Source organism: Fictibacillus aquaticus, assembly GCF_002245695.1.
GTDB lineage: Bacteria > Bacillota > Bacilli > Bacillales > Fictibacillaceae > Fictibacillus > Fictibacillus aquaticus.
Window position 1 is genome coordinate 1 of record NZ_NOII01000010.1, and the last position, 57,671, is coordinate 57,671.

Sequence of the window (57,671 nt, forward strand, 5' to 3'; positions counted from 1 at the left end):
CCGCTGCGCGCCCTAAAGGGTCTCACCTGTCCCACTCGTCCCGCTGGATAAGTAAGGCTGCGCAGCAAGACATCGCACGAAGAAAATGTGAACTTCATTTTCGAGGAGTCGGCACCTTACACTCCAATCAACCTAATCAAGGATGCTTAAGAAAGAAGAAGAATTTGATATACCCTGATGAAAACAACATTTTTATGTAACAGAGAGTAGAAGTGATAACGATTCAGAAAGAAGCAATACGCTGAAGAAAGACAGTTTACCTTCAGCGAATCCCTCCTTATATTTTTTTGCAACAACAAATTACTCTAAAACAAATTATCTTTAAGAAAAGAGCCTTTTCTGTTTTTATGCTAAACTGAAAACAACATTTACATACGAGGTGATAAGGATGAAACATGATGAAAACTGCATTTTCTGTAAAATCATTGCAGGTCAGATCCCGTCTTACAAAGTATACGAAGATGACCATGTTCTCGCTTTTCTCGATATCAGCCAAGTAACAAAGGGGCACACTCTGCTCATACCGAAGGAGCATCATAGAGATATTTTTGAGCTGCCTGAACAGGCTGCTGCCTCTTTATTCTCTGCTGCGCCAAAAATCGCTAACGCGCTTAATGCCGCTTTTGAGCCAGTTGGGCTGAATATCTTGAACAATAATAAAGAAGCGGCAGGACAGACCGTGTTTCATTATCACATGCACTTCCTCCCGCGTTATGGAAAGGGAGACGGCTTCGGTGCAGTTTGGAAAACGACAGACACTCCAGCCGACGAGATGGCAAAAACCGCCTCTCTTATAGCTGAAAAGCTGTAGTGGGAATATTTTCATAAAACAGCACTGCACTGGCACACAGCACATATATTTGTTAAAATGAAACAAGCCTTTTCGCAGCAGGCCATGAGGGCACTGCTGGAAAGGAAACAATGCTTCACGTTAAGTGAGCAGAGATGAGGAGAGATGAGAAATGAATACAAAATCTTTAGCTTTTACTGGGGTGCTCCTTGCACTCGGATATGTACTGCATACGATTGTGCCTCCGTTCTTTATGGGGATGAAGCCTGATATGCTTCTTACGATGATGTTCCTTGCGATCATGATCAACCCTCAAAAAGGAAACGTTGTTATGGCCAGTCTAGGTGCAGGTATCATTTCAGCACTTACAACAGGCTTCCCAGGCGGACAGCTTGCAAATATTATAGAAAAACCACTGACAGCTTTTATCTTTTTCTTCTTGATTCTAGCTGTATCTAAACTAAAGCGCAGCGCACTCATTGCCACAATCCTTACCGCTGCTGGTACAATTGTGAGCGGAACGTTATTCTTAACGGCTGCTTTGGTCATTGTCGGTCTTCCTGGGCCGTTTACTGCTCTGATCCTAACGGTTGTACTGCCTGCTGCTGGGTTTAACGCAGCACTTATGGCCGTTCTTTATCCGGTCGCTTCTAAAATTACAAAACGTACGATGCCAACTGCTTCTATGCTTTAAAAACTTAAAAGAGACACTCCGCTTTTTTGCGGAGTGTCTCTTTTTCTATTACGGAGCCGGATGTATGTAGCTGTCTTCTTCTTTTCTTTCCCATTCCATAAAAGAGTCGATTTCTTGGCTCAGCGTTCGGAAGATGAAACCAAGTACTGCAGCATCATCTGCAAAGCCAAGGCCGATAAGAAAATCCGGAATGGCATCAACTGGGCTTACAAAATAAAGCAGACCTGCCACCATGATGAGCACGGATTTTTTGGAGATATCACGATATGTTCCCTGTCTGTAGCTCTTAACCAGTCTCACAAGTGCTTTCACCTGTGCACTCAGCTCTTGTATTATGCTGTCAGACTGTGATTTGCTGTCAGCAGTGTTAAGAAGCTCTGTTGTGTCATCCTTGCTTTGAAACACGCTGTCTGCTTTTTCCTTCATCTTATTAAAATAATTTCCGATCGTATGCCTTTGCAAGAAAATCCCCTCCTTTTCCCTTATCATATACCTTCCTTTCTTGTTTTTCTAACATAACCCTGCTGTAATCCCTCTTATTCTTCAGAAAAATAACTGAAATTTCTTAGTCATTTTTCGACGAAATTTTATTATCCGACAAAAAGATACATAGAGAAAATCACTAAAATAACACCTAGGAATCCAATTAAAAAGGCGCTGATTTTCTTTCTTTGAACACTTCTGTTTCGGAAGCTGTAACGGCTTACTGCTGTAAGGGACAAACCCATTCTAACTAGTAAAAAACAACCTGCTGCCAGCAGCAGTAAAGTCACGAACCACATCGCCATCCCCCCTGTACCATTGTATGCGGGCGCTTGTCCAAACATGCCGAATCTGCTCGGGAAATATTTAAGGTTTCGCCTTTTTTCTCTGTAGGAATGAAGCTGTATTGCCTAGAAATCCTATAGCAAGAAAAGAACAAGGAGGAATCATCATGTCTAAGAAAAAATCGGTAATCACTGGCTTTGCAATCGGAACGGTCGTCACAGCAGCCACAGCACTTCTTACCACTCCGAAAGCTGGTAAAGAAGTTCGTGAAGACTTAAAGAAAGGTATGGATAAAGTTAAAACATCCATCTCAAATGTAAAGAGAGAAGGTATTCTCTTGAAAGACCGCATTTCCTTTGCTAAAAAAGAGCAAAAAGAAGCGATGGAAGAAGTAGCAGCAGATACAGCCGAAGAGGAAATGATGGAAGATAAACAGTAATTTAAAGCAGGCTTGCCGGTCCGGCTTGCCTGCTTTTTTCATTTTTTTGATAAAACTATTCCTAAATGCACCAAAAGACTCACTAACCCAACTATTTTACTAAAAAAAATATAAAAAATTATAAAATTTAACTTTCTTATTATAGGAAATATTGGCATAATGAGGAATAGGTAATGGTATGATTTTTGATGGAGGGCAGTTTACTATGAACAAAGAACAGCTGTACAATTTTAAAGAAGCAATGATCTACAGTCATAAACTAGCTCAAATTAGCAAGGCATTATGGAAGAGTGTAGAAAAGGACTGGCAAAACTGGATTAAGGATTATGGCCTAAACATAAACGAGCACCATATTCTTTGGATTGCCTACCATTTAGAAGGAGCGTCAATTTCCGATATCGCCAAGTTTGGAGTCATGCACGTCTCTACTGCATTTAATTTCTCCAAAAAACTTGAGGAGCAGGGCTACCTGACTTTCTCTAAGAAGGAAGATGACAAGCGCAACACGTATATCTGCCTGACGCCAAAAGGAGAAGAACTGTTTCTTCAGACTTTAAGTACATATGACACTTCACAATTCAGCATCTATACAGCTTCCCAGCCGATTAAGGATCTGTATGGAAGGTTCCCTGAGTTCCCAGACCTTATGTTCATCATCCGCAACTTGTACGGTGAAGATTTCATGTCTATATTCAATAAACTCGAAGATAAATTCGAGGCAGAAATGAACGCTGCATCAGAAGATGAACCAGAGCTTGCCGGCACTCATTCATAAGTTAAAGAAAGCTCGTATAGCTTTTTCATAAGAGGCAGAAATAAATCCTGGTCCCGCAGAGCCATAATGGCTTGGCGGGGCTTTAATTTTGGCGTCAGCATTCCTGCAAACTCGATCAGCAGTGCTGTATAATGAACAAAACCTTCCTCCTGCATGACCTCATATTTCTTCGCAAGCCTGGTGCACAGTTCCTCTGTCTCCTGCATCTCTTCTTCTGTCAGCTTATTTTCCATGATTAGGGCATAAAATGGATAAGCGGAAAGATCGATGCTTTTTACCGTAAGTTCATTATAAAATTCAAGCCTCTCTACCCGTTCCTCTATTGTTTCCATCCAACATCCTGCTTTCCGGACAATCTTTGACTATATTATAATTCATTAGTGCCTGATTTGTAACAATGTCTTACGTTTTCTTTAGGCTGTTTTCGAAAACTTCTTTACTTTGAATGAAATCGAAGGAGCCGTTGATTTCCGTTTCAGGTGTACGCTTTCCGAGGGGTGAGAGGTGAGCCCTTCCGTCGCATGCGCCATTGGAAGGTCTCACCTTCCCACTCTTCCCGCCGGAGTCGGCACCTTACACTCCAAACAACTCAATACAGGAAGTAATACAAAAGTGAAAGCCCAGAAATCCTTACAAGCCACTAATTGTCGAAATCGCAAGTAGCCTTAAAAAATTGCAAACCATGTATAAAGCAACGATGGAAGGAAGCGTAAGAGAAATATGAATCGTTCACAGGAGATTGTCCCCTTACAAAGCGCAATTTTATAAGAAGTCATTTGAACTCATGATACCTTTGTCTAAAATTACCATGTTTTTTTAAAAAAACATATTGATTTCAATCTATAAAAGTCGTAAATTATGTTAGTGGTTTTTCCACGTAAATTTAAAGACATCAGGTGAATTATGAACTGTTATAAATCGATCAATATTCAAAAGACAATGGGCTCGCAGCGCCTTTTAATCCTATCCCTTTTTAGCGGACTTGCTTTTTTTATGCTTTTTTATGATCTCTTTCTTGCTTTTTTTCCAGAAACAATAATTATCGAAGCTGGCGGGTGGCCGTTCCTGCTTTCCATACTGTTCATCCTGCCTGTTCATAAAATTGGACACTGTTTGCCATTATGGCTCTCAGGTATTCCCGCAGGGCTTGTGTATAAAAGGACATCGGGAAGTGTGCCATACATCCACTGCCAATTTAAAACTGCTCTTTCATTAAAGATCATGAAGCTTTCTGTGCTGTCACCGTTCTTCTTGATCACATCTGGATGCTTTGCAAGCGCATATTCCTGGCCAGTGTTCATGCCGTTCTTTATCACATTTGCTGCGGTAAACTTTGCACTAAGCATCTATGACTTTATTTATTACAGCTGTCTTTTGAAAGCTCCGAAAGAAGCGCTTATAGAAGATCATGATATAAACGGCTTTTTCATTCTTATCAATGAAAAAGTTTCATAAACAAAAAGGAAGCGCTGCGTATGTGCGCTTCCTTTTTGTATTTAACTGAATACACCTTTATTCATAAACACCTAACCGTATGACATCCTTCTTCAAATCAAAGGTTTCAGCTTTAACTTTGTATGTTTTCTTAACGTCCATCTCCGTTAATTTCACATGCAGAGATTCTTCATTTGGATACACATCAATCCATTCTGGCAGATCAACCTGTGCCTGAAACAGCTGGAATACCTCTTTTCCTGGCAGCGGAAGAAGACCGACCTGAATCTCTTTCTCCTTTAAAAGAAGATCTCCATTTTTCAGAACCTCAGGCTCAAACGAAATTTGATACGGAAATTCCCTTTCCATAAAAGGCAGTTTTCCTTTTATTAAAATATCGTCTCTCATGTTCACATAAAGGTCCAAGTTAGGCTGTTTTTTCTTGATCTCTTTGTTCAATATTTCCTCGACCTTTTCCTTGTCTGTCTCCACGCTGAGCAGTTTTTCACCTGCCACAGTGTCATTTAGTCTCGAGTCATCCCATTTCCCTTTAGAGGGGTTTATAAATAACATTGAAACAAGTACGACCGGTACGATTAACGCGATCAGCAGCAACGTAAAAAAGGCTGCCTTCCATCCATTTCTCATCTTTTCATCTCCAAATTATTATTTTCTACTCTTATTCCTTAACATTTGATAAAGTTAAACATGGGACTTTTTTACTTTTGGGGGTATGTATGATGACAGGCAATATCTTTGTATTCGTGGCACCTGTCCTGCTATTCATTTTTAATTCACTCACTGACCGATTATGCGCTCAAAGAGAAATTCCAGCAGAAAAGCAGTTTCAGGTATTCCGCACCGTAAATATCCTGTTAACCATTCTGCTCATTTCTGTGTACATTGAAAACGTATTTGCCTGAATTTTTTCTACAAAACAAAAATAAAGCAAGGGGGAACTGTTTCTTCTCCCCCTTGCTGCTTCCAAACCATAATCTTCTCATTAGCAGACCCAACATGCACCGATGATAATGAGCAATATAAATAATACAACAACAAGCGCAAAGCTGTTTCCGTATGCTTTACCCATTTTCATACCTCCTTATTTAAAGCAGACACTGTTCTCTTACTTAGCAGCACCAAGCAGCGCCTACGATGATTAATAGAATAAACAACACAACAATCAGCGCAAAGCCCTTTCCATATCCGTAGCCCATGATGACACCTCCTCAATTATCTGTATCCTATCCTATGCAGCATGCTCCACAATCGCATAGGCGGCTGCCCTTTTTCCCGGTTTTTCTTTAAGAATTTAGATAATTAGTTACTATGCCAGGGGCAGATTCAGACTGTCTGAAGGGCTTAGCGCTAGGAATTTTCCCCTATCAGCAGCAGAGGAGGCCGCCAATAATGACCAATAGAATAAACAGCACCAAAATAATTGCAAATCCATGTCCGCTTCCATACCCATAACTCATAATAAACCCCTCCTTCATTTCTGTTATCATATAGAGCAGACACCCAATTGGTTTAGGCGAATGACCCGGTTTTTCATTATTTTTTTTATTAACCCTTTTCTTTGTGTAAATTTTCTCATATTTTCCTGCTTGAATAGGAATTACGGTCGTGTTTATGCTATAGTAAGAGTTGTTAAATTATTACTTCAAAATGTAGGAGTGTTACAGAATGAAAAAATGGTTATTATCTGTCGGCTTAACAGCTGGCCTATTGTCTTTATCTGCATGCAACTCCGGCGGATCTGAAAAAGTAGTCGAGTCCAAAGCCGGTGACATCACGCAGGACGAATTTTATCAGGAGCTTAAGGACCGCTACGGCAACCAAGTTTTGAAGGAAATGGTTGACCAGATGGTACTAGAAAAGGAATATAAGGTTTCCGATAAAGAAGTCGATAAAGAGATCGAAAAGATTAAGAAAGAATCAGGCGGCGAGGATGCATTCAAACAGCTTCTTGAGCAAAACGGCATTAAAGATGAAAAAGTTCTAAAAGAGCGTATCAAAGGCATGCTTGCAAGCGAAAAAGCAGCGACAAGCGGCGTGAAAGTTTCTGATGAAGAAGCAAAGAAAGTGTTCGAAGAGAAATATAAAACAGAAGTAAAAGCTAGCCACATTCTTGTTGACGATGAAAAAACAGCAAAAGAAGTAAAAGCTAAGCTTGATAAAGGCGGAGATTTTGCAAAGCTTGCAGAAGAGTATTCTAAAGACCCAGGCTCTAAAACTAAGGGCGGAGATCTTGGATTCTTCGGTAAAGGCGCAATGGTTCCTGCTTTTGATAAAGCAGCATTCTCTCTTGAAAAAGGGAAAATCTCTGAGCCTGTTAAATCCGACTATGGCTACCATATCATCAAGGTAGAAGATAAGCGTGAGAACAAGTTCGAAGATAAGAAAGATGAAATTGTGAAAGAACTTAAGCAGCAAAAAGCGAAGCCTATCCAGGAAATCGTGGACAAGCTCCGCAAGAAAGCTGATGTTAAGATCAAGGATAAAGATCTTAAAGACGCATTGAAAGCTCAAGAACAGCAGCCAATGCCTCAATAACTTTTATAGTAATGTCCCCGCTGACCATTGTGGCTAGCGGGGATTTTTTTAGGTACTTTTGTATACCTAGTTGCTTTTAGATTTCAGAGGAGGGGTTGCTCTCCGTTTCAGGTGCACGCTTTCCGCGGGGCGGGCGGTGAGCCCCTTTGCCGCTACGCGCCCTAAAGGGTCTCACCTGTCCCACTCGTCCCGCTGGAGTCGGCACCTTACACTCCGATCAACCTTATCAATGATGAATTCAAAGGTGATTAACCGAGTGTAATAAAAGATCAGCAGTAGCAATTGAAGTAAGAATGAAAATATTCCTCATGGATAAGGCATTGTTTGTTAAACTTTCACCCCTGAGCCATTTCACTCACCTATGTTGTAAAAACACGCCGTTTAATAGCCGCTTGCGCCAATCTTCTATCAACATTCACCTGTTCTCCTTCTTTTTTTAATACTGTACGCAAAAAAAGACAGAGCGCTCAGCTCTGTCTTTTCTAATCCTCGCAATTTAGTTCTCTATCTTCGCTCGTCTTTCTGCGATGCGCTCCATATATACTCTGCCTTCTTCTTCAATAAGCTTTAGTTCCTCTTCCCGGTCGACGTAAAAAGCGGTATAACTTCTGTATCCGCTCAGGATAATGCCGCCGAGAACGAAGTACATCCACCAAGGCGTCGCGTTGAACAGAGCAGCAACAGGCCCTGTGTATTCTTTTAACACAAACGCTGTAATTAAAATTACTCCAAAGAAAAGTGCCGCGTAACCTTTCATGTACCCTACCCCTTTCATAAGACAAGCTTTACATTATCCTATGATGGCAAAGCTTTGATTATGTCATGTCAGCACTTCAGTTTTGGCTAATTTTACAGTCTGTTCTTTTCGGTCAAACGCTTTGAACATAAAGTGGTACAGCACTGCGCTCATTAGTGCTAAGAAAACAAGTACGTAAAATGTGTTTTGGAAACCAATCCACATTGTCATCGGGATCGTAACCGGAGCAATACTGCGGCCGATCGTAAATCGCAGACCTGCTGCCGCAAAATATTGGCCTCTCATATGTTCAGGTGCCAGCTTGGAAATAAAACTCTCCTGAATCCCCACAACCATCAGCTCAGCAGCTGTGAAAATAACGATTCCAATGAATAGAAACCAGACAAGGTCTGTACTTCCAAATACAAACATACCTGCACCGTAAAGGACAGATGACATAACAAATACATTGCCTTCACGGTATTTAGACATCCATTTCGCCATAAAAACAGTGAAAAGCGCTACGAGCAAGCCATTGGAAGATACGAGGTAACCGAACAGCTTCTCGCCTGTCAGTGTAAGATCCCAGCTGCCAACAGATAAGAGTGTCTGCTCCGGTACCTTTTCAGTCGTATACACCGCGATAAGAAGATCCAGCTGCATGAACGTCTGAGCGACAAGTATTCCAGCCACGATAAAGAGCAGGAACAGCTTATCAGATGCGATAACACGGTAATCCTTCAACTGGTTCCATACCGCATCGCTCCATTTTCTTGGACTGCTGTCTTCTTGAACAGCTTCGGCAGTATCCCTGAGAGGAACCGTTTCCCTTATCATTTTGTCAAGAATAATCGTCAGAATAAAGCTGACGACAAGACAAGCTAGCAGCAAGCCGAAACGGTATTGAAAGAAAAAGATACTTCCCAATATCGGGCCAAAAACAACAGATATATTAATTGACGTATAGAATACGGCAAATACGCTGCTTCGATGCTTTTCAGGCACGACATCTGCAATCATTGCATGGCTGGCTGGCCAATACAGAGAACCGAAAACACCAAGCGCTGTGAACGCCAAAAAAGTGATGATCGGAGATGTAAACCACGGCGAGTTAGCCAGAACAAAAAATACAAAGGATACCGTCTGACCGGCTGCTGCAAACACCATCATTTTTTTTCTGCCATAACGGTCTGCACAGTAGCCTCCTACTAAGTTGGCAAATACACCAACAAGCTGCGAGGCGACTAGAAGCGCCCCTGCCATCCCCTTTCCTAGCTCATCTGCAAAATAGACGGCCATAAACGGGAAGTACATCCAAAATAGTACATTAAACGTGAATTCTCCTAAAAGCCGCACTTTAATATTGCGGTCCCAATCTTTCCATTTCATAATGCCACATCCAATCTGTTTTTTTCCAATAAGCATCTTCTCAGGGGAAACAGCAGCGGAAGGCACACAAAAAAACCTATAGCACCGCAAAGATATCCCTGCGCGGACTATAGGCTTTAGAAAAAGACTATCGTACGTCAGGAAATCAGCTGTTCAAGAGAAGATGGATCAAACAAACATAAATAGACCTCAACCATAATATGGTTAAGAATTATTTAGTCTGATTGCGCACCTTTCCTTGAACAATGATTTCCATGATAACAGCCTCCTGTAAATTCAAAATCTATTTCCAATTTAACACTAATTCCCATAAAATGCAATTACTTTCCTACAGGTTCCTTCTGAAATGACGGTTTATACATCGAACGGTTTTCTAGCGCAAACACTTTTTCTGTAAACTCGCCTGGCTCTGTCTTATTTAACACGCGGTCCATCATATTCATCCTTGCATCAAAATTGTCAATCATATGAAGAATTTCAGCCTCGCGGATCATCGGCGCTTTCGGGCTGCCCCACTCGGGCTTGCTATGGTGGCTTAGTACTAGATGCTGAAGCACAGTAACTTCTTCACCGTCGATTTCGAGTTCTCTGGCTGCCTGTCCGATTTCGTTAACCATGATGGAAATATGGCCTAAAAGCTTGCCTTCGAGTGTGTAGCTTGCCGCAACCGGCCCTGAAAGCTCAATGACTTTTCCAAGATCGTGCAGGATGATGCCTGAATAAAGCAGGTCAGTATCCAGCGAAGGATAAAGCTTGGATAAAGCCTTTGCGAGGTCAAGCATCGAGACGACATGGTATGCGAGACCCGACACGAACTCATGATGATTCTTAACCGCAGCGGGATACTCAAAGAACGCAGTCTGATGCTTTTTCAATAGATGGCGTGTGAGGCGCTGAATATTTGGGTTCTTCATTTCAAAAATGTACTTGGTCACTGCTTCACCCATTGTCTCTTGTGACAACGGAGCCGTTTCAAGAAAATCGCTCATCTTAACTCCGTCAAGCTCTGTTGCTGGGCGAATAGCTTTGAGCTTCATCTGTGACTTTCCGCGATAGCTTCCCATCTCACCGCCGATGCGGACGATCGATTGAGGTATGTAGATTTCTTCATCCTCAGGTGAACAGTCCCAAAGCTTTGCCTCCACGTCACCGGTCTGATCCTGAAGATGAATGGTCATAAAAGGTTTTCCATTGCTGGCAACGCCCTTAACGGCAGATTTAATCAGGAAAAATCCGTCTACCGCTTCTCCGACTTTATAAAATGCAATACCTTTTTTCATCGCTCCGCCTCCGATAATTCAATCTTTATATAAAGTATATCACAGCCAGCGAACAGGCTACGAATGAATACTCCCCGCCATTTCTTCCTCTTTTTTCCGCGAACCCCACACTTTCATCGCGAGAAGAGTGATGATCATCAGTATTGCTCCGAACCAATACGGCCATTCCATATGAAGCTCAAACAGAGCACCTGCGACAATCGGTCCGATCGCGTTGCCAAGACTGAAAAACGAGTTGTTCAATCCCATGATCATCCCTTGCTCTGTGCCCGCCATCTTGGATATAAGAGAATTGACTGCCGGCCTGACTATTGAGTTGCCGAGGAAGAACAAGCTGACCGTCAGCAGTACGGTGAGATAGCTTCCTGCAAATGTCATGAGCACAAAGCCGCCGGCACTGACAAGAAGGGCTCCTGTCACCACTTTGCTGTCTCCAAACGTTCGAGTCAGACGGCCAACGAGCGTCCCCTGCGCTATCGCACCAATAATACCAGTCGCCGCAACGAGGATTCCAACCTCACTCGGACCATAACCAAACTTTTTAAGCATATAAAAGCCGAAAATAGCCTGAAAGTTTGTGAGTGCAAAGCTGATGACAAACACAAGAATAAGCAGAAAACCGAGCGGTCCTTTCAGGGCCGATACCATGTTTGACAGCATGCTCGTTTTCTTTTTGTTCTTTGCCTTTGCTTTTTCTTCTTCACTTAAGGATTCGGAAAGCAGAAACAGTGACACAAGCCCTCCAACTATTGCAGCGAAACCTGCTGCAAAGAACGGATAGCTCAGATTATATTCTGCAAGCCATCCGCCAATTCCAGGTCCGATGACGATTCCAAGTGCCATCGCTGCACCAATCATCCCCATTCCTTTCCCGCGGTCTTCTTCCGTAGTTACATCTGCAACATAGGCCATGGCAGTCGGCATCAGTGCAGATCCAAAAATTCCTGCTATCGCACGTGACAGGAATAGCATCCATAAGTCCGTTGCAAAAGCAAAAATGAATTCTCCTGCCGCAAAACCGAACATACCAAGTGCAACGAGCGGTTTGCGTCCGTACTTGTCTGAAAGACGCCCCCATACAGGAGCGAACAGGAATTGCATAAAAGCAAATATAGCGATTAAGAGCCCAAGCTCCCTGCCAGAAGCCTGAAATTCTTCGATGTAATACGGCAGGATTGGAATGACCAGTCCGATTCCTACCATGATAATAAACAGATTAAACATTAGCACTGCGAGAGGCGCTTTGCGCGGATTTCTATTAGCAGCCATTATTTAATTTCCTCTCTGTCAGACTGTACGAAAGGAACGGTAATACGGAAAACAACACCGTGTTCTGTATTTAGTGCATCAGCCGTTCCGCCGTGCAATTCTGCAATTCTTTTTACTATAGCAAGCCCGAGCCCGAACTGGCCTTTGCTTCCCTTCCTAAACGGCTGAAAAAGCTCCTCTGTCTGAACAGATGTAAGTTTCTCGCCGTCATTAAACACTTGAGCGGTCAGCACTCCGCTGCTGATTTCGGCTTTTATAAGGATTGAGGCGCGTGCATAGCGGATCGCGTTCTGCACAAGGTTTTCGAGCAGAATGGTCCACTGCTCTCTGTCTCCCATAAAATGTACGTCCTCACCTTCAGCATGAAAAGAAATATCTTCACGCAAGTATTGAAAACGTTCAATGATTTCTTCGCATAAATCGCCAAACCTTAAATCCTCTTTTTCTAATGCATCGAACTTTACTGCATCCAGCTTTGTATAATAAAGCATATTTTGCACTCTTTTTTCCATCCGCTTCGTCTCGCCTAAAATAACATCCATCATCCCTTCAACATTTGTCTTCGGGAGGATGCCGTCCTTAACAGACTGAGCGTAGCTTTTGATCGTCATGAGCGGTGTCTTCAGTTCGTGAGATGCATGCTGGATGAACGTTTTTTGTGCAGCATCATGGCGGAGAAGGTTCTGTCTCATTTTTTCAAATTGAAGAGACAGGACTTTAAATTCATCTTCGCTCTTCCAATAAAACTGTTCCTGCCAGTTGCGCTGTGCGATCTGTTCGAACCGTCTTCCTAAAATTTTAAGAGGAGAACGCAAGTACCTTGCCAGCCAGATTGCTGGTATGACAGCTAGCAGTCCTGTGAGCAGGAGAATAATAACTAGGCGCTGCCAGAGGCGGTTAACCATGTGGTCACGGTACGTATCCCACATATACGAGATATAGTAGACGTTCTCACCCGAATCGCCTCTGTCACTCTTTGAAATCACATAGAACAGAACAGCTCCGCGGTATGTAAGTTCATAGTGGCCGCGATCTTTTTTCTGCTTATACGCTTTTTTCCCCATCTCTGCCAAGACGTTTTCTGGTACAAGGTCTCCTTTTCTCTCGTAATACTGGTTGATGAGCATAATGTGTCCGACAGAACGAGAGGCATTGCGCCTCTCGATAAAATCAATCGATTTATCAAGGTTCCGCTCAGCCGCTTGCGGATCGCTGAGGCGTTCTTGTTCGGCTTCTATTATGCGGTACGTCTCGTCTGTCATTGTGTCCTTGATGGACAATGGATAGAGGACTGCTGTCAGCACACCGACCGTCATTAGTAAAAGAGCGAATGACAGCCAGATTCGCTGTGTCAAGGTAAGCGAAATCATGTCGGGACGATCCTGTATCCCGCTCCATACACTGTCTCAAGGTTTACTCGCGGTAATTTTTTTCTGATCCTTCTTATCACATCATCGACCGCACGCTCTGAGCCAAAATAATCCTCTCCCCAAACCGAGTGAAGGATCTCATCTCTCGTTCGGGCTTGTCCTTTATTTTCTATCAAGTACAGCAGTACATCCATCTCTTTAGATGTCAGGCTGATAGGCTCGTTGTCTCTCGTAATCTTTCTTGCCGCAAGATCGATTGTATAGCCCGTCACCTCAATCGTTTTTGGCATAACACCGCCTTGTTCATACACTCTTGACAGAAGCTTTCTCGCTCTTATAACCAGCTCACGAGGGAGAAATGGTTTTGCTAGGTAATCGTCTCCGCCAAGCTCCAGTCCGACAATGCGGTCAAGATCCTGATCGCGCGCCGATATGAAGATGACAGGGACATCCCCCTTCTTTTTTATCTCCTTAATGAGTTCATAACCGTCCATCCCCGGAAGCATTATGTCCAGCACCCATAAATGCGGGGACTTTGTTTCAGATAAGAGCGCATCTTCGCCATTATGATAGAGACAGACCTCCCAGCCTTCCCTTTCCATGTATGCCTGGAGAACGTGCCCTAAGTCTATTTCATCCTCTACTAAAACAATCCTGTATGGCTGCAACCTACATCGCCTCCTTACTAGCTGTATGCAATGACAGCCTTAAATTAGGCTCGTCAAACGTATTATACTGCAGATTTCACATTCAAATCATACACCTTTTTGTGAGAAAAAACTTCCATTACGTGTTCATGGCATGTAAAATACAAAACTTGGCGTTCCCTTGCAATGTTCTTTATCAAGCCAGCTGCCTGCCTGGTCCTCTTTTTATCAAAATTCACGGTAATATCATCCATTACCATGAGCATTTTCAAATCACCTGAATGTATGGCAAGTGCTGCCCTGATGCAAAGATAGAGCAGTTCCGCTGTCCCTTTGCTTAGTTCTGCTGGCGAAAATCTTGTATTCTTCTGATCTTGTACATATAGCAATCCATCCTGATTCAGGTTCACGCTCGTATAACGATTTTGGGATGCCTCTGCAAAGAGCTTTGACGTTTCTTCCAGCACAGCCGGCAATTTCTCTGTCCTGTACTTCTCCCGTGTTTTCATTATGGCAGCATGCGTGATTTTATAGACAGCATACTCTTTTGCAAGGTTTCCAAGCTCGCTCTTCAGCTGCTGAAATTTATGGACAGCAGCTGAATATGTGCCATCCTCAAGCAGCATTTTCATTTCATAATCAAGCTGTGAACATTCATCGCTCAGCATATTCTTCTCTTTTTTCCACAGTGAAAGCATCTCTTTCATCTGCTCAAGCTCGCTAACTAGTTTTGCCGGTTCAAGAAGCACTGCTTCAGCCATGTCTTTTATTTGATATTCATCATAGCCAAGCGATGCGAGGTGCAGACTTGCCTCTTTAAACGTCTGTTTATGAGCAAAGTATGATTCATATGCCCGTGCGGCAGTGTAAAATTCGTTTTCATCAATGCATCTTGCTGCTGTCAGAAGTCTTTTTGTTTCTTCTTCTATCTTTTTTAGCCTGTTCGTAATTTCTGCTGAACGTTCTGCAAAAGACTGATTTTGCCTCTCCATCTCTCTCAGCCGTTCATCAGACTTTTCCTTTTTATTCAGCAGATCATTCATTTCTTTCAGAAGAAACCCTGGATCATTTCCCTTTAAGCCTGCCTCCTCTGCTGCCCGAAACACCCTTCTCTCAAAAGAAGCCGTATTTTCAGCCAGTTTGTGAAGCTTTACGTTAATCCGGTCTGCTTCTTCGTATAAATTTTTCACTTTTCCTAAAACATCAAGAATACCCGCGGTGAACAGCATATGAGGCGCACCGTTCCAACCGAAGTCCTGCATCCAAGTATCAGCCTCTTGATAGAGGCGATGTTCTTTTAGTTCAATTTGATCAAGTGCATGTGCAATCTCGTGATAATTTTTTTCTTCCTCTTCCAGTTCACGCAGAGCAAGTTCCCATTGCGAACGTCTCCTCTCTTCGTCTTCAAGCACCTGCAGCCAGTCTTCCGTGTTTAGGGAGTCGCTTTCAGAATTCTTATAGCGCCTCAGCTTTTCTTCTTCTTTTTGCAAAGAGAGTACATACCGCTTCTTTTTAAAATAGTCAGCTGCTAAAAAAGCTCCTGTGAAAAGCAGCAGCAGTGCGGGATAGAATAGGATATCAGAAGTGAAAACAGCGGCTGCAGTCATAAGAACTCCTAGTAAGAGGCAGGCGGCTATCCACTTTATGCCTTGTTTATAGCTGCTTTTGTTCTTTTCAGTCTTAAGCAGCCTAGTCACATACTCGTATTCTGCGGTGAGCTCTGCTTCCTTAGAAGAGTTCATTCTATTTTGAAAAAACGCCTGTCTCTTTTCAACAAGCTTTTCTCTGTCTTCATCCGGCATAAGCTTTAAACGAAGCTCTTCCTCTTTCATCTCTGCTTCTTCAAGATTCTTACGAGACCTTTCCAGCTGATCATCAAGTATTTCTTTTCTTTGCTGAAGCTGCTGAAGATTGTTAAACATCTGCATCCAGCTATTTTTTGCGGCAAGTGTAAGAATAAGTGACTGCACTTTCTCTTTAGTCCATTCTCCCCCAGCTTCTTTACTGATTTCCCATACAGATCGGCCGTTTTCAGCAAGCGCCGCATGCAGCGTTTCAGCTTCTTCTTTCATCAGCTTGTACCGGTGATACTGTTCACCCATCAATCTGATTTCATCTTCATTGCCTGTAATGTATTTATTCTTTGATGGATCTGTCTCTTGCCGTATCGCATCCATTTTTTCCTTAAGATAACCAAGCTCCCCTTCCATAGATACAGCCTGCGCTCTCCATGCTTCATACCTTCTCAATCCATCCTCAGGAAAAAAATGATCACCTGTCTCGGCTATATATCGGCCGCTTTCGCTCCACTTTTGCAGAACGGGCTCGAGTTCCATCCACTTGTTTAAACGTCCGATCTCTTTTTCTGCTTCTGTAATCCTCTGCAGCAGCTCTCCTTTTGCGGCTGATTTCTGTTCCTTTTCTCTCAGCAGCATAGCGTAGCTTTCATTCTTTTTTTTCCATTTTGCCAGGTTTTCCTCTGCATCCTTCAGCTCAGCAATCTTGCTGTTTATTAAAGGTTTCCTTCCTCCTGGTTTAAACAGTGTGCTCCATTTTCTTTCGAGCCGTCCTTCTAACGCAGAAAGATTTTCCCCTCCTGTCATCCCAGCTCCTAATAGAAAATCCCCAAGTTCTTTTTCACTCATAAGATCGAGCTGCTGAAGACCATCGAGTCCGAAGCTGAAAATCCCTTGAAAGAAAGATTTATCTAATCCGTTCAGCCAGGTTTTTAAAAAATCTTCTCCATGCGTTTCACCGTTTTCCAGGTATACCGTTACATCTCCCGCAGCCTTCGAACTGTCTACCCGTTCAACAGTTACATCTCCCCAAGCAGCATCGTAAAAGACAATCTTTCCGCCCCGCCTGCCTCCATCTTTCGGTTCATAGCGACTTCCGCTCTGCGTTCTGCCTGAAAATCCAAATAAAACGGCTGTTATGAACTGCATAATGGTTGTTTTCCCTGCCTCATTCTCACCGTAAAAAACGTTCAGTCCCGCTGATAAATCCTTTGCTTCCCACTGCTTCATCCCGCCAAATTGGTAGATATACAGATGTTTAATGGATACCATCCCTGTCTTCCTCCTCTCCTGTTTTTAGCTCTTGAACCGTTCCTGCAAAAGCTCATTTTCTGCCTGTTTAATCAGTTCCTTCATCTCTTCTTCCGGAAGTCTATCAAGATATTTTGCAGCCTGCCGATGGTGATACAGATCACCTAATGTTTCCTCAATCCAGCTGCTGTCTTCTAGTGTCTGCTGCACATCGCTCCAAAATCCTGTGTTTGACTGATTACCGTCTGCATCCGCCGGAAAACAATCATTGATGATCTCATGAACATAAACAAAATCTTCTCCGTTTTCTTCTTCATTCAATACATCATGCAGTTCCAGCAAAAAAGCCGAGAGACTTAAGAATATAGAGCTTTTTCCTGTTAAAATGACTCTTAGGAGGACTCCCCTGCTTTCTTCACGCATTTCTTCTTTAAAAATTAAACATTTGTTTAAAAGATCAGACTCACGATCCACCGTTGACATATCCAGGATTATTTCTTTCCAGATAATATCGCAAGTTGGGATAAAGCGGCTTTCCGCCCCGTTCTCATTGAGTGTGACGACATATGCACCTTTTTCTCCTGTCTCGTTTTTATGCCTGCCTTGAATGTTGCCTGAATAACAGACTGGCGGCTGTAAAGACAGCTCGCTCCGTTTATGTATATGGCCTAAAGCCCAGTAGTCATAATTTTTGCTGATCAGTTCCTGCAGCAGAAAAGGTGCGTAAGGATCATGTCCCGTGTACCCCGCTGCCTGGCCATGAAGCATGCCGATATGATGCACGTCCCCTGCTTTGACAGGGTATTGGCTCGTCCGGTTCTCTTCTACAGCCTTCGTTTCATAGCTGAATCCATGAATCAGGGCTGCTGTTACTCCATTCTTAATGAAGGGTACCTGCTGAACGTTGTTCCCAGCAAAAAAGATAACATTTTCAGGCCAGTCTAGATCTGTCCACTGTCCCCCGAGATGATCATGGTTTCCGTGGGAAACAAAGACGGTAATGCCATATTTATTAAGCTTTTCCATTTCTTTATTAAAACGGAATTGTGCTTTAAGGCTTCTCATATCTCCATCAAACACATCCCCGACAATCAGCATAAAATCCACTTTTTCCTCAATTGCTGCATCAGTCAGCCTGCTGAATGAGGCGAATGTGCTTTCTTGCAATCTATCAAATATGGATTTAGGCAATCCTTTCAATCCCTTAAATGGACTGTCCAGATGAAGATCGGCACAGTGAATAAATGTAATCATCATCACACATCCTTTTACCTCTTATTCTCTCATTATTTTACCACTTTAAACGAATTTTAGAGGAGAAAAACAAACGGATGTTCTATGTATACGACAAAAAAACCCTCCATTTAATCTGGAGGGTCTCAATCTCTATCCTTCTATTTTCTTCTCTTCCTTAGACATCAGCAAAGCCTGTTTGATGAGTTTAAGCGATGGGCTTCCTCCGTAAAGAAGTACTCCTCCGCGATAAACTCTTGCTCCGATAGTTGCAAAAATGGATATTGACGCGAGAAGGATACCAAAGCTCAGAAGTATCTCCCAGAAAGGAAGATCCGTCATTCCGACTCTCAGCAGCATGATCATTGGGGTGAACAATGGAAAATATGAAGCTATTGTAACAACTGCTGATTCTGGATTCTCGCGGCCGTAAATCGCAATCATGAACGCTCCAACTATCACCATAATAAGCGGGGTTAAGAGGCTGTTCACTTCCTCCACTCGATTAATAAGCGAACCGAGCATTGCAAATAATGTCGCAAACATGAAAAAGCCTAAAAGGAAATATAACGCTGCGTAAATATATAAAGATAACGGTATAGATCCTAGATTCAATATATCCAGCATGCTGTCTTTCCCGCTTATACTTTCGTTCAACTGTAGAGCCGTGTATACTGAGCCAGCAAAAACGGTTAGCTGTGTAAAGGCTACGAGAACGATGCCGAATATTTTGCCGAACATCTGTTTAACAGGTGACACGCTTGATATCAAGATTTCCATGACACGTGATGACTTTTCCGTTGCCACTTCTGTTGCAATCATCGTACCGTACATCATCACAGACATATAGATGAATAAAAGAAGCACATAAACGAGCACATACACCTGGTTTGCTTCTTCTTCACTTTTTGCACTTTCAAGCAGCGATACTTTTTCAAAACCGACAGGGGCATACATCTTTTCCACCTCTGCAGTCGACAAACCGAGCGATTCCACTGAAACCATGTTTTTTACTTGCTGGAGCGCATTTTGGATATCATCAATGCTGCTTTGCTTTGTAACATCTTCTGCTTTAAAGATACCTTCTGGCAGCCCCTCGCTGCTTTGTTTTATGATAAGGTAACCTTCATGCTTTCCTTTCGAAACGTTTACCTCTGCTGTCTTCTCATCACTGACAGACACAAGTGTAATGTCTTCTTTTAGAGGTTTTACCTGCTCTTGCAAGAGTGGATAAAATACTCCTGACTCGTCAATAACTCCTATCTTGTCAGGCACATCGTTGCCGAACAGTTTAGCGATGTGGTTAATGTTCGCAATAGTAAAAATCAGCACCATCGTTATTGCAGTGGAGATGATAAACGGCTTTGATTTAATTTTATTACGATACGTATGCAGCAGAACAATCCAAAACTTACTCATTAGCTGCACCCACTTTCTCTATGAAAATATCGTGGAGAGAAGGCTCTTCCAGCTCAAACTTCGTAACGAATCCCTTATTGTATATGTTTTGGAAAATATCATGTGCGACTTCCTCTTTTTCCACCTGAAAACGCATGCCATCTGTAAAGCGGTGATGCTTGAGGATGCCGTCTAGCTCGGTTAAATACATAAGGTCAAAATCTGCGTGAACGACAACATTCTTTTTGCCGAACGACCGCTTGATATCTTTCAAATGTCCGCTTACAGCCGCTTTGCCTTTATGCATGATGCAAATGTTCTGGCACAGCTCTTCCACATGCTCCATTCTGTGGCTCGAAAAAACGATGGTCATTCCTTCTTCATTTAGTTCTTTTACGGCTTCTTTTAAAAGATCAACATTTACAGGATCAAGGCCGCTGAATGGTTCATCTAAGATAAGCAGTTCTGGCTTATGCAGCACCGAAGCAATGAACTGGATTTTCTGCTGATTTCCCTTTGATAGTGATTCGACCTTTTTATTTAAATATTGCTCAGCCTGAAAACGCTTCAGCCAAGCTTCTGCAGCTTCAAGTATATGAGACTTTTTCATTCCGCGAAGCTGTCCCAGATAAGTCAGCTGTTCTTTCACCGTCAGCTTCGGGTACAAACCTCTTTCTTCCGGCAGGTATCCTATCGTGTCACTCGTTTTGTACGAAAGCTCCTGCCCATTCCACTTAATCGTTCCTTGACTTGGCGTAAGCAAACCAAGAATCATGCGGAACGTAGTGGTTTTACCCGCACCGTTTGCTCCAAGCAAACCAAATATTCCACCTCGCTCCACTTCTAGGTTAAGTGAGTGGACTGCGGTAAACTGTCCAAAGTTCTTTTTTACATTATGTATGTGCAGCACGTTATCTCCCCCCTAAATAAAGTGTACTACAGTGATAGTACTTTATGGTTATATTTTACAAAAATAGGAGCTGTTTTTTAAAAATGGTTCATTAGAAGGAATTATAAAAATCTTATCGAATAACGAAGAAAGAGAGAAAGGAGCGATTGACATCATGTTATCCTACACACTTACGGTATATGAAAAAAATGGTGAAAAAATAGCGGACGAAACATTGAAGGCAGCTGACGATAAAGCGGCAAAAAGGCTTGGTGAAGAGCGGTTAAAAGAGCTTGAGGCAGAAGAAAAAACACATCGCCTGACATCGCCTAAAGGACAGCTACTTCTGTTCCACCGCTAATAAACCTGCGGGGTGAAGATGATGAGCAACTGTTATATCCGCAAAGCTGTTATGGAAGACAGCGGTGACCTTGCCTATCTTATGGGAGAGCTTGGCTATCCTACTATGCAGGAAGAGATGGAAGAAAGGCTTTCTCTTCTTCTGAACGACAGCAGCTACGCTTGCTTCGTTTCTTGCTATGAAGAGCGCATAACCGGAATGATCGGTCTGACTAAAGGTATGTATTTTGAAAAGAATGGGACATATGCCCGGATTACAGCACTCGTTGTCAGCGAAGAATTCCGCGGCAACGGCTTTGGCAAATCACTCGTTCTGCATGGCGAAGAGTGGGCGAAAGAACAGGGCTGTACAGCTATTTTGCTGAACAGCGGCAAACACCGGACCGACACTCACGACTTTTACCGCAATTTGGATTATGACGATACTGGGCTGCGGTTTATAAAAGTGATGATTTAAATGAAATACTTGATATGGAAAGATTTGTTGCTATTTAGAAATCAAAGAAGCCGTTGATTTCCGTTTCAGGTGCACGCTTTCCGCAGGGTGGGCGGTGAGCCCTCTTGCCGCAATGCGCCCTAAGAGGTCTCACCTGTCCCACTTATCCTGCTGGAGTCGGCACCTTACACTCCAATCAACTTTATCCACGAGGGACAAGATGTCATGAATTGCTTCGTTTAATCTTCTAAAGAAGGCAAAAATTTTCGAGTAATAAAAGCAGGGATATTGACCGAAAATCTGTTAACCTTTGCGATGACTCTGAACAAGAACATACACTAAGAAAACAGCCAATGAGAAGAACCAGGTGAGCAGCATTCCTGGGTCTTTTTTTGTATGCCAAAAAGAACTCTCTGCATTTTTGCAGAGAGTTCTTTGTTCCGTCCATTTTATTGACCCCTAATGATGCTTTTACTTTAGGTTAACCCAAACGCTCTTAACTTCTGTATAGTTATTTAATGCGTAAGAGCCCATTTCACGGCCCATTCCGGACTGCTTATATCCGCCGAATGGAGATGCTGCATCAAACGCGTTGTAGCAGTTCACCCAAACTGTACCAGCGCGAAGTTTATTAGATACATAGTGAGCTGTCTTCAGGTTCTCTGTCCATAGACCTGCAGCGAGTCCATACTCGGAATTGTTCGCACGAGCGATTACTTCATCCAAGTCTTCGAAAGGCATAGCAGCTACGACAGGTCCAAAGATTTCTTCTTTAGCGATCGTCATCTTGTCGTCTACATCAGCAAAGATTGTCGGCTCTACGAAATAACCCTTCTCGAAAGGAACGCTTCCTCCTGTAAGAAGCTCAGCACCCTCATCGCGGCCTTTCTGAATGTAGCTGAGTACGCGGTTATGCTGCTCTTCAGAAACGAGCGGCCCCATGTTTGTCTCAGGATCCAGACCAGGTCCCTGCTTGATTTTCTTTGCATGTGATACGAGATCAGCCACAACATTATCAAACGACTTTTTCTGAATGAAAAGACGCGATCCGGCACAGCATACCTGTCCTTGGTTGAACATGATACCGCTGAGCGCTCCTGGAATTGCACGGCTCATATCTGCATCAGGAAGGATGATGTTAGGTGACTTTCCGCCAAGCTCAAGTGTTACACGCTTAAGCGTGTGAGAAGCATTTCTCATGATAAGCTTTCCAACATCAGTAGATCCAGTGAACGCGATCTTGTCGACATCCTGATGGTCAACAAGTGCTGCTCCTGTTTCGCCTGCTCCAGTTACAACGTTCAGGACACCTTCCGGGAATCCTGCTTCATGTGCAAGCTGTGCAAGATACAGCGCAGAAAGAGGCGTCTGTTCTGCCGGCTTCAAGACAACTGTACATCCAGTTGCAAGAGCTGCTCCAAGCTTCCATGCTGCCATTAGAAGCGGGAAGTTCCAAGGGATGATCTGCCCTACAACCCCTACTGCTTCGTGGCGAGTATAGTTAAAGAAGCTTCCTGCTACAGGAATTGTCTGTCCGACAATTTTTGTGGACCATCCTGCATAGTAGCGGAAATGCTCGATTGCAAGCGGAACATCCGCGTTCATCGTTTCACCGATCGGCTTTCCGTTGTCGAGTGTGTCGAGCTGTGCAAGCTCTTCTTTATTTTGCTCCATTAAGTCAGCTAATTTGTAAATAAGGTGGCTTCGTTTGGAGGCTGGCATCTTTGACCAGTATCCAGTGTCGAATGCAGCACGTGCCGCTTTTACTGCACGGTCGATATCTTCTTTTCCGCCTTCGGATACTAGTGCAAGCACTTCGCCTGTTGAAGGATTAAGTGTTTCAAATGTTTTGCCTGATGCCGCGTTTACCCACTCACCATTAATGAAGAGCTTTTTTGTTCCGTTTAGAAACTCGGCCACTTTCGGCTTTAGTTGAAGACTTACTGCTGTGTTTTCCATTTGAATCCTCCCTTAAATAAATAGTGTTTCTTTCGGTAATAGGATTCGACAGCATTTATGAAAACCCTTTCATTTTGATGTTTTTTAACATAATTGTAATCTTTGCGGCATTTTTTTACATAAAAAGCTGTTTGCGAAAAATTTCCAGCTGATAAGAAGCTGTTGTTTCCGTTTCAGGATTAAGAAAACAGCGTTATAAAAAGCGAACCATCAAATATTCATCTATGTACCTGTCTCCAGATTTCAATGCGTTCTTTTCTGTACCGTAAATTTCAAATCCCGCATTTTTATAAAGTCTGACCGCCGGCTCATTTTCTATTGCCACCGCCAGCTGCAGCTGCTCGATTTCTCCGCTCTCTTTCGCCTGATCTAGGGTATAAACCAGCAGTTTTTTTGCGATCCCTTTTCCGTGATACTGATCACCTACATAAACAGCGACTAGCGTTGCTTTATGCTTAATCTTTTCCCTTGTTTCCCCCATGACGCCCATCATGCCGACAAGTTTACCTTCTATAAAAGCGCCTGTCAGAAATTGAACGTTATTATGATTCCGGAACCGTTCTCTATGTTCATCTTCCGTCAATTTTAACTGATCCTCTTTTGTTGTAAGATACGCATCCGGATACTTTTCCAGCGCTTCTAGCCGTAAAGCTTGTACCTCTGGAACATCGTTTTCCGTCAGTTTTCGAAATGATTGGCTCATAAAAAAATGGCTCCCTCCCTGAAATAGTACTCCCTATTTTATCCAATAAATACAAAAGAAAAAAGCCCTCTGATTTGTTGCTTTGTTGCTTTGTTGCTATTAAAGAAATCAGAGAAGAGGTTGATCTGCGTTTCAGGCGCACGCTTTCCGCGGGGCAGGCGGTGAGCCACTCGCCGCTACGCGCCATTGAGTATCTCACCTGACCGCTTGTCCCGCAGGAGTCGGCACCTTACACTCCGATCAACCTAATCAATGATGGATTCCAGATGATCAAGCGAACATAATGAAGAAATCAGCTATAATAATTACGGAAGAATATACACATTTCTCGTCGGTAGGAGCTGGATTTTTCAGAGTAAATTCCTTTGACCTTTCCTACAACCAATTGTTCAAAAGCAACAATGCAAACATCTTTTAGAAAAAAGGCGTGCATTCGAAACTTTTTATGATACAAAAGTAAGAGTCAACCGCCTCGACATTACGAGTTGGTTTGACCCTTTTTTGTAGTTTGTTTCTATTTAGTTGTAAGCGAATTTCGTTGTGATTGGAGCGGAAGGGTGCGAGACTCCAGCGGGACGAGCGGGAAGGTGAGACCCTTTAGGTCGCGTAGCGGCAAAGGGGCTCACCGCACGCCCCGCGGAAAGCTCAGCACCCTGGAGCGGAAATCACAAGGACCACACTTGTTAGTAAACTTTTTTTAGTGCCATTAATCGAATCTCATTATCATTTATTTATGAATGATCTGTGACCGCATCTGTTTGCGGAACACTTCTTTAATCATATATGAGACCCCAAGCTGGTCATTGGTTCGGGTGATCCATTTTGCACATTTCTTCACTTCTTCAGGCGCGTTCGCCATTGCTACGCCAAGCCCGGCATATTCAATCATGTCTTTATCATTATATGAATCCCCTATGGCAACTGTTTCGTGAGGCAAGATGCCGAGTCTTTCGCAAAGCACTTTTAGAGCTGCGCCTTTTGTGACTTTTTGCGCCGTGATCTCAAAATGGCATTTGGATGAAGAAGTATATTCATAGTTTGGAAAATGTGTTTTCACATAGTTCTCCGCCGATTTCTTTTCATTTTCATCGAAAAACTGAACATCAATCTTAGGCGGTGAAATATCCTGTGTAAGTACATGTTCTGCCAGGTTCTCTGTAAATGTCACAGGGTAGAAAAGCGGATCTCCGGTACTCAAAGTCAGCTTGGCGACAAGCTGGCTCTTCTGTCTCATCTGGTTTCCAACAGCAAAGCGCTCATGCACCATTCTGATATGGCATTCATAGTTTTCCAGAATATCAGCAATTTTGTATGCCTCTTCTGTTTTAATGCGTCTTTCGTAGATTGGATCATCCACTGATTGTGCAATAAAACCACCGTTATGGCTGATCAGGTAGCTGTCGAGCTTCAAAGCTTTTGCGATCTTTTGTGTAGAAGGAAAACTTCTTCCTGAGGCAAGGGTGACGTAAACGCCTTTCCCTTTCACATAATCGATGGCTTCCCGGGTTTCTCTGTCAATGCGAAAGTTGCTTCGCAATAGGGTCCCATCGATGTCAATCGCAAGCAGTTTATATACCATGGTACTCCCCCTTTTCTGCTGACACTAGAATGATAGCTACTCTAACTGTATGCAGGCTGGGCAGATGGTAGTACCTGAGAGGTTTTAAAGACAGAAAGAGCGGGGGTCCGGTACCTGCGTACCGGACCCCCGCTCTTTCTTAAACTTTTTTTAGTTGGACACCATAGGTCCGTAGAGCTCTTCAAGCGGCTTTGTGATAATCTTGTTCATTTCTGTTACGATCATGCTCATGCGCTGTTCAGCCGCCATAAGCTTTGAGATTGTTTCATTCTGCTGAACGTCCTGAAACACACCTTGTGCTTTCTGAACTTCTTCCTCAGTGATTTCCTGACCTGTCATTTGCTTTTGCTGAAGGCTCATTTGAAGATCACGGAATTCCTCAAATAGGTTTTTCGTCTCTTCATTCGCGTTCACTTCGTCATATGCTTTTTTCAAGTCCTGAAAATCGCTGCTGTTTCGAAGTGCTTTTTCTAAATCGTACGCAATATCATAAACGTTAGACATCGTTTTTCCTCCTTAAAATAAACATTCGGTTACCACTATAACAAAGATTTATAAAAATAGCACAACCAAACCTTGAACCACACCTATAAGACCGCCTAGAAGCGCCCCAAGCCATGTGATCATCTTCAGCTCAGACTTGGCAATTGAAATAATAATTTCCTCCAGCCGCTGCAGTGAGAAGGTTTCTACCTGCTCTTCTACAATCTTGGCGAGGTTCATTTTTCCAAGAAGCAGCTCCAGCCGGTCACTTACCATCTCCATCCCGAGTGCCACTGCTTTAGGGACCATTCTCTCTGTTAATATCTGTTCAACCGGAGAAGTCCATTCTTTAAGCGGCCTCGATAAAAAGCTCCCGATCGGCAGCTGGCTGACGATGATGGCAGCTGCTTCATCCTTCATCGTTCCTGAAGGGTCAAATGAGGCTTCCAGCTCAGACCATTTCTTCTGCTTAATGTTTTGCCACTCTTTTTTAAGCAATTCGTTGACCGTCTGTTCTGTCTGTGGCTGCCTGATAAACTTGAGCAGCTCCGGTCTGATTTTTTCAGCGATGCTGATGTTTCCGAAAAACATCGACACCATGTTGACGAGTGTCCCCTTATCCATAAGAAAAGCGTCGACGCCTTTAGCAAGCGCAGCCCTTCCTTGTGTGCTTTCTAAATAATCCTCCGCTTTTTGAAGAATAAGGCGGCTGAGCTCTGGCAGCTTTTCTTCAGCCTTCGCGTTCCATTCGGCAGGAAGCAAATCATGAAGCTTTTCGCCTCGCCACCCGGACAAAATGTCTTCAAGCTTGTTCTTAATCCAGTCTTCCGCTTTTTCTTTCAGCATTTGTTCAGCGTTCTGTATGTCAAACTGCTGTTCCAGCCATTGTGAAACCGACTTGTCGCTTTTTAGAAAACGCCTTACCTCTTCACTTGTCCAATCTGTCAGCTCTTGAGCGAAAATGGGATCGCTTATCTTCCCTTTCACACCTTCTGCAGTCAGGAGGTGTGTTGTAACAGTCTCACCAAGCTGAACAGCAAGCTGGTGGCGTCTTTTCGGAATAAGTCCAGGTGTAAAGGGCACTCGAAACTTTCCTATATATAACGTGTTGAACGGGCGAAACAGCATTTTGATGGCGATTAAATTCGTCACTCCGCCGATGACAGCACCAATACCGATCATAAATGCCATCATAATGAATATATCCATAGGTTATCTCCTGTCCAATAATTTGAAGTGTCCGCACTGAATGGATTTTCAAGAAAAATTGTCCATTTAGGGTACCGTACCCCCGAACTAATTATACAAACCGGCAATGGTGTAGGGCAAGCTTGGGGTGCATATACTTGCAACACTATGAAATGTAAAGGAGCTTTTTAATATGGAACTTTTAAACTATAAGCTTGTAAGGCAGCCCGGTCTTCCTGGAAGAACTGCTGTGCTGCCTGAAACATGGCAAAAAGCTGAGAAGTCTATTCAGAATGTATCCTTTGGCAAATATACAGCTGAAGTAGTATCGATTTCTTTTCACGAGCACTCTTTAGAGATAGGCTTGAGCGAGAACCTCTGGAACGAATTATGTATTCCTTTTGAAGCTCACATGAGGGCTGCAGCAGTAAAAGGATGCTTGCGGCTGGGTCCGCTAGTCGGTATATTAGCTGAAGGTTTTCAGCCAGATTCTTCATCGTATTCTTCTTTTTTCGAAAACTATTTGGATGCCGGAGTTGAGGCGGGCTGCCTGCCTTTTATTTTCAGCTACAGAAATGTTCAGCCCGACAGCCGCAGAATTAACGGATGGTTTCTTAATTCTGGACAGTGGGTACAGCAAGAGGTTCCATTGCCAGATGTGGTTTATAACAAACTTCCAGACAGAAAAACAGAACAGTCTAAGCAATACCGCAGAACATTGTCGTGGCTTCGTGAACAGGGAAAAACCTCGGTTTTTAATCCTTCCTTTTTTGATAAAGGAACGGTGCATGAACACCTTTTTCAAGATGCTGATTGCAGAGTTTATTTGCCTGAAACACATTTCAATCCTTCTCTTGAAACTTTTATTGAGATGGCGGGAAAGTATGAGGAGCTTTTCGTGAAGCCAGCAGAAGGAAGCCTGGGTAAAGGGGTCGTATGCATCACAAAGAAAAGTACTGGTTTTTATTGCCGTGCGCAGCAAAAAGACAGCGTTTCTGCACATACCTATCATTCTGCTGAAAGGCTGTACAGAGCTCTTCTCGGTACAAAACCAGCATTGCTTCAGCAGGGGATAGATCTTGTACAAATTAGAGGCAGACGGACGGATTTCCGTTTTCATACGAACAAGAATAGTTCAGGTCAATGGGAAGTGAGCGCAGCTGCGGTGAAAATATGCGGAGAGTCTGTCGTTACAACACATACCGGCAATGGTGGCGAGGTTATTTCGTTCAGTGAGTTTTCAGGAAATCAGGATGCTGGGGCGAATCTTGTGAAAGAGATCGGCAAAGCGGCTCTCGTGCTGAGCCGCTGCCTAGATAAAAGATTGCCAGGTCCTATAGGCGAGATCGGGTTTGATTTTGGATTAGACAGAAAAGGAAGGGTCTGGCTGTTTGAAGCGAACGCTAAGCCGGGGCGAGGAATATTTGATCACCCGCTTCTGTCCTCACAGAAAAAACGGACATTGCAGCTTCCTTTTCAATACGCACTTTACCTGGCAGGATTTACAGGAAGTGGCCAGCCTCGGCGTGATAAATGGCTGATGAATGTAAAAAGGGAGCACAAAACAAAATAAGCATTATCTTTACTCTGGAAGGATAAACTCGTATCCTTCCTTTTTTAATTGTCTTAGCAGTTCATCAAGCACAACAGCCGTCTGCTGAAGTTCGTGGAGAAGGATGATAGAACCTTCTTCAGCATGACTTATAATATTGCTGATGATATGGTCAGGCTTCTGCTTCAATTCCCAGTCCAGACCTGCGACATCCCATAAAAATGGCCTTAACTTAAGCTTCTTTAATATTAAAAGTGTGTCGTCATTATAGCTTCCAAATGGAGGCCTGAAGAACTTTACCTGCTGTCCCGTAATGCTTTCAATCTTTCGTACACTCCCGGATATTTCTTTTTCTTGTGATTCATAAGACAGTTTTTTCAGGTCAGGATGCCGGATTGAATGGCCGCCGATCATATGCCCTTCATCCAGTACCCTTCTCCATGGCCTCTTTTCATACAGCAGGCGTGTCTGCCAAAAAAACAAAGCCTTCACATTATGGCTTTTTAAAGTGTTGAGAATTTCTCCAAGAACGCTAGAAGGGCCATCGTCAAAAGTAAGGATGAGCTGCTTGTTCACTGTAGCTCTCCATTCCTTTGCCGAAGTGATAATACGTTCATCGTTCCAGTCGTACACGACCGTTTCTGAAGTCACTCAAGGACACCTTTTCATCTTCTCCCTCCTTTATGAATGCACGTATTTCCCCTGTTTTGTCCAATAGGTTATATCATTGTATAATCATAGCAAGGATTATACGGAAAGGATACGAATGTGATGCTTGAACAGCTTAAAAAGCACTATGAAGGCAAGATTATGACAACCCCACAAAACAGTGAAGCACAGTACACTTGGCTCAAAACGCCACAGGGAGAACTCTTTGGCATCGATTTGGACGCACTTTCGGAAAGTGAATCCTCGCTGCTGCTTGCACTCTGTCAATATGAAGGCAAAATGGATAACGCGCTGTCACAGCCTGAAAACAGATGGCACCGTATTTTATTTGAAGGTGAACAATATGATGGCAGCGGCAGCTTTCGTTTCCTGCATCTATTGTTTAAAAAGCCGCTTCAAGAAATATCTTCATTAAAACAGGCGGTGCACGGCCTGTTTCCTCACTCTTCTGTATTTATCCTGCACCCTGACCAAAAGAGTGGTGTCATCATTGAACAAGAATACAGTGACAGCGATGAGGAAGCATATGCTGGGTTCAAAGAGCTGATTACTTCCGACCTTTATTTGGATGTCCAGCTTTTTGCTGGATTATGGCAGCAGGACGGAAGCGATCCTTCCATCGTTTATCAAGCAGAACGTGAAGCTTTTCAATCAGCAGCTGGAGGCCTGCCGCCTAAAGATGTGTATCGTTTCAGTGACATCATCCCGCGGCTGCTGCTGAATGATGCTGCAAGCCATACGAAGCAGGTTCTCTCCTCTCTTTTGCCTGAAGACATCCTGGAGGATAAAGAGATGGCCCAAAGCATCAAAGTTTATATTGAATCGGGGTTCAATATATCTGTCGCTGCTAAAAAATTGTACATTCACCGCAACAGCCTTCAATATCGGGTGGATCGATTTGCCGAAAGGACGGGCATTGATGTCAGGCAGTTTCATCAGGCACTGCCCGTATATTTCGCATTATTATAGAACTAGCCGGGGTACGGTACACAAGGTACCTTTACTCGGCTAGTTCTTTTCATTTGTGCAACATGCATAATGAGTGAATTGTTTTTTAGGCACTCTATCCATTTACGAAAGCCCTTTCAACGTGTAACCTTGCTTTATAACGTAAACGTTTTCATTTACGCATCGAAAGGGGTTTTTTACAGTGGCAGGTATCGCATTAAAAAATATCGTAAAACGCTATGACAATAAAGTAACAGCTGTACATGACTTTAACCTTGATATTGCTGACAAAGAATTTATCGTGTTCGTAGGTCCATCAGGTTGCGGTAAATCTACAACTCTCCGTATGATCGCTGGTCTTGAAGACATCTCTGAAGGGGATCTCGTTATCGATGGCCGTGTCGTGAACGACGTGGCACCAAAAGACCGTGATATCGCGATGGTTTTCCAGAACTATGCACTATATCCTCACATGAATGTTTATGACAACATGGCGTTCGGGCTTAAGCTGCGCAAATTCAGCAAAGAAGAAATCGACAAGCGTGTAAAAGAAGCTGCCCGTATCCTTGGTCTTGAGCAATACCTTGACCGTAAGCCAAAAGCTCTTTCCGGCGGTCAGCGCCAGCGTGTTGCACTCGGCCGTGCTATCGTCCGAGACGCGAAAGTTTTCTTGATGGATGAGCCGCTTTCTAACCTTGATGCTAAATTACGTGTACAGATGCGCGCTGAGATCACAAAGCTTCACCAGCGTCTTCAAACAACGACTATTTATGTAACGCATGACCAGACAGAAGCGATGACAATGGCGACACGCATCGTTGTAATGAAGGACGGTCTGATTCAGCAGGTTGGTTCTCCTAAAGAGGTGTATGACACACCTGAAAATATCTTCGTAGGCGGATTTATCGGAAGTCCGGCGATGAACTTCCTGAACGGAACACTTGAAGACGGCTTCTTCAATATCGGTGATGTGAAGGTTGCGATCCCTGGCGGAAAAATGAAAGTTCTTAAAGAGCGCGGCTACTTGAACAAAGAGATCGTGCTAGGTATCCGTCCTGAGGACATCCATGATGAGCCTGTGTTCCTTGAGTCATCTGCAAACACTCGCATCGAAGCAAAGATCGATGTAGCAGAATTGATGGGAGCAGAAACATTCCTATATTCTACGATTTCTGGACAAGACTTCATCGCGCGTGTTGATTCCCGCACTGATGTCGTAAACGGCCAGAATATCTCACTTGCGTTAGATATGAATAAAGCGCACTTCTTCGATAAAGAAAGCGAGCTTCGCATTCGCTAAATCATCCAAGCTGCCCTGAATGTAGGGCAGCTTTTTATTTATTATCTTTTCTAAAAAATGTTGTTGCTTAGGAATGATTTGTTTTGTAAGAAGGTTCAGCGGAATTGCCTTTAAAAACTTCAATGCCTAAACCTGATAAATGTTTCCATTTTTCATTCAATTGCTTTGGCTGATTATTATCGCATTTGCTCGATCATCTTGAATCCATAATTAATACAGTTGATCGTAGTGAAAGGTGCCGACTCCTGCGGGACAAGCGGTCAGGTGAGACACTCAATGGCGCGTAGCGGCGAGTGGCTCACCGCCTGCCCCGCGGAAAGCGTGCCCCTAAAACGGAGATCAACTTCTTCTCTGATTTCTTTAAAAGCAACAAAGTTTTCGAAAATTCATTAACACTGAATTTTGAATGAAACTGGGACCTTCTTCTCTTTTACGTAAAATCTGGAGAAAAAATCCCAACTTCGGGAATGATGAATAATAATTGACATTCCCATCTTTCTCTCATTAAAATAGAGGAATTCGGATACGTTTTATCGGAATTAAAATAATAACACCTCAGGAGGTACATACAATGAAAAAGTGGCTCTTTATGCTTCTTACAGCAGTGCTGCTGACTGGTGCTCTTGCTGCATGCGGAACATCAGAAAAGAAAGAAGGCGGAAAGGAAAAAGGCGGCGTTCTTACAATTGGAACGGAAGCAACTTATCCTCCTTTCTCCTACCGTGATAAGAAAACGAATGAAATTACAGGCTACGATGTTGAAGTGGCTAAAGAAGTGGCTAAGCGTCTTGATATGAAAGCGAAATTTGTTCCGACAGAATGGAAGAATATGTTTACTTCACTTGACTCCAAACGATTCGACATGGTTGCAAACCAAGTTACAATCACAGACGAACGCAAAGGACAATATGACTTTTCAACACCTTACACAGTTTCGGGTGGAAAAGTTATCGTTAATAAGAAAAACAAAGACATTAAAGGCATTGAAGATTTAAAAGGAAAGACAGTCGGTACAACACAAGGAAGCAACTATGCAGCCGAAGCAGAAAAAGCTGGTGCAGACTTAAAATTTTATAAAGGAATCGCTCAAGTTCTTACTGACTTGAATGTAAACCGCGTTGACGCAGCGATGAACGATGAACTGTTTATCCTCACTGAGTTAAAGAAAACCGATTACAAAGTCAAAGCAGTCGGCGAACCGTTCAACGAGAACGAAATGGCATTTGCATTCCTAAAAGGAAACAAAGATCTTGTGAAGAAGGTCGATAAAGCACTTGCTGAGATGAAAGAAGACGGTACGTTAGAGAAGATTTCAAAAAAATATTTTGGTGAAAATGTAAGTGAATAAGTCACTAGAATATATGGCGGACTCCCTCCCCTATTTGCTGGAGGGAGCACGTCTTACCGTTATCCTGAGTGTGGCATCAATTTTCGGTGCACTCGTGTTCGGTCTTGTGATCGCCCTTTTTAGGATGTCATCCAATCCGCTGCTTTCAAACTTCGCCAAGCTTTATATTTCTTTTTTCAGGGGAACGCCTCTGCTCATCCAGCTTCTTATTTTTTACAACGGCTTTACTTTTTTGTTCATAGTTGAAGGCTGGCAGGCGGCACTTGCAGGATTAATCATGCATTTCAGCGCTTATATTGCTGAATCCTACCGCGGAGCTATCCAGTCAATCGATGATGGGCAATGGGAAGCCGCCTACTCTCTTGGAATGAACCGATACATCACGTTTAAAGAGGTCATCTTTCCTCAGGCGTGGAGAGTATCTATTCCATCAGTATGGAATTCACTCATTGATATCGTAAAGGCTTCTTCACTCGCTTCGGTCATCACCGTGCCGGAACTTACATTGATCGCTGACCAGCGCAGCGCTTCAAGCCTTATTGTTCTTCCGATCCTGCTAGAAGCAGCTCTCATATATTGGATCCTTACCATTGTTCTTGACTACATCCGAGTAGTTATGGAAAAAAGATACCTTATAAAATCATAAAAAAAGCTCTGTTCACGCAAACTAGAACAGAGCTTTTTTGTATATTAATCCCATTCATTTATAAAAAACAATACTTCCTGCTGACACGAATGGCAGTAGAAAATATGCGGGCACTGGCGGTCTCTTTCATCTGCTGGAAATCCGTCTTCCAGCTTCAGGCCGTCAATCTCCATATATGGACTGTAGTCATCGTAAAAATCAGAAACTTTTCCTTTGTCTTCTGTCTCTGACCCGCACTCAGGACAGCGGATCGCAGCAGTATGTAACAGATTGCAAAGCGGGCAAACGGACACAAAAAGCACCTCATTTTAAACAGTTGTTTAATTAAAAGGGATGGATTGCTCCATCCCTTACAGCCATGATTATAGAGTTATCGTTGTCCGCCAAATTGCTGTTGAGCCATTTGAACTAGACGCTTCGTGATCTCACCACCAACTGATCCGTTAGCGCGAGCAGTTGCATCTGGTCCTAATTGGACACCGAACTCGGAAGCGATTTCGTATTTCATCTGGTCGATAGCTTGCTGAGCTCCAGGTACGACTAATTGGTTTGAGCTTTTGTTGTCTGCCATGTGTATCACCTCCTTGGTCATATTGTGTGTCATTCCTTGGTCCATATGCAGCCGCAGCGCTGGCAATATATAGTCCCTCTGCCATGGTACTTGTTGGGGGTACGGTACCATTTCACTTCAAAGTGCGTTATCTATGCTTTTTTTCGAAATGGTACCGTACCCCCCTCATCCCTGCAATGCACAAAAACACTTTACATTTCATGATAACGCGCTATAATGTCTATATGTTTAAACTTTTAAACCAATGGAGGATACTATAAATGAATTCACAAACAGTATTGATTACAGGAGCTTCTTCAGGGATCGGCTTATCTTTTTCTGAGATGTTCGCCCAGCAGGGTTACTCTTTAGTTCTGACTGCCAGGAATGATGCAAGACTGATGGAAATCGCTGAACAGCTTCAAACAAAATATAACGTACATGTTAAGACCATCGCGCAGGATTTGAGTCTCTCTCAAGCACCCGCCCTTCTTGCAGCTGAGCTGGATGCCCAAAACATCACAATAGATATTTTGATCAACAACGCAGGCTTTGCTGCATATGGTCCGTTCACAGACACTAAATGGGAAGAAGAACGGGACATGATCACTGTAAACATTACTGCTCTTACTGAGCTTACGAAGCGTCTTCTTCCTGGAATGGTCAGCCGCAACAAAGGAAAAATATTGAATGTCGCCTCAACTGCAGCGTTCCAGCCAGGACCGCTCATGGCCATTTATTATGCAACGAAAGCTTACGTGCTTTCATTCTCAGAGGCGTTAAGCTACGAACTGAGGAACACGAACATTACCGTTACAGCTCTTGCCCCTGGTGCAACATCCACTAATTTCGAGAGCAGAGCTAACTTAGGTGAATCCCGATTATTTAAATCAGGAGCGATGAGTGCAGATGAGGTGGCACGTGCAGGGTTTAACGCACTAATGCAAGGTAAGCGCCTTGTAATCCCTGGCGCCAAAAACAAGCTTCTCGCATCTGTTGTACGTTTTCTCCCTCGAAAAACAGTCTTAAAGATCGTCCACTACGTACAGGACAAAGCATAATATTGTCGAAATATACAGCAGGGGAAACCTGCTGTTTTCTTTTTTAGCGCGTTTCTGCATAGAGTTAATCAAGGGGGTGTTTTTTTGAACAAAAAATGGATTCATCATGAAGGGAAAAAGTGGGTCAATGAAGGGATCGTGACTGAGGAGCAGGCTCAGCGAATAGCCGCACTTTATCCAGAGGAAAGCAATAAAAAGATAACCGGCCTTCTTCCATTATTCGGCTCACTGCTTATCGGACTCAGCATCCTTTCTTTTATTGCTTCGAACTGGGATGGAATTACACCGCTGTTCCGGCTTTTAATTATTGCATTAATTCTTGTTGGTTTCTATACGGCAGGTGAGCGTTATCTTGCCAAGGGTCAGAAAAGCTTAGGAAACAGCTTAATCATACTCGGAATCATCTCTTTCGGTGCTGGCATCATCCTGCTCGGCCAGACGTTTAACCTTATTTCATATGATGCCAGGCTGTTTGTGTTATGGTCTCTCGCCGCTCTTTACTACTTGTACCGTGAAAAGCAGCGAATTTTTTATTTAGTTGCTTTAGTACTGATCGGGTATGGACAGTTTAATTCGTTCAGCGAGTTCAATTCTTTCAGCTATGTTCTGTTCATCCTCTTTGCCGCTGGAATCGGCTGGTACACGTACAAAGCCAATATCAGCGCGTACAACTGGATTTTCAGCTTTGGGTTTTCGCTTCAAGCACTTTTGTTCTTTATCGATATGGATTGGAACCTTTTCTGGCTGCTGCTTTTTTTCACAGGTGTTTATGCATTGTTTGACCTTGTTGAAAACCACCCATGGAAACGCCCATTTCAGCAGACAGCTGTCATTACAGGTCTTATATTCGCCTATTTTTTATATTTCACATTAACGAACAATTGGAACGACAACCTCTCTTATCCTAATGAAATACTTTATTTACTGTTGTTTATTGCTGCATCAGGACTATCTGTCTATGGCAAACGGAGAAACGGAAACATGCTGGTCATTTGGGAGCTGCTCATCTTTGTCCCGCTGTTCCTTCTCACTGCAGCACTTTCCCAATTTGTAACGGGCATCGTGTATTTGGTCATGCTCTTTATCTTTTCTGGCTTAATGCTTGAATACGCTTATAAAACAGAAAACAGGCGCCGCATGAATGCTGGTATCTTTTTATTCCTTGTTGTAACGCTGATGGCCTATTTCAATCTTGCATGGGCGTTCCTGCCAAAGTCGCTCTTCTTCCTGATCGGCGGATTGCTGCTTTTCGGATTAAACGCCATTTTGCAGCGTAAGAAAAAAGAAATGCTGAATGGAGGCGGTAAGTGATGAAAAAATTGTCATGGAAACTGGCCGTTGCCATTCAGCTCGCCGTCCTTCTCTTAATCGCAGGCAGTTATTATGCTGCAGACATGTTTGGACGGGAGATCGCTATCAAGACAAAACCAGTCGATCCTAGTGATATTCTTTATGGAGACTATGTGATATTAAATTACGATATAAGCGAAGTGGATACGAGCATGTGGCCGGGGGAATGGGAGCATAACGATAAAACGGTCTTTGTTACGCTAACTGAAAAGGACGGGATATATTCTGTAAAAGAATTGAGTAAAAACCGTCCGGATGTGGACGGTTCTGACGTTGTTCTGAAAGCGAATGCTTATCCGAGCTGGAACGGCACAAAGGATACTATCGGGCTTCAATATGGGCTTGAGCGTTTTTATGTAGAAGACAACACTGGAAAAGCACTTGAAGAAAAGGCTGGAGATCTTACAGCTATCGTAAAAGTAGCGCCATGGGGCCAAGTAAAGCTTGTTGAGTTAAAAGACTAACGTTTAATCTCTTTGTTTGTTTATTCTCCACTTTTCGGGGAACATTGAACATAGAGGTGAAAAACTATGTCGGAAACTAAAATTATTGAAATGAAGGATTACCTGAATAGCTGGGCCGGACAGCAAATATCAATCCGCAAAGAAGAAGCGGGTGACTTGGATCAGATCACTATCTCACTTGAAGAAGCCACTTTCGAACAGCGGGACGCCGAAGACGAATACTTAGGTGACCATATTCTGTTCCTTCATGGCCGTGCATACAGTACGGGTGAGGGAAGCCAAGTTGAACTTCCTTCTGTAATGTATGAAGTGCCACTCGACGGCATAAACGATGTGAGGCTTGATAATAGTATCATCACCTTCCAGACGAACCGGGCACAATATGCGATCAGTATTAATTAAATAAAAGGGTCAGCAGGAAATTGGATTTCCTGCTGACCCTTTTTTTATTCCATGCTTCCCGCCATTTCAGCTAGTGAGTCCGCCGAAGAGGCAATCTGACCTGCCGCGCCGGCCAAGTCATCGATCACTCGTGCCATCCCTTCTATTTCGGCTTGCAGCATCCCGCTCTTACTTCTGCTCACTTCCATTTTTCCGCTGATATCATGAAAAAATGAGGTGATTTCCCCTGAATCTGCTACACTTTCTTTTACAATCTCCTGAATACGATTCAATGAACGAGATACTTTTTCGATGCGTTCGTTTGTGATCAAAACAATTTCCGCTACACCTGTAACAGATGTTTTAGTTTGTTCAGAAAGCTTTCTTACCTCCTGGGCGACGATCGAGAACCCTTTGCCCGCTTCACCTGCCCTCGCTGCTTCAATAGCAGCATTCAGCGAAAGCAGATTGGTCTGTTCAGCTATGTCCTTAACGATATCCACAACACTCCGTATTTGATCGGTTGCCTCTTCGAGCAGCTGCATTTCTTCAGCAATCTGAATCGTACGTTCTTTAACTGAAGAAACTTTTTCCATATGCAGACTCAGTCTTTTCTTCCCTTCAAGTGACTGAACGCCTGCTTCTGCTGCTGTTTCATTGCTGTCTTTAGCAAAACCGACAACACTCTCTGCCTGAGCTGATAACTCTTGCAGGGATGCATTTGTCTCTTGCGAAATCGCAGCTAATTCATCTACTGACATACTTACTTTTTGCCGGATTTTTTGTTTTTCATATTCATGCTGTTCACGCTGTTTAGCCTGCTCCTGTTCAAATGCCTCTAGAACAAGCTGCTGTTCAAAATTTAATATTTTCGTCACGGCTGCTGCTGCAGTATGGTAATCGTCTTTATCGTTAAAGTGCAGACTGATTACGTTTAAAATGCTCAAAAGCATATCCTGAAACGATGATATGTACCATTTCGGCTCAAGGCCGATCTTAAAATGTATTTCTGCAATAAACTTTCTTTTCACTGCGTATTGCTCGTTGATTGATCCCTCAAACATCTCTTGAATGTGCCGGTTGAGCGTCACCTTCAGCCGCTGAACAGAACTGTGCTTCTCAATAATCTTCATAAGCTTAGGTTCATGTTCAATATTTTTGTAAAATCGGCTGACAATCTGATCTATATGCTGTGAAATAAAAGGCTGCAGCTGTTTTGCAGCTGCCAGATCCTCCGTCGTTAACGAAATCATTTTAAGCTGTTTTTGCAGATCACTGTTCTCCGGCAAGCGTATAACCGCTTTATCACGATTTAAAGCAGCTATTTCCTTTAAACTCGGCATTTTCTCTTTTGGCGTTATAAACGATAAGATGGACAACTATTTCTCCTCTTTTCTAAGAAGCTTCAACCTTACAGTAAAGCAACGCACAAAATAATGGTGTGATATAAATCACTTGACTAATCAAAAATAAGCCAAAACTCCTGTTTTCTCATAAAAAAGTTTCCTGAAAGAAGACAAGGGTATTTTTAATCTATGAATAAACAGCAGCACACACTCTTAAAAATCAGGAGGAGATTCGCATGACATTTTATCGAAAACTTTTAGTTGGAAGCCTTGCAGCGATGTTGACTTTAGGCGGAGTGACAGCCTGCGGAGATGGTGTGGACCAAGATAATGGTGTAGATGATGGAGAAAAGAACGATGAAATGGATGATAAAAATAAGGAAACAAACTAAAAAGCAATAAGAGGAGAAGCGTCATAGCCGCTTCTCCTCTTTCTTTTTTAGCTTACTGCTTTTTTATTCTTTTCACCGTTTCCCTGCTGAATCTGATACATCTGATAGTAGCGCCCTTTGTTTTCCATCAGTTCATCATGGTGTCCGCGCTCAACGATCACACCTCGGTCAAGAACAAGGATTTGATCAGCGTTCTTGATGGTAGACAATCGGTGGGCGATGATAAATGTCGTTCTTCCTTTCTTAAGAACATCCAGTGCTTCTTGAATAACAGCTTCGGTTTCTGTATCAATGCTTGCCGTCGCTTCATCTAAAATGAGAATGGATGGATTAAAAGCTAACGCACGAGCAAAGGATATCAGCTGACGCTGCCCGGATGACAATGTGCTGCCTTTTTCGATCACCGGTTCATCCAATCCTTTTGGCAGGTTTTCAATAAATGGCATCGCCCCTACGTCGGTAAGAGCCTTTTCCACCATTTCGCGTGTGATGGACGGGTCATTCAAGCTGACGTTACTTGCAATCGTACCGGAAAAAAGGAACGGATCCTGCAGCACGATACCCATATGCTGACGCAGCTCCTGCTTCGACATCGCCATGATGTCACGGCCATCTATCGTGATTTTGCCTTCCTTGATATCATAAAAACGGAACAGAAGATTCATAATAGAGCTCTTGCCGGAGCCCGTGTGTCCGACAAGGGCTACCGTTTCACCTTGAGCTGCATCGAATGAAATGTTTTTCAGTACTTTTTCATCTTTCACGTAGCTGAAAGACACATTTTCAAACGACACATTTCCGGTATAACGCCCTGGGTCGCGGCGTACCACTTTCATTCCAGGTTCATCTAACAGCACGAAAACGCGTTCAGCTGAAACGAGTGCCTGCTCGAGCTGAGCAAGCTGGTTGACCATCCCTGTTACCGGATGGAATAGACGGTTCAAATAATCTACAAATGCGTACAATACGCCGATAGAAATGGCGGATCCTACACCGAGCGCCTGCCCGCCGAAGTACCAGATGAACGCCATGAATGCAAGATTCTTAAGCAGCAGTACAAGGTTATGTCCTGTCATCGCATTCAAACTGAGCAATTTTCTTTGGTACGTGAAATAATCGGTGTTCATTGCTTCAAATTCTTTTTGTGTTTCCTTCTGACGCTTGAACGCTTGAATAATCGTCATTCCGTTGATCGATTCGTTAATCATTGCATTGATGTCAGACAATACCGATCGAATCTTATGGTTGTACGCGGAGGCAAACTTTCTGTATACCTTGATCCAAATAAGCAGAATCGGTACGAGCACAAGACAGATGGATGCTAGTCTTGCATCCAGAAGGAACAATGCAGTGAAGATTCCTGTCAGGTAGATGATGCCTGTAAAGAAGTTGGCAAGCACGTTTATAAACAGATCTTTGATCGATTCAGTATCGTTCGTGATGCGAGCAACAATTTTGCCTGCAGGCTGATTATCAAAATATGTGATCGGAACTCGCTGAACCTGAGCGAACACATCCTGTCGTATCTTTTTAATAACCAGGTTGGAAGAACGCTGCAGCATAAATCGCTGTCCGTACTGGAAAAAGCCAGCGAAGATCAGAAGCGCTAGATAGAAGCCCATCAGCTTAAGAATTCCTTTTATTTCGGGCTTGTAGAATGGAAATACTTCCTTAATGGTTAGTTTTTCTGCTTCATATGCCGTTTGTTTTTCTTTAAAACTGAAGATTACTTGGTTGTTCTCGTACTTCCTGTCACCTTCTTTCGCGGTGATTTTCTCATTAACAAAATAATAAGAGCGCCCGATCTGTACGATATTCGCTTCAGGACCTTTCTTCTCCCCATCTTCAAAATAATCGGATCGCTTATAAGTCGTTCCTTTATATTCAGCTGTATAGCTGTCTTTGTTTTCTGTTTCATGCCATGTGCGCTCGATGCCGAGAATGTGGTCATCGATCAATGTTTTGGCGATGAATGGTCCGGTTAATTCAGCCGCCACCGCTACTGCAAGCATGAACAGGCCGAGCATAAAGCTCTTTTTATATATTAAGGCGTATTGAAACAGTCGTTTTCCGACGTTCATATTAAATCGCCTCCCCGTTCAGATTTTCCTCGAGCTTCTGTCGCTCGTATTGTTCCTTATACCACCCATCACGCTCGATGAGCATTTGGTGAGTTCCTTCTTCTGCAATATAGCCATCATCCATGACGACTATCCAGTCTGCATGTTCTACAGCTGACAGACGATGTGTCGTGATAAACGTTGTTTTACCGGCGCGTTCTGTTCGGATGTTTTGGATGATCGCCGCTTCAGTTTTAGCATCAACCGCTGACAGGGCGTCATCCAAGATAAGGATTTCTGGATCCACATAAAGCGCACGCGCTATTGAAACACGCTGCTTCTGGCCGCCCGACAATGCCACTCCTTTTTCACCTACTAAAGTGCTCAGCCCTTCCGGCAGGAACTCCACATCTTTTCTGAAAGCAGACATTTTAAGAACATGGTCAAGCTTCTCATCTGTTCCCTTGCTGTTGCCAAATTGAATATTTTCTTTTACAGAGCGTGAGAAAAGAAAAGCATCCTGCGGTACATAACCGATCCACCCTTGCAAAGCTTCCATATCAATATCTTCAATAGAAATGCCAGAAATCTTAATTTCACCCTCACCAGCAGGATATTCACGCAGCAGCTGCTTTAACAAAGTCGTTTTTCCTGATCCAGTCCGTCCTACGATTCCAAGAGTTCCGCCTTTTTTGACGGATACGGTTACATCTTTTAAATTATCAAACTCAGATGATGGATATCGGAACGTGACATTCTCAAATGCAATCGTACCAGGCTCCGCGAGCGGAACAAGGTCATCTCCGTTCACCACATCCTGTTTATAAGCTAATGTTTCGTTCACACGGTCAAGCGATGCGCTCCCACGCTGCATGACGTTAATCAATTCACCCACAGCAATCATCGGCCAAATCAGCATTCCTAGGTAAACGTTGAACGATACAAGCTCGCCAAGTGTGATCGTGTTATGAAAGACCATATAAGCTCCATATCCTAAACCGATTAAATAGCTGATGCCGACCATAATCTTAATCGTCGGATCAAACAAAGCATCGATCCGGGATACAGCAAGGTTTTTCTGATACACCTCTTCGGTTACATCATTAAAGCGCTTTATGTCCGCTTCTTCCTGCACGTATGCCCGGACGACACGCACACCCTGAACACTCTCTAATACTGAATCGTTCATTTCACCAAATGCATCCTGTGCTACGGTAAATCTTTGGTGTACTTTAGCTCCATACTTGTTGATAATAATCGCGATAACCGGCAGCGGTATAATAGCTGCGAATGTCAGCTTCCAGCTGATCATGAAGCCCATTACTAGCAATATCGTGCCCATAAAAAGCGTGGAATCAACTAGGGTCAATACACCGAACCCCGCAGTCATCGAGATTGCCTTTAAGTCATTCGTTGCTCTTGCCATCAGATCTCCCGTGCGGTTTTTCTCATAAAACGTCGGAGTCATCTTCAGCATGTGGCGCATAAAACGCGAACGCATCGTCCGCTCGATGATGAATGCTCCGCCAAAAAGCTGGTAAAGCCAGATGTACATAAACCCGTACATGGTGACGAGAACTGCTGCAAATATTAATATTGTCTCGATCATTTTAGCTTTTGTAAGTGTCCCCATATAAATGGCGTCGATTGCATCCCCGATCAATTTCGGCGGAATGACCTCAAGCACTCCAACTAATGTGAGCAAGGAAATGGCAATTGTATACCTTATCCAGTGCCTCTTAAAGAACCAGCCTAACTTAAATAAAACCGTAAACATACGTTATCCCCTCTTTCTCTCTTTACGTTCTGCGTGATAAGCCGCTGCCTGGCTACCCAAATAATGTGTGGTCTTTTCGTTCTAGCCAAATCATCGTTTTTCTACTTTTCACATGCTTCACTTCTCCCTTTAAAATTGTTATATTTAACGGAATTTTCCAGTTAAACCGAAATAAAAAAAGCATACCACGAGCGGGTATGCTTAAAAATAAAAAAAACACGCCACAAATGGAAATGTGACCTGCCAGATATGTAAAAATTCAGCTAAATGCAGAAAAAAAGACAGCTAGCCTATTTTCCAGAGCGGCGGGTCATGGTATGAAATTGTAGGTCGGCTGCTGCTGCGCCCGTTTGCATTCTGCGGACGAGAGTCTTATTCATTACAATCATCATGACACCTGCTCCTTTCCATAAAATAGGTATTTGTTTAACTTTGGTAATCTTAACACTATTCTAATTAGTATGTCAAATTAAAAATAATATAACTCATAATAATATTAATAAACAAAATCAAAGAAAATGTTCGCCTAAAAACAAAAATTGGCCGATTTCCGCTGCAGCGGAAGTCGGCCAATTTTTTAGTTGAACTGCCTCGTAAGATTAGCCATTTCGATCGCGGAAACAGCTGCCTCCCAGCCTTTGTTTCCTGCTTTCGTCCCTGCACGCTCGACAGCCTGCTCGATAGAATCTACTGTCAATACGCCAAAGATAACCGGAACGCCCGTTGACATCGCAGCTGCCGAAACCCCTTTGGCTGCTTCGTTGCATACATAGTCAAAGTGCGGAGTGCTGCCGCGGATTACCGCACCAAGTGTGACGACTGCATCATAGTTCCCGCTCTCTGCCATTTTCTTCGCGATCAGAGGAATCTCAAATGCTCCTGGCACCCATGCCATATCTACATCATCCTCCGAGAGACCGTGGCGCTTAAAAGCATCCTGTGCGCCCGATACAAGCTTGCCTGTAATGAATTCATTAAAACGCCCTGCCACGATTCCAACCTTCAGCCCAGTTCCTACTAAATGTCCTTCAAATGTTTTAGCCATTTTTATAAACCCTCCAGAATTTTTTTAAGTGTTAAAAATGAAGCATATGTCCAAGCTTGCTCTTCTTCGTTTTCAAGTAGCGTTCATTGTCTTTTACAGCCGGCATCTGAATCGGAACGCGTTCCGTCACATCCAGCCCATAGCCGTTCAAGCCAGCAATCTTTCTAGGGTTATTTGTCATCAGCTTCATTTTGCGGATGCCAAGCTCCCTTAATATCTGAGCGCCGATGCCATAATCTCTTAAGTCCGGTGCGAACCCTAGCTGCTCGTTTGCTTCAACTGTATCAAGTCCTTGCTCTTGAAGCTTGTAGGCGCGCATTTTATTTAACAGCCCAATGCCCCGTCCTTCCTGCCGCATGTACAGCAGAACACCGCGTCCTTCTCTTTCAATCTGTGCGAGAGCTGCATGCAGCTGAGGTCCGCAATCACAGCGGTTGGAACCGAAAACATCGCCAGTGAGGCATTCAGAATGCACCCTGACAAGCACCGGCTCATCTGGAGACAATTCTCCTTTTATTAGAGCGACATGTTCTTTGTCATCCAGCTGATTCGAGAAGCCTACCGCCTTAAAGTCGCCGAATTCAGTCGGAAGCATGATTTCCACTTCCTTCTTTACAAGCTTGTCTCGTTTATTGCGGTAAGCGATAAGATCCTTTATCGTGATCAGCTTAATATTGTGCTGCTCGCTAATTTCCTTAAGCTGCGGAACACGTGCCATCGAGCCGTCTTCGTTCATGATCTCGCAGATAACACCAGCTGGATTCCCGCCTGCAAGCTTTGCGAGATCCACTGCAGCTTCGGTATGACCGGCACGCCTGAGCACGCCTCCTTCTTTTGCGATAAGAGGGAATATGTGGCCTGGCCGTTTAAAATCTTCTGCAGCAGAATGCGATGCAGCAAGCTCTTTAATCGTAAAAGCACGTTCATGTGCCGAAATGCCTGTTGTTGTTTTAGCATGATCAACACTCACTGTAAAAGCAGTTCCGTGGGAGTCAGTATTCTGCAGGACCATCGGTGCCAGCGCCAGTCTGTCAGCAATTTCCTCTGTAACCGGAACACATACGAGTCCCCGTCCTTGTGTTACCATGAAGTTCACCGCTTCAGGCGTTACTTTATCGGCCAGCATCACAAAGTCACCCTCATTTTCACGGTCTTCATCATCAATAACAATAATCATTTTTCCTGTTTTCAAATCTTCAAGTGCTTCTTCTATTGAATGGAACATGTTTTCCTCCTGTCTAAAAACCATTTTGCTCAAAAAACTCAAATGTCAGTTCTTTTTTTCCGCCCGTTCGTTCTTTCACTTTACTCACCATCATGCGGCTTACATATTTAGCGAGCATGTCACATTCGACATTTACGGACTGACCTTTTCCCTTTGCTCCGAGAACTGTATGAGAAACGGTATGAGGGATTAGTGAGACGGTGATCGTGTCATCTGAAACGCCAAAAATTGTCAAGCTCGTCCCATCGATAGAAACGGAGCCTTTCATCATAAAATAAACCATTAACGGCTCCGGCATCTTAATCTCATAATAGATGGCATTCTTTTCAGGCCGCTTATCGATGATCTCGCCTGTTCCGTCCACATGTCCTGACACAAAATGGCCCCCAAACCGCCCTCCGGCAGCCATCGCTCTTTCTAGATTTACTGCCGAAGTTGTATTCAGTTCCTTCAGAGTAGTCGTCTTATATGTTTCAGGCATCACATCTACCGTGAACTGTCTATCTGTATATGAGGTGACCGTCAGGCAGACGCCATTTACTGCGATGCTGTCTCCCAAATTAACATCTTCGAGGACTTTCTGTGCTCCAATTGTAATGACAATCGTTTCGTTCCCTTTTCGGATCGAGGATACTGTTCCTAATTCTTCAATGATTCCTGTAAACATTTATGATCCTCCTCTTACCGAAGCTGTAATTTTAATATCTGGTCCGATTCGTTCGACACTTTCAAGCTCCAGCTTTAAGGCGTCTTTAAGCCGTTCAATTCCCCCGCCGCCAAAAGGCTGGGGAGCATCTGAGCCTCCGATCAGAATTGGCGCCTGATACATAATCACCTGCTGAATGCTTCCTGACTGCAGGAAGCTGCCATTCACTGAGGAGCCTCCTTCAACAAATAATGATGTGATGTTTTCGCTTCCGAGCAGCTCCAGTACACTTTCAATTTCAATTGAAGGCGTTGATAAAGGAATTACACGTACTCCTTTTTCTGTATACGGTAAAATTTGTTCCATACTTACGCCTGAACCGGTTATGATCCAGGTCGGCGCTTCACTGTCTGTTACTAGTTTTGCCTCGATCGGCGTCTGTAATGTGGTATCTAAAATAATTCGGATGGGGTTACTTCCGCCGTTTGGCAGACGTGTGGTAAGAGAAGGATTGTCGGCCAGGACAGTTCCTATTCCAACAAGGATGGCATCATGGGAATGCCGGTAACGATGGGCATCATCTCTGGATTCTGCACTCGTAATCCATTTGCTTTCGCCGGAAGCGGCAGCGATTTTGCCATCAAGGCTTACAGCTGTCTTTAAAGTAACATACGGTTTGCGGTGCTTTTGAAAGTGATTGAACACTTTGTTCATACTTTCCGCTTCTTGTCTGCAAATGCCAGTTACAACTTCTAACCCTGCTTCGCGAAGCCGTTGAATACCCTTTCCACTCACGATTGGGTTCTGGTCTATTGCGGCAATCACAACCTTCTTAACACCAGCTTCAATAATCCTGTCAGCGCAAGGCGGTGTCTTTCCATAGTGGCTGCAAGGTTCAAGTGTGACATAAATAACTGAGTCCATGGCTTTATCTCCTGCCATATTTAATGCGTGAACCTCTGCATGGTGCTCCCCTGCTCTCAGGTGAGCTCCCATTCCCGCAATCTGTCCGTCTTTTACAACTACAGCACCGACCATCGGATTAGGGGACGTCTGTCCTTCTGCACTCTTTGCGAGTTCAAGTGCCAGCTTCATATAATGCTCATCTGTCATCCTTCTCACCTTCTTTCTCTTAAAACGTAAAAACCCCGGAAGATACAATTCTCCCGGGGTTTTTGCTGTTAAAAAGCAATGCTAAATAAAGCTTAATCACGTATTTGTTTTAAAATGCGCAAAAGCCTTCTCCTTACCTTCTCCCATCCAGACTATACTGTCGGCTCCGGAATTTCACCGAATCCACCGCCCGCTAGCACATAGCTATGCGTTCGGGTCACGGGCTGAGAAACAAATGTTTCATCACCGCCGGTTGGGAATTTCACCCGACCCCGAAGGTACTTTGTATTCAATTAAGATTCATTATAAAGAACCTTATATGAGAATACAAATGTGAATACTTGCTATTGTCCGATAATCAGTTTTTCCTGAGGATAGCGGTACCGTTCGTTTACGGTCCTTCCTCGGATGATGAAAAGGAAAGACAATATCCCGATCCGTCCGATAAACATCAAAATCATGAGAATGACTTTTCCGGTTGCGCTTAAATCTGCCGTTATGCCAAGAGACAAGCCGGTCGTACCGAATGCTGAACACACCTCAAAAAATAAAAGCTCAACACCCATCGGATCTGTGATCATAAGAATAAATGTCGCAGTCAGGACGATCATGGTCGCGACAATCACCACGATAAACGATTTTTTCACGTCTTCAGGGATAATTTCTCTTTTGAAAATTTTGATTGTGTCCGTCCCTTTTGCAAAAGAATAGATGGCCAAAAGCACAACAGCAAATGTAGTCGTTCGTATCCCGCCGCCGACACTTGAAGGAGAAGCGCCGATAAACATCATGATGCTGATAAACAGCCATGTCTGAACAGAAAAATCTGGAATGTTCATCGTGCTGAGTCCGCCGCTACGGGTAGTAACCGATTGAAACAGCGAATAAAAGAACGTTTCATGCCAGCTTTTCCCCTCAAAGAAGAGCCTCATCTCCAGCAGGAATATACCTACTGCTCCCGCGAAAACAAGTCCCATGAAGGTCAGTACCGTAATTTTTGTAAAAAGGGTAAATGTATATTTTTCTTTATACTTCCGCTCGCTGATGAAATTCTTGATCTCGATCAATACAGGAAACCCAATTGCTCCTGCAGTAATTAGGAACATCGTAACAATCTGCACTAAATAATCGTGACGGAACGGAATAAGCGAACTGCCTGTAATATCAAATCCAGCATTTGTTGTAGCAGTTACCGATGCGAAGAAGGCATGATAAAGCGATGACTGCCAAGAACTGTAATGGGGCAGGAACAGGATAAAAAGCAGGATTGCGCCGACAAGCTCTATGGCAAAAATCAGGAACAAAATCTGCCTCATAAGCTGAACAAGTCCTGATAATGTGGATTGGTTCTGGTCAGTCATGATCAGCTGCCGTTCTCTCATCCCTATTCTTTTTCCTATAAGAAGCCATATTGCCGTTCCGAGTGTCATGACACCGATTCCGCCGATCTGCACAACAGCTGCAAGCACAACTACACCGGCAGGATTAAAGGTCTCAGCAATACTGAGAGACGTCAGTCCGGTTACACTAACAGCACTGACTGCTGTGAACAGAATATCTATGAATGCAGCATCCGTTCCTTCTCTATGAAGGCCAGGCAGGCTCAGCAAACCTGTAGCAACAATTACTGAAATTAAATAGAAGATGATGATCAGATGAACCGAGGTCAGGTGTTTTTCCCTTCTTGGCCTGTAAGCTTCCTTAAACATAAATCCACCTCAAGTGCTTAATATATAAAAGTCTCTTCAAAAATCGAAAAAATAAAACACCCTCTATAAAAAGAGGATGCTAGGCAGTTTCTGATATACTCTCTCGGATTTTATCATAAAACAGCGAAGGATTGTCTACTCTTATTAGAATTCTGCTTGCTTTACGTTTAATGCCGTACATCAGCTTATAATCCTGAGGTTCGTTCAGCAAGATCTCAAACTGTGGTTTTTCCTGCACAAAGTCTGCCACATAAGCCTCAAATGTTTCTTTCAACTCTGCAGGCTTTGGCTGATCGGGTCCATCATATTGCCTTATCTCTTGAATGTTTTCCAGAGGCACAGCAATACCTTTCGTTATGCCTACCTGTAGAACCAGCTCCTGATCTGTCAATACAAACGGCTGTTTCCTCACCCCTTGAATATGAGAGATTAAAAAAATCATCGTATAAATGTTGAGCACTAAAATAACGTAAGCCATCCAGACGTTCCACTGGTGCAATATATAGTGAAAGCCGACAGATTCCAGCGCAATAGCATGTATCAGCATGATGTTCATAGCTGTAAATCCAGTCTTTTCGTGATAAGTGAAAACGTTAGGTCCTTCCGTTTTTTTCTTTCGCCAAGACCAGAAAGCAAAATAAAACATCGTCCATTCACTCATGTACAGCTCGGTAACAGGAGAAGGTGAAATCTGGCTGTATAAATTACGTCTGGCTCTTATAGCAAACGGGATATTAGTATTATTATCTTGCTTAAATTTCCTGATTCCGTTTATGATTTTGCGTGCGATAAAAATGAGGAAATACAGTTCGGCAATTCCAATAAGCAGTTCAAATCCAATTAGCACTTTAGGAATATACGAAAATTGTTCCATCTGAGCTGAAGGGATAATGCGTGTTCCGGCAAAATATCCAGCCAGTACAGCAAGAACAACGAGTTTCCAAGAATGCTTTTTTCTGATGATCATAAAGTAAGTCACTAAAGGTATGACCACAAGAAGATCAAACAATGATCCGAACACCATGTATGGCGGTGCAGGCATTTCTTCAATGCGGTAAACGAAATAATTGCTGCTTAAAACAGCCAAAATGATGAAAAGGTAAAGAATTATTCGGACAGGTCTGGTACTTAGAACTGTTTTCATAAACACACCCCCACTTCCATTATACGGTAGTTAACTTTCTGGAAAATGGGTTTTATTTCAAGTTTCACACAACGTACAAAATTAAATAGCCGCGAACCTTTAACAATACTCTGATTTTTCTTAGTTATTTAGGTATGCCTATTAAATAGTTTTCAGGTCCGAAATACTATATTAGAATCAATAACGTTTCAAATTTGTGTTTTGCGGATATTTTATACTTAACAACCAATCAGGCAGGAGGTGTACGGCATGACATTCCTTTTATCACTCGCAGCCGTCGCAGCTATCGCAGGCATCAACGAACTAAAACACGCTATTAAATAGAGCTTTTTCAAAAAAGATTGTTGCTTTTGAACTGAAAGAACTCAGAGAAGGGTTGATCTGCGTTTCAGGCGCACGCTTTCCGCGGGGCGGGCGGTGAGCCACTCGCCGCTACGCGCCATTGAGTGTCTCACCTTCCCGCTCGTCCCGCAGGAGTCGGCACCTTACACTCCGATCAACTTTATCAAAGATGAATTCGAGATGATCAAGCGAATGTGATGAATGTGTCGATCACTCAATTTAACCTAAGAATGAAATCTCTCATGGATTAAGCATCAAAGCATCACTGCAGTGACAACGCGCTGAACTTTCTACCAATTGCACCACAATTTGTACAAACAGCCAAAATAAAAACAGCACCCGGATTATGCTCCGGGTGCTGTTTTCGTTTAATTATTAAAAGATCTTTCCGCTGAAGGCTCTGTCATCGGCTCTTCTTTCACTGTCTCAGTCTTCCGCACCTGTATTTTCTTGATCTGATGGCCTTCGATCTCAATCACCTTAAACTCGTATACTTCATGCAAGAGGGACTCCCCTGCCTGTATATCAGAGTTCATCGAAAGCATCCAGCCGCCGATCGTATCAAGCTCGCTGTCATCGATATCAAGAGCATACATCTCGTTAACATCAGCGATCAGAACCTTGCCATCAAGAACTTTAATGTTCGGCTTAAGATCCATGATCATTGGGGACTCGTCTTCGTCAAACTCGTCGCGGATCTCCCCTACAAGCTCTTCCATGATATCTTCAATCGTTACAAGGCCGGCTGTTCCGCCGTACTCGTCGACTAGGATGGCCATGTGGAACCTGTTTTTCTGAAGCTTTACAAGCGTCTCTTTGATCGGTGTCGCTTCAAACACACTCAATACGGGACGAATGTAATGCTCCAAGTCATGCTTTTCACCATTTATAAGATCAAAAAAGATTTCTTTTGAGTTGATCATTCCAAGTACATGGTCCTTGTCTTCTCCAACAACAGGATAACGCGTATACTTTTCCTGCATGATAATCTCGAGGTTTTCTTCCATCGTATTATCCATGTATACACACATCATTTCTGTGCGCGGAACCATGATTTCTTTTGCCACTCGATCATCGAAATCGAACACTTTATTTACATAGCTGAATTCTGATTTATTGATCTCACCGCTTTTGTAGCTTTCGCTCAAAATTAAACGAAGCTCTTCTTCGCTGTGTGACACCTCGTGTTCAGACGCCGCTTTAAAACCAAGCATCCTTGTCAAAATCTGTGCGCTTCCGTTCAAAAGCCAGATAAACGGGTACATCAATTTATAAAATAATAATAAAGGCCCGGCTAATAGCAGACTGACTGATTCTGCCTGCTGAATGGCAATCGTCTTTGGAGCAAGCTCTCCTAGTACTACATGCAAGAATGTAATCACTGCAAAAGCAAGAATAACTGAAACGGTTGTTGCGAGCGCTTTATCTACATCTAATCTTTCAAAAACCGGATGAAGCAGATGCTCCATCGTTTGTTCACCTAGCCAGCCCAGTCCTAGGGCTGTAATCGTAATTCCAAGCTGGCACGCGGAGAGCGAGCCATCGAGATTGGAAATGACTTTACGAACCGCTAAAGCTTTTCTGTTCCCTTCCTCCACTAATTGGTCGATGCGTGTCCGGCGAACACGGATGATTGCGAATTCTGCCGCCACGAAAAATGCCGTTAATAGAATGAGAAGAGCTACCACGATTAACTTTAATATGTCCAATTAGACCCTCTGTACCTCAAAAAGCCGAGATACGAGAGTTGTCACCTCCTGGGTTTTTTATATAGTTAAACACCATTTTACCACAAAAAACGGCTAATGCTTATAATAACAACTTATAACTTTGAAGAATGCTGAAATGGCACGAGTTTTTCCGTCCTTCTGACAGGATAATAAGCGATCAGGCACAGGACAAAAGCCACGGCCTCCAGCGATAGAATATACCAAGGATGCGGTCCCAAAAAGTCAATGATACTGCCGTTTTCCGGCTTTTTCATCAAAAACATATAATTGCTTCCAATGAGGCTGTTAATGACATAAACGAAAAGCGCATAGGCATTAATGAAGCCAAAAGTCTTAAAAAGGCTCACAAGCCGCAGACGCACACGCTTCACGATCACATAATACATCGCAGCTACCACTATAGCCCCATGCGCGACGAAATAATCAAAGAAACGATAATGCGGGAATGACGCTTCCAGCTCAGGAGTTATCAGCGCCTGTGTTGCCCCTACAAACCCGGCAAAATAAACAAAAGGAAAGAACTTTGTGTTGTTTGTCAGCAGCAGGATGCTTGAAGCCAGGATACTCAAACTGCATAGCTGCAGCGGCAAATGCTTTGAAATGTCCCAGTTCCCGTTGTACACTGCCCACGCATGATAGGTTATTTCACAACATATCAGTACCCCTGCAAGAACCCAGCGGAACACTTTATCTGCTCTGCCAGTAAAAAACATCCTTAGCGGCAAGAACAATAGAATCGCTGCGAGAATTACTGCCATTGACACTAGATGTGCCGTACCGAACATATGAAAAGGTTTAAACTCCATTCCAAAGAAATGCTCCATTCTCTCCCCCCTTTTTTATGCATTGCGCTGCAAGTGATTATTACATATGTATTCAAGAAAAACAGGAATATTTTAAGCAATGCACTAATTCGCTAATGAATCGGCTGTTTCCTTTATAGGTTCCTTTTTATGGGGTACGGTACCCCATATGGACATTCCCTCAGAAGTGTCTTCCTGAAAAAGACACACAGCTCCACGACAATCTACATGCATAACTTACGCCGCATTACCAAACATTACTAGTACAACAACAATTTGAGGGCGGACATCATGGAAAAAACATCAGTTTCGCAGACATTGTCTATAGATTTTAATAAGAACATCACGTTTCTAAAAAGCCTGTTTCAAGGCTGTGAAGATATTATTTTTGAATCCTATCAGTTCGGCGCCGACTACGAGCAGGAGGCGGTAGTCGTCTACTGCACATCGATCATTCAGAATGAGAAGCAAAATCTGCTGAAAATGGCGCTGCAGGACCTCGTTTCAGAACGATTAAGTCCTGGCATCCCCCTTACCTCGCATGACGTGCAGCATTTCTTCCTGCGCCGCGGCGTGACTGAACGCCCAGTAAAGACTCCTCATACTTTAAAGGATGTATCCGAACAAATCATGACCGGGCACATCATCATTTTATTTGATGGATGGAACCAGGCACTCAGCTATAACTCTTATTCGGTTGAAAAAAGGTCTGTGGCTGAACCGCAGAACGAGATGGTTGTTACTGGCCCGCGTGAAGGCACGATTGAGAACCTCACAAAGAATATCGGTCTGATCCGTGCACGTCTTAAATCGTCTGATCTTAAAATACACTACAAGAATGCTGGAAAAAGAACACGTACGCGCTGGGCATATGGGTACTTAGCAGGCACGTGTGATAAGGACATGCTCAAAGAATTTGAAAAAAGAATTGAGAAAATCGCTTCAGAGGAGATTCTTGAAACCTCTTATATCGCTGAGCTGATTGAAGACTCTACGCTCACACCTTTTCCGCAATTCCGAATTACTGAACGGCCGGATGTTGCTGCTGCTGCTCTCTTACAAGGGAAAATTATCGTGATGGTGGAAGGTACAGGAACAATCGTTATCTGCCCGGGAATGTTTCATGAGTTCTTCCAATCCGCATCCGATTATTATCAGCGATCCACTTTTTCATCGCTTATCCGCCAGCTTCGGATAGCAGGCTTTATTTTAAGTTTGACGCTGCCAAGCATTTATATTGCATTGACCACTTTTCACGCAGAACTAATACCAACTGTACTGCTTATTGCCATTTTAGATACACGGGAAGGCATCCCTTTTCCAGCCGTAATCGAGGCTCTTATCATGATTTTTTTCTTTGAACTGCTTCAAGAGGCAGGAATCCGTCTTCCAAAACCGATTGGATCAACTGTCAGTATTGTTGGAGCCCTCATTATCGGGGAGGCCTCCATTAATGCCGGTATCGCGTCTCCTATCATGGTCGTTGTCATCGGCCTGACGGGCATTGCTTCCTTTTCCATACCACAATATGATTTCGGTTTTGCTGCCCGCATCATCCGGCTTCCCTTCATGATTCTGGCTGCTACCCTCGGAGGCTTCGGATTACTTATCGGGTTCATCCTGCTCTTCCTCCACCTGTCGAAGCTGAAGGTAATGAACCAGTCTTACTTAGGTGCGCTCAACTTAAACAACACGGTTATATTGAGAGACGGGTTAATGAGATTAACACTCAAGAAACTTCTGAAAGGGCCAGGCAAGAAAAATATGTTCAAGACACGCTCTTGAAGCAAGGCAGGGAGAACCATGTTTATCAATCGGAAAATATTTATATCCCTTTTATGCCTTGGACTTCTGACAGGGTGCTGGGATCAAGCTGAACTTCCTGATTACGGGTTTGTCCAATCTATTGCGATCGAGTACAAAAAAGACCGTTTTAAACTAACAACTCAATTTTATAAACCTGCGGCAAAAATAGCCTCTTCAGGCGGAGGAAGCGATGTATCTTTTTTAAACATAGCTACTGAGGGCGATACCGTATTTGAAGCCATCAGAGATATCACAACACATCTTGGCCGTAAAGCAACTTGGGGCCATATGCGATTTATTCTGATCGATGAGAAAACAGCGAAGAAAGTTCCTTTAAACGAAGTGCTCGAATTTTTTTACCGCGATCACGAACCACGGATTCTAACCGGGATTGCTCTGACAAAAGGAGAAGCTCCAAAATATTTAAAAACAAAGCCGCACGTAGAAAACACGATAAGCCAGCAGCTGAATGAGATTTCAAAGGCTGCTGGTGAACATAGCGGGAAAACATATCCTGCTACACTTTTCACACTTGGAAAGCAGATGTTAAGCGAAGTGGGTATCGCATATGTGCCATATATCAAAGAGGAAAAGACTGCGAAAGACAGTGTTGTCGTCGCTGGTTTAGCCGTTTTGAAGGATGGTAAGCTAAAAAAAATATTTACACCTCAAGAAACAAAATATTTAATGATCGGCCTTAACGAACTGAAAGGAGCGATAATTGAGGTACCTTGCGGAAAAGATGCGAAGGACAAAGCGGAAACGTTCGAGGTTGTCACATCAAGTACGAATTGGAAAATGCATACTTCAAAAAATCAAATCCAATATGATGGAAAAGTTGAAATGAAGGTCAGCATTGGAGAATTAAGGTGCTCATCAGCTCTAGACAGTACACAGATTGAAAAGCTGAACAACCGTGTCGCAGCTGTTATTGAAATGAAGCTGTCACAGTTGTTGAAGAAAACCCAGAAAGAACGGTTGGATGTTCTGGGTGTCGGTAATGAGCTGTACCGTCATAAAACAAAGAAGTGGCAGAGTATAAAGCAGGATTGGGATAAGCTGTATCCTAAAGTGAAGTTTAATGTTGACACAAAAGTAAACATCATCAATTCAGGGATAGATTCCGGAGAACCATTTAAAGTCGGCGGCTAAAGGAGAAACCATTCATGTTCGAAAAAATATTTGTACTATGCTGCATTTTAGCGGTTTTATATTGGGACTACAAAAAAGCAAAACAAAATTCTTCTGCTAAAAAATATCATTTGATTTTGTGCGTCGGCGCCTTTTATCTGGGGTTTCTTTATTTCACAGACAATAGCCGTTATAACCTCGATGACTTCTTTAAACAGCTGTTGGGTCCCGCCGCACAGTATGTTAACGCCTACTTTCAATCGTGAAGAAAGGAGTAAACAAAATGAACAGTGCTGAAAAAATCAGTACATGGCAGCTCGCCGTCCTGTTTCAAACTTATTTGACAGGTTCAGCAATCATTAACATCCAAGGTCCCATGCTCGCAGCCAGCAAGAACGGAGCTTGGGTTTCCATGCTGGCAGCGAATGGCATCGGATTTATTATACTGTTCTTAATTCTTTATCTAGAAAAACAAAATCCCGGGCTTTGTTATGTAGAACATTCTCAGAAAGCTCTTGGCAAGATTGGAGCCATTATTGTAATCGGCCTTTTTTTACTGATCATACTTTATATTTCAGGCAATATCGTTTATGGAATGAGCCAGTATTTCACTACATCCATGATGAGAGAGACACCGCTTTATGTATTTCATTTCCTCATCCTGCTTACGGCAGGCTTAACCGCAATGGCTGGAATAGAAATCATCGCACGCATGTTCCACCTCTTAATGTATATTCTATTTGCTATAGTCTTGTTAATGCTTCTCCTGCCTCTGCCATTCTATGAGTTTCACCAGCTCCTGCCTATATTCCCTGAGGGGATCAAGCCTGTTTTAAACGGTGTTTACGTTGGGTTTGGCTTTCCGTACATGGATATATTGTACTTTTCCATGCTGCTTGTTTACCGGAATCAGAACGAACAGAAAGCACTTGGCAAATACTTATATATCGGACTTGCCATTAATGGCATCCTGCTTACTTTGACGATTGCAGCCTCTTTGATGGCCCTTGGACCACTGGTTTTTTCTAAGAAATTTCCGCTATACATCCTCGCACAGCTGATCAGTATCGGCCAGATCGTCGAAAGGGTTGAAGCCATTTTTGGAATCGCAATTATACTTGGAACATATATGAAAATTACACTTCTTCTGTTTATCGCAGATGCTGCCATCACAAGACTTGTTGGCATAAAAGAGAAACAGCTGCTGTCGCTCATCACTATCATTGTGTTTTTCCTGTCTCTTACCATGTATAAAAATGAAGTAGAGTTAGGTGAATCTGGCTCTGTTTTGGAGCCACTGGTCACTTTTTTCTTCGGTTTTATCCCGCTCATCATCGTTGTACTTGCAACTATGATAAAAAAAGCCAGGCAGTCATGACTGACTGCCTGCTGTAGCCTTTAACCCGATAATGCCTGCTATGATAAGTGATAGAAACAAAAAGCGCATTAAGCTTTTCGGTTCATTAAAGAGTACTATGCCAAGAATGACTGCACCTGCCGCACCTATTCCGGTCCAGATGGTATAAGCCGTTCCGATCGGCAGCACTTTTGTTGCTTGAGACAAAAAATAAAAACTGATGATCATCCCCGCTGCTGTTACAACAGACGGCCAGAGCTTCGTAAATCCATTTGTATATTTAAGTCCGATTGCCCATACGATCTCAAAAATCCCTGCAATAAAAAGATAAAACCAAGCCATTATAATAAACCT

Annotated in this window: 59 protein-coding genes, 1 pseudogene and 1 riboswitch; of the genes and pseudogenes, 23 read left to right on the forward strand and 37 right to left on the reverse strand. The window is 43.2% G+C overall.

Annotated features, from left to right (window positions below; translation table 11 throughout):
- The 3 genes from CGZ90_RS20975 to CGZ90_RS14830 form a co-directional block, all read left to right on the forward strand.
- Positions 1-200 (forward strand): hypothetical protein (locus CGZ90_RS20975; RefSeq protein WP_205727412.1); only part of this gene is annotated, 200 nt, incomplete at its 5' end.
- Positions 201-388: 188 nt separating this feature from the next.
- Complete coding sequence (locus tag CGZ90_RS14825) at positions 389-811, forward strand: HIT family protein (protein WP_094253312.1); 423 nt, start codon at positions 389-391, stop codon at positions 809-811.
- Positions 812-962: 151 nt separating this feature from the next.
- A complete protein-coding gene (locus CGZ90_RS14830; RefSeq protein ID WP_094253313.1) occupies positions 963-1,484 on the forward strand; it encodes a tryptophan transporter in 522 nt (173 codons plus the stop codon).
- Positions 1,485-1,532: 48 nt separating this feature from the next.
- Here the strand turns inward: CGZ90_RS14830 and CGZ90_RS14835 are convergent, their stop codons facing one another.
- Positions 1,533-1,946: a YkvA family protein gene (locus CGZ90_RS14835; RefSeq protein ID WP_165766872.1), complete on the reverse strand. Its 414-nt coding sequence runs from the start codon at positions 1,944-1,946 to the stop codon at positions 1,533-1,535.
- 128 nt (positions 1,947-2,074) lie between these two features.
- The gene (locus tag CGZ90_RS14840) at positions 2,075-2,266 is read right to left on the reverse strand and encodes a hypothetical protein (protein ID WP_094253315.1); all 192 of its coding nucleotides are present in this window, start codon (positions 2,264-2,266) and stop codon (positions 2,075-2,077) included.
- A 152-nt stretch (positions 2,267-2,418) separates the two neighbouring features.
- Between CGZ90_RS14840 and CGZ90_RS14845 the strand changes: the two genes are divergently transcribed.
- A complete protein-coding gene (locus tag CGZ90_RS14845) occupies positions 2,419-2,691 on the forward strand; it encodes a YtxH domain-containing protein (protein WP_094253316.1) in 273 nt (90 codons plus the stop codon).
- 205 nt (positions 2,692-2,896) lie between these two features.
- Positions 2,897-3,466 (forward strand): HTH-type transcriptional regulator Hpr, encoded by a 570-nt coding sequence (locus CGZ90_RS14850; protein WP_094253317.1) that lies wholly within the window; start codon positions 2,897-2,899, stop codon positions 3,464-3,466.
- On the opposite strand, the gene CGZ90_RS14855 is transcribed toward CGZ90_RS14850, so the two are convergent.
- Positions 3,457-3,798: a DUF1878 family protein gene (locus CGZ90_RS14855; protein ID WP_094253318.1), complete on the reverse strand. Its 342-nt coding sequence runs from the start codon at positions 3,796-3,798 to the stop codon at positions 3,457-3,459. The genes CGZ90_RS14850 and CGZ90_RS14855 overlap by 10 nt on opposite strands.
- 571 nt (positions 3,799-4,369) lie before the next feature.
- Here CGZ90_RS14855 and CGZ90_RS14860 point away from each other — a divergent pair.
- Positions 4,370-4,921, forward strand: a complete 552-nt coding sequence (locus CGZ90_RS14860) for a metalloprotease family protein (RefSeq protein ID WP_094253319.1) — start codon at positions 4,370-4,372, stop codon at positions 4,919-4,921.
- 57 nt (positions 4,922-4,978) lie between these two features.
- Here the strand turns inward: CGZ90_RS14860 and CGZ90_RS14865 are convergent, their stop codons facing one another.
- Positions 4,979-5,548, reverse strand: coding sequence for a YpmS family protein (locus tag CGZ90_RS14865; RefSeq protein WP_094253320.1), 570 nt, complete (start codon positions 5,546-5,548; stop codon positions 4,979-4,981).
- A gap of 89 nt (positions 5,549-5,637) precedes the next feature.
- Between CGZ90_RS14865 and CGZ90_RS14870 the strand changes: the two genes are divergently transcribed.
- Complete coding sequence (locus tag CGZ90_RS14870) at positions 5,638-5,823, forward strand: hypothetical protein (protein WP_240515448.1); 186 nt, start codon at positions 5,638-5,640, stop codon at positions 5,821-5,823.
- An 80-nt stretch (positions 5,824-5,903) separates the two neighbouring features.
- On the opposite strand, the gene CGZ90_RS14875 is transcribed toward CGZ90_RS14870, so the two are convergent.
- The 3 genes from CGZ90_RS14875 to CGZ90_RS14885 all read right to left on the reverse strand — a co-directional run bounded on the left by CGZ90_RS14875 (position 5,904) and on the right by CGZ90_RS14885 (position 6,378).
- Positions 5,904-5,996, reverse strand: a complete 93-nt coding sequence (locus tag CGZ90_RS14875; RefSeq protein WP_094253322.1) for a YjcZ family sporulation protein — start codon at positions 5,994-5,996, stop codon at positions 5,904-5,906.
- A gap of 34 nt (positions 5,997-6,030) precedes the next feature.
- Positions 6,031-6,117 carry a YjcZ family sporulation protein gene (locus CGZ90_RS14880; protein WP_094253323.1) on the reverse strand — a complete coding sequence of 29 codons (87 nt, stop codon included), beginning with the start codon at positions 6,115-6,117 and terminating at the stop codon, positions 6,031-6,033.
- A 168-nt stretch (positions 6,118-6,285) separates the two neighbouring features.
- A complete protein-coding gene (locus tag CGZ90_RS14885; RefSeq protein WP_133063602.1) occupies positions 6,286-6,378 on the reverse strand; it encodes a YjcZ family sporulation protein in 93 nt (30 codons plus the stop codon).
- 208 nt (positions 6,379-6,586) lie between these two features.
- On the opposite strand from CGZ90_RS14885, the gene CGZ90_RS14890 reads away from it, so the two are divergent.
- Positions 6,587-7,456 carry a peptidylprolyl isomerase gene (locus tag CGZ90_RS14890; RefSeq protein ID WP_094253325.1) on the forward strand — a complete coding sequence of 290 codons (870 nt, stop codon included), beginning with the start codon at positions 6,587-6,589 and terminating at the stop codon, positions 7,454-7,456.
- Between the two features lie 496 nt (positions 7,457-7,952).
- Here CGZ90_RS14890 and CGZ90_RS14895 read toward each other — a convergent pair whose 3' ends face one another.
- The 10 genes from CGZ90_RS14895 to CGZ90_RS14940 form a co-directional block, all read right to left on the reverse strand.
- A complete protein-coding gene (locus CGZ90_RS14895; protein WP_240515449.1) occupies positions 7,953-8,213 on the reverse strand; it encodes a sporulation YhaL family protein in 261 nt (86 codons plus the stop codon).
- A 63-nt stretch (positions 8,214-8,276) separates the two neighbouring features.
- The gene (locus CGZ90_RS14900; RefSeq protein ID WP_094253431.1) at positions 8,277-9,581 is read right to left on the reverse strand and encodes an MDR family MFS transporter; all 1,305 of its coding nucleotides are present in this window, start codon (positions 9,579-9,581) and stop codon (positions 8,277-8,279) included.
- A gap of 320 nt (positions 9,582-9,901) precedes the next feature.
- Complete coding sequence (yhaM, locus tag CGZ90_RS14905) at positions 9,902-10,861, reverse strand: 3'-5' exoribonuclease YhaM (protein WP_094253327.1); 960 nt, start codon at positions 10,859-10,861, stop codon at positions 9,902-9,904.
- Positions 10,862-10,918: 57 nt separating this feature from the next.
- On the reverse strand, positions 10,919-12,130 hold the full coding sequence (locus CGZ90_RS14910; protein ID WP_094253328.1) for an MFS transporter: 1,212 nt from the start codon (positions 12,128-12,130) through the stop codon (positions 10,919-10,921).
- Entirely contained in the window at positions 12,130-13,500 is a 1,371-nt protein-coding gene (locus tag CGZ90_RS14915) for a sensor histidine kinase (protein ID WP_094253329.1), read from the reverse strand. Before CGZ90_RS14915 ends, CGZ90_RS14910 begins: the two co-directional genes overlap by 1 nt.
- Positions 13,497-14,168, reverse strand: a complete 672-nt coding sequence (locus tag CGZ90_RS14920; protein WP_094253330.1) for a response regulator transcription factor — start codon at positions 14,166-14,168, stop codon at positions 13,497-13,499. The genes CGZ90_RS14915 and CGZ90_RS14920 overlap by 4 nt, the downstream gene beginning before the upstream one ends.
- A 62-nt stretch (positions 14,169-14,230) precedes the next feature.
- Positions 14,231-17,215, reverse strand: a complete 2,985-nt coding sequence (locus CGZ90_RS14925) for an ATP-binding protein (protein WP_094253331.1) — start codon at positions 17,213-17,215, stop codon at positions 14,231-14,233.
- A 24-nt stretch (positions 17,216-17,239) separates the two neighbouring features.
- Positions 17,240-18,451, reverse strand: coding sequence for a metallophosphoesterase family protein (locus CGZ90_RS14930; RefSeq protein WP_133063603.1), 1,212 nt, complete (start codon positions 18,449-18,451; stop codon positions 17,240-17,242).
- A gap of 129 nt (positions 18,452-18,580) precedes the next feature.
- Complete coding sequence (locus CGZ90_RS14935) at positions 18,581-19,846, reverse strand: ABC transporter permease (protein WP_094253333.1); 1,266 nt, start codon at positions 19,844-19,846, stop codon at positions 18,581-18,583.
- Entirely contained in the window at positions 19,839-20,735 is an 897-nt protein-coding gene (locus CGZ90_RS14940) for an ABC transporter ATP-binding protein (protein WP_094253334.1), read from the reverse strand. Before CGZ90_RS14940 ends, CGZ90_RS14935 begins: the two co-directional genes overlap by 8 nt.
- A 154-nt stretch (positions 20,736-20,889) precedes the next feature.
- Here CGZ90_RS14940 and CGZ90_RS14945 point away from each other — a divergent pair, with 154 nt between their 5' ends.
- Complete coding sequence (locus tag CGZ90_RS14945) at positions 20,890-21,075, forward strand: YhzD family protein (protein ID WP_094253335.1); 186 nt, start codon at positions 20,890-20,892, stop codon at positions 21,073-21,075.
- Positions 21,076-21,093: 18 nt separating this feature from the next.
- Positions 21,094-21,531: a GNAT family N-acetyltransferase gene (locus CGZ90_RS14950; RefSeq protein ID WP_094253336.1), complete on the forward strand. Its 438-nt coding sequence runs from the start codon at positions 21,094-21,096 to the stop codon at positions 21,529-21,531.
- A 450-nt stretch (positions 21,532-21,981) separates the two neighbouring features.
- On the opposite strand, the gene CGZ90_RS14955 is transcribed toward CGZ90_RS14950, so the two are convergent.
- From CGZ90_RS14955 to CGZ90_RS14975, 5 genes are all read right to left on the reverse strand, one after another.
- Entirely contained in the window at positions 21,982-23,469 is a 1,488-nt protein-coding gene (locus CGZ90_RS14955; RefSeq protein ID WP_094253337.1) for an aldehyde dehydrogenase family protein, read from the reverse strand.
- Positions 23,470-23,662: 193 nt separating this feature from the next.
- Positions 23,663-24,172 carry a GNAT family N-acetyltransferase gene (locus CGZ90_RS14960; RefSeq protein WP_094253338.1) on the reverse strand — a complete coding sequence of 170 codons (510 nt, stop codon included), beginning with the start codon at positions 24,170-24,172 and terminating at the stop codon, positions 23,663-23,665.
- Between the two features lie 727 nt (positions 24,173-24,899).
- Positions 24,900-25,751 carry a Cof-type HAD-IIB family hydrolase gene (locus CGZ90_RS14965; protein WP_094253339.1) on the reverse strand — a complete coding sequence of 284 codons (852 nt, stop codon included), beginning with the start codon at positions 25,749-25,751 and terminating at the stop codon, positions 24,900-24,902.
- A gap of 150 nt (positions 25,752-25,901) precedes the next feature.
- A complete protein-coding gene (locus CGZ90_RS14970) occupies positions 25,902-26,255 on the reverse strand; it encodes a YlbF/YmcA family competence regulator (RefSeq protein WP_094253340.1) in 354 nt (117 codons plus the stop codon).
- Positions 26,256-26,303: 48 nt separating this feature from the next.
- Entirely contained in the window at positions 26,304-27,443 is a 1,140-nt protein-coding gene (locus CGZ90_RS14975; RefSeq protein ID WP_094253341.1) for a DUF445 domain-containing protein, read from the reverse strand.
- A gap of 172 nt (positions 27,444-27,615) precedes the next feature.
- Between CGZ90_RS14975 and CGZ90_RS14980 the strand changes: the two genes are divergently transcribed.
- Complete coding sequence (locus tag CGZ90_RS14980; protein ID WP_094253342.1) at positions 27,616-28,995, forward strand: YheC/YheD family endospore coat-associated protein; 1,380 nt, start codon at positions 27,616-27,618, stop codon at positions 28,993-28,995.
- A gap of 9 nt (positions 28,996-29,004) precedes the next feature.
- Here CGZ90_RS14980 and CGZ90_RS14985 read toward each other — a convergent pair whose 3' ends face one another.
- A complete protein-coding gene (locus CGZ90_RS14985; RefSeq protein ID WP_094253343.1) occupies positions 29,005-29,625 on the reverse strand; it encodes a polysaccharide deacetylase family protein in 621 nt (206 codons plus the stop codon).
- A gap of 120 nt (positions 29,626-29,745) precedes the next feature.
- Here CGZ90_RS14985 and CGZ90_RS14990 point away from each other — a divergent pair, with 120 nt between their 5' ends.
- The 4 genes from CGZ90_RS14990 (at position 29,746) to CGZ90_RS15005 (ending at position 33,885) form a co-directional block, all read left to right on the forward strand.
- Complete coding sequence (locus CGZ90_RS14990; RefSeq protein ID WP_094253344.1) at positions 29,746-30,612, forward strand: PucR family transcriptional regulator; 867 nt, start codon at positions 29,746-29,748, stop codon at positions 30,610-30,612.
- Between the two features lie 181 nt (positions 30,613-30,793).
- Positions 30,794-31,891, forward strand: coding sequence for an ABC transporter ATP-binding protein (locus CGZ90_RS14995; protein WP_094253345.1), 1,098 nt, complete (start codon positions 30,794-30,796; stop codon positions 31,889-31,891).
- 571 nt (positions 31,892-32,462) lie between these two features.
- Positions 32,463-33,239 (forward strand): transporter substrate-binding domain-containing protein, encoded by a 777-nt coding sequence (locus CGZ90_RS15000; RefSeq protein ID WP_094253346.1) that lies wholly within the window; start codon positions 32,463-32,465, stop codon positions 33,237-33,239.
- Positions 33,232-33,885, forward strand: coding sequence for an amino acid ABC transporter permease (locus CGZ90_RS15005; RefSeq protein ID WP_094253347.1), 654 nt, complete (start codon positions 33,232-33,234; stop codon positions 33,883-33,885). The genes CGZ90_RS15000 and CGZ90_RS15005 overlap by 8 nt, the downstream gene beginning before the upstream one ends.
- A gap of 44 nt (positions 33,886-33,929) precedes the next feature.
- On the opposite strand, the gene CGZ90_RS15010 is transcribed toward CGZ90_RS15005, so the two are convergent.
- On the reverse strand, positions 33,930-34,178 hold the full coding sequence (locus tag CGZ90_RS15010) for a hypothetical protein (RefSeq protein ID WP_094253348.1): 249 nt from the start codon (positions 34,176-34,178) through the stop codon (positions 33,930-33,932).
- A 77-nt stretch (positions 34,179-34,255) separates the two neighbouring features.
- The gene (locus CGZ90_RS15015) at positions 34,256-34,456 is read right to left on the reverse strand and encodes an alpha/beta-type small acid-soluble spore protein (RefSeq protein WP_094253349.1); all 201 of its coding nucleotides are present in this window, start codon (positions 34,454-34,456) and stop codon (positions 34,256-34,258) included.
- Positions 34,457-34,716: 260 nt separating this feature from the next.
- Here CGZ90_RS15015 and CGZ90_RS15020 point away from each other — a divergent pair, with 260 nt between their 5' ends.
- The 4 genes from CGZ90_RS15020 (at position 34,717) to ymzB (ending at position 37,712) form a co-directional block, all read left to right on the forward strand.
- Positions 34,717-35,496 (forward strand): SDR family NAD(P)-dependent oxidoreductase, encoded by a 780-nt coding sequence (locus tag CGZ90_RS15020; RefSeq protein WP_094253350.1) that lies wholly within the window; start codon positions 34,717-34,719, stop codon positions 35,494-35,496.
- A gap of 84 nt (positions 35,497-35,580) precedes the next feature.
- On the forward strand, positions 35,581-36,807 hold the full coding sequence (locus tag CGZ90_RS15025; RefSeq protein WP_165766873.1) for a DUF2157 domain-containing protein: 1,227 nt from the start codon (positions 35,581-35,583) through the stop codon (positions 36,805-36,807).
- A complete protein-coding gene (locus CGZ90_RS15030; protein WP_094253352.1) occupies positions 36,807-37,310 on the forward strand; it encodes a GDYXXLXY domain-containing protein in 504 nt (167 codons plus the stop codon). Before CGZ90_RS15025 ends, CGZ90_RS15030 begins: the two co-directional genes overlap by 1 nt.
- A 66-nt stretch (positions 37,311-37,376) precedes the next feature.
- Positions 37,377-37,712 (forward strand): protein YmzB, encoded by a 336-nt coding sequence (gene ymzB, locus CGZ90_RS15035; RefSeq protein WP_094253353.1) that lies wholly within the window; start codon positions 37,377-37,379, stop codon positions 37,710-37,712.
- Between the two features lie 44 nt (positions 37,713-37,756).
- Here the strand turns inward: ymzB and CGZ90_RS15040 are convergent, their stop codons facing one another.
- Positions 37,757-39,070, reverse strand: a complete 1,314-nt coding sequence (locus CGZ90_RS15040; protein WP_094253354.1) for a globin-coupled sensor protein — start codon at positions 39,068-39,070, stop codon at positions 37,757-37,759.
- A 203-nt stretch (positions 39,071-39,273) separates the two neighbouring features.
- Here CGZ90_RS15040 and CGZ90_RS20790 point away from each other — a divergent pair, with 203 nt between their 5' ends.
- Positions 39,274-39,429 carry a hypothetical protein gene (locus tag CGZ90_RS20790; RefSeq protein ID WP_165766874.1) on the forward strand — a complete coding sequence of 52 codons (156 nt, stop codon included), beginning with the start codon at positions 39,274-39,276 and terminating at the stop codon, positions 39,427-39,429.
- 47 nt (positions 39,430-39,476) lie between these two features.
- Here the strand turns inward: CGZ90_RS20790 and CGZ90_RS15045 are convergent, their stop codons facing one another.
- The 10 genes and pseudogenes from CGZ90_RS15045 to CGZ90_RS15090 form a co-directional block, all read right to left on the reverse strand.
- The gene (locus CGZ90_RS15045; protein ID WP_094253355.1) at positions 39,477-41,510 is read right to left on the reverse strand and encodes an ABC transporter ATP-binding protein; all 2,034 of its coding nucleotides are present in this window, start codon (positions 41,508-41,510) and stop codon (positions 39,477-39,479) included.
- A 1-nt stretch (position 41,511) separates the two neighbouring features.
- A complete protein-coding gene (locus tag CGZ90_RS15050; protein WP_094253356.1) occupies positions 41,512-43,266 on the reverse strand; it encodes an ABC transporter ATP-binding protein in 1,755 nt (584 codons plus the stop codon).
- Positions 43,267-43,843: 577 nt separating this feature from the next.
- A complete protein-coding gene (gene ribH, locus CGZ90_RS15055) occupies positions 43,844-44,311 on the reverse strand; it encodes a 6,7-dimethyl-8-ribityllumazine synthase (protein WP_094253357.1) in 468 nt (155 codons plus the stop codon).
- Between the two features lie 31 nt (positions 44,312-44,342).
- Positions 44,343-45,536, reverse strand: a complete 1,194-nt coding sequence (locus tag CGZ90_RS15060) for a bifunctional 3,4-dihydroxy-2-butanone-4-phosphate synthase/GTP cyclohydrolase II (RefSeq protein WP_094253358.1) — start codon at positions 45,534-45,536, stop codon at positions 44,343-44,345.
- A gap of 13 nt (positions 45,537-45,549) precedes the next feature.
- The gene (gene ribE, locus CGZ90_RS15065; RefSeq protein ID WP_094253359.1) at positions 45,550-46,203 is read right to left on the reverse strand and encodes a riboflavin synthase; all 654 of its coding nucleotides are present in this window, start codon (positions 46,201-46,203) and stop codon (positions 45,550-45,552) included.
- A pseudogene (gene ribD, locus CGZ90_RS15070) lies at positions 46,176-47,295 on the reverse strand (bifunctional diaminohydroxyphosphoribosylaminopyrimidine deaminase/5-amino-6-(5-phosphoribosylamino)uracil reductase RibD). Before ribD ends, ribE begins: the two are co-directional and overlap by 28 nt.
- 131 nt (positions 47,296-47,426) lie before the next feature.
- Positions 47,427-47,579, reverse strand: a riboswitch (FMN riboswitch).
- Between the two features lie 60 nt (positions 47,580-47,639).
- Positions 47,640-49,004 carry a TrkH family potassium uptake protein gene (locus tag CGZ90_RS15075; RefSeq protein WP_094253361.1) on the reverse strand — a complete coding sequence of 455 codons (1,365 nt, stop codon included), beginning with the start codon at positions 49,002-49,004 and terminating at the stop codon, positions 47,640-47,642.
- Between the two features lie 79 nt (positions 49,005-49,083).
- The gene (locus tag CGZ90_RS15080; protein ID WP_094253362.1) at positions 49,084-50,148 is read right to left on the reverse strand and encodes a hypothetical protein; all 1,065 of its coding nucleotides are present in this window, start codon (positions 50,146-50,148) and stop codon (positions 49,084-49,086) included.
- Positions 50,149-50,858: 710 nt separating this feature from the next.
- Entirely contained in the window at positions 50,859-52,199 is a 1,341-nt protein-coding gene (locus CGZ90_RS15085) for a hemolysin family protein (RefSeq protein WP_094253363.1), read from the reverse strand.
- A 113-nt stretch (positions 52,200-52,312) separates the two neighbouring features.
- Positions 52,313-53,044 carry a YwaF family protein gene (locus CGZ90_RS15090; protein WP_094253364.1) on the reverse strand — a complete coding sequence of 244 codons (732 nt, stop codon included), beginning with the start codon at positions 53,042-53,044 and terminating at the stop codon, positions 52,313-52,315.
- A gap of 270 nt (positions 53,045-53,314) precedes the next feature.
- On the opposite strand from CGZ90_RS15090, the gene CGZ90_RS15095 reads away from it, so the two are divergent.
- From CGZ90_RS15095 to CGZ90_RS15110, 3 genes are all read left to right on the forward strand, one after another.
- Positions 53,315-54,808 carry a spore germination protein gene (locus CGZ90_RS15095; RefSeq protein WP_094253365.1) on the forward strand — a complete coding sequence of 498 codons (1,494 nt, stop codon included), beginning with the start codon at positions 53,315-53,317 and terminating at the stop codon, positions 54,806-54,808.
- A gap of 18 nt (positions 54,809-54,826) precedes the next feature.
- The gene (locus tag CGZ90_RS15100) at positions 54,827-55,981 is read left to right on the forward strand and encodes a Ger(x)C family spore germination protein (RefSeq protein WP_094253366.1); all 1,155 of its coding nucleotides are present in this window, start codon (positions 54,827-54,829) and stop codon (positions 55,979-55,981) included.
- Between the two features lie 262 nt (positions 55,982-56,243).
- Complete coding sequence (locus tag CGZ90_RS15110) at positions 56,244-57,338, forward strand: GerAB/ArcD/ProY family transporter (RefSeq protein WP_094253368.1); 1,095 nt, start codon at positions 56,244-56,246, stop codon at positions 57,336-57,338.
- Here CGZ90_RS15110 and sugE read toward each other — a convergent pair.
- Entirely contained in the window at positions 57,333-57,659 is a 327-nt protein-coding gene (sugE, locus tag CGZ90_RS15115) for a quaternary ammonium compound efflux SMR transporter SugE (protein WP_094253369.1), read from the reverse strand. The two genes, CGZ90_RS15110 and sugE, sit on opposite strands and share 6 nt — an antisense overlap.
- Positions 57,660-57,671 lie beyond the last annotated feature (12 nt).

Coding starts and splice junctions, on each gene's coding strand:
- CGZ90_RS14825 (WP_094253312.1), top strand. CDS start 389: ATGAAACATGATGAAAACTGCATTTTCTGTAAAATCATTGCAGGTCAG.
- CGZ90_RS14830 (WP_094253313.1), top strand. CDS start 963: ATGAATACAAAATCTTTAGCTTTTACTGGGGTGCTCCTTGCACTCGGA.
- CGZ90_RS14840 (WP_094253315.1), bottom strand. CDS start 2,266: ATGTGGTTCGTGACTTTACTGCTGCTGGCAGCAGGTTGTTTTTTACTA.
- CGZ90_RS14845 (WP_094253316.1), top strand. CDS start 2,419: ATGTCTAAGAAAAAATCGGTAATCACTGGCTTTGCAATCGGAACGGTC.
- CGZ90_RS14850 (WP_094253317.1), top strand. CDS start 2,897: ATGAACAAAGAACAGCTGTACAATTTTAAAGAAGCAATGATCTACAGT.
- CGZ90_RS14855 (WP_094253318.1), bottom strand. CDS start 3,798: ATGGAAACAATAGAGGAACGGGTAGAGAGGCTTGAATTTTATAATGAA.
- CGZ90_RS14860 (WP_094253319.1), top strand. CDS start 4,370: ATGAACTGTTATAAATCGATCAATATTCAAAAGACAATGGGCTCGCAG.
- CGZ90_RS14865 (WP_094253320.1), bottom strand. CDS start 5,548: ATGAGAAATGGATGGAAGGCAGCCTTTTTTACGTTGCTGCTGATCGCG.
- CGZ90_RS14870 (WP_240515448.1), top strand. CDS start 5,638: ATGATGACAGGCAATATCTTTGTATTCGTGGCACCTGTCCTGCTATTC.
- CGZ90_RS14875 (WP_094253322.1), bottom strand. CDS start 5,996: ATGAAAATGGGTAAAGCATACGGAAACAGCTTTGCGCTTGTTGTTGTA.
- CGZ90_RS14880 (WP_094253323.1), bottom strand. CDS start 6,117: ATGGGCTACGGATATGGAAAGGGCTTTGCGCTGATTGTTGTGTTGTTT.
- CGZ90_RS14885 (WP_133063602.1), bottom strand. CDS start 6,378: ATGAGTTATGGGTATGGAAGCGGACATGGATTTGCAATTATTTTGGTG.
- CGZ90_RS14890 (WP_094253325.1), top strand. CDS start 6,587: ATGAAAAAATGGTTATTATCTGTCGGCTTAACAGCTGGCCTATTGTCT.
- CGZ90_RS14895 (WP_240515449.1), bottom strand. CDS start 8,213: ATGAAAGGTTACGCGGCACTTTTCTTTGGAGTAATTTTAATTACAGCG.
- CGZ90_RS14900 (WP_094253431.1), bottom strand. CDS start 9,581: ATGAAATGGAAAGATTGGGACCGCAATATTAAAGTGCGGCTTTTAGGA.
- yhaM (WP_094253327.1), bottom strand. CDS start 10,861: ATGAAAAAAGGTATTGCATTTTATAAAGTCGGAGAAGCGGTAGACGGA.
- CGZ90_RS14910 (WP_094253328.1), bottom strand. CDS start 12,130: ATGGCTGCTAATAGAAATCCGCGCAAAGCGCCTCTCGCAGTGCTAATG.
- CGZ90_RS14915 (WP_094253329.1), bottom strand. CDS start 13,500: ATGATTTCGCTTACCTTGACACAGCGAATCTGGCTGTCATTCGCTCTT.
- CGZ90_RS14925 (WP_094253331.1), bottom strand. CDS start 17,215: ATGGTATCCATTAAACATCTGTATATCTACCAATTTGGCGGGATGAAG.
- CGZ90_RS14930 (WP_133063603.1), bottom strand. CDS start 18,451: ATGATGATTACATTTATTCACTGTGCCGATCTTCATCTGGACAGTCCA.
- CGZ90_RS14935 (WP_094253333.1), bottom strand. CDS start 19,846: ATGAGTAAGTTTTGGATTGTTCTGCTGCATACGTATCGTAATAAAATT.
- CGZ90_RS14945 (WP_094253335.1), top strand. CDS start 20,890: ATGTTATCCTACACACTTACGGTATATGAAAAAAATGGTGAAAAAATA.
- CGZ90_RS14950 (WP_094253336.1), top strand. CDS start 21,094: ATGATGAGCAACTGTTATATCCGCAAAGCTGTTATGGAAGACAGCGGT.
- CGZ90_RS14955 (WP_094253337.1), bottom strand. CDS start 23,469: ATGGAAAACACAGCAGTAAGTCTTCAACTAAAGCCGAAAGTGGCCGAG.
- CGZ90_RS14960 (WP_094253338.1), bottom strand. CDS start 24,172: ATGAGCCAATCATTTCGAAAACTGACGGAAAACGATGTTCCAGAGGTA.
- CGZ90_RS14965 (WP_094253339.1), bottom strand. CDS start 25,751: ATGGTATATAAACTGCTTGCGATTGACATCGATGGGACCCTATTGCGA.
- CGZ90_RS14970 (WP_094253340.1), bottom strand. CDS start 26,255: ATGTCTAACGTTTATGATATTGCGTACGATTTAGAAAAAGCACTTCGA.
- CGZ90_RS14975 (WP_094253341.1), bottom strand. CDS start 27,443: ATGGATATATTCATTATGATGGCATTTATGATCGGTATTGGTGCTGTC.
- CGZ90_RS14980 (WP_094253342.1), top strand. CDS start 27,616: ATGGAACTTTTAAACTATAAGCTTGTAAGGCAGCCCGGTCTTCCTGGA.
- CGZ90_RS14990 (WP_094253344.1), top strand. CDS start 29,746: ATGCTTGAACAGCTTAAAAAGCACTATGAAGGCAAGATTATGACAACC.
- CGZ90_RS15000 (WP_094253346.1), top strand. CDS start 32,463: ATGAAAAAGTGGCTCTTTATGCTTCTTACAGCAGTGCTGCTGACTGGT.
- CGZ90_RS15015 (WP_094253349.1), bottom strand. CDS start 34,456: ATGGCAGACAACAAAAGCTCAAACCAATTAGTCGTACCTGGAGCTCAG.
- CGZ90_RS15020 (WP_094253350.1), top strand. CDS start 34,717: ATGAATTCACAAACAGTATTGATTACAGGAGCTTCTTCAGGGATCGGC.
- CGZ90_RS15030 (WP_094253352.1), top strand. CDS start 36,807: ATGAAAAAATTGTCATGGAAACTGGCCGTTGCCATTCAGCTCGCCGTC.
- ymzB (WP_094253353.1), top strand. CDS start 37,377: ATGTCGGAAACTAAAATTATTGAAATGAAGGATTACCTGAATAGCTGG.
- CGZ90_RS20790 (WP_165766874.1), top strand. CDS start 39,274: ATGACATTTTATCGAAAACTTTTAGTTGGAAGCCTTGCAGCGATGTTG.
- CGZ90_RS15045 (WP_094253355.1), bottom strand. CDS start 41,510: ATGAACGTCGGAAAACGACTGTTTCAATACGCCTTAATATATAAAAAG.
- CGZ90_RS15050 (WP_094253356.1), bottom strand. CDS start 43,266: ATGTTTACGGTTTTATTTAAGTTAGGCTGGTTCTTTAAGAGGCACTGG.
- ribH (WP_094253357.1), bottom strand. CDS start 44,311: ATGGCTAAAACATTTGAAGGACATTTAGTAGGAACTGGGCTGAAGGTT.
- CGZ90_RS15060 (WP_094253358.1), bottom strand. CDS start 45,536: ATGTTCCATTCAATAGAAGAAGCACTTGAAGATTTGAAAACAGGAAAA.
- ribE (WP_094253359.1), bottom strand. CDS start 46,203: ATGTTTACAGGAATCATTGAAGAATTAGGAACAGTATCCTCGATCCGA.
- CGZ90_RS15075 (WP_094253361.1), bottom strand. CDS start 49,004: ATGTTTAAGGAAGCTTACAGGCCAAGAAGGGAAAAACACCTGACCTCG.
- CGZ90_RS15080 (WP_094253362.1), bottom strand. CDS start 50,148: ATGAAAACAGTTCTAAGTACCAGACCTGTCCGAATAATTCTTTACCTT.
- CGZ90_RS15090 (WP_094253364.1), bottom strand. CDS start 53,044: ATGGAGCATTTCTTTGGAATGGAGTTTAAACCTTTTCATATGTTCGGT.
- CGZ90_RS15095 (WP_094253365.1), top strand. CDS start 53,315: ATGGAAAAAACATCAGTTTCGCAGACATTGTCTATAGATTTTAATAAG.
- CGZ90_RS15100 (WP_094253366.1), top strand. CDS start 54,827: ATGTTTATCAATCGGAAAATATTTATATCCCTTTTATGCCTTGGACTT.
- CGZ90_RS15110 (WP_094253368.1), top strand. CDS start 56,244: ATGAACAGTGCTGAAAAAATCAGTACATGGCAGCTCGCCGTCCTGTTT.
- sugE (WP_094253369.1), bottom strand. CDS start 57,659: ATGGCTTGGTTTTATCTTTTTATTGCAGGGATTTTTGAGATCGTATGG.